We start from the raw sequence: 57,671 nt of genomic DNA on the forward strand, positions 1-57,671 counted from the left end.
TAAGACGTATGAATACGGCCTGTCGACTGGATCATTTCAGGCAGTTTGTCCGTGTAGGTGGACTTTAGCTTCGACAAGCTGCGGTGTTCCATAATCAAGCGAGGTAATTCGTAGGTCAGCGCCAATTCTTGCAAGATCGGTTCGGCGGTGGATGGCTGGCCTTTAGGGGTTTTCTTAATAACAGGCAAACCTTGTTTCTCGAATAAGATCACTTGCAGTTGTTTCGGTGAGCTTAGGTTAAAGCTTTCACCGGCTTCTTCATGGGCTTTGATTTCCAGTTCTTGCAAACGGCTGGCAATTTCTGTGCTTTGTTCATGTAAGAGGTCTGGGTCAATCAAGGTGCCGGTTTGCTCCATGTTGGCCAATACAGGAATCAATGGGCATTCGATGTCGGTGAAAATAGACGCCACGGAAGGGGTCTTTTCGACTTGAGGCCAAATGGCGTTGTGCAAACGTAAGGTAATGTCCGCGTCTTCTGCGGCGTAGAACGCGGCTTGTTCCAGCTCGATTTCATTAAAGGTTTTTTGTTTTTTACCTTTGCCTGCTAGTTCTTCAAAGCTCACACAGGTGTGGCCAAGGAATTTCTTCGCTAAGGTATCCATGTCATGGCGGTTGCCAACGGAATTCAAAGTATAGGATTCCAGCATGGTGTCATGCTTAATGCCTTGCAGTTTAATGTCGTAGTTAGCTAACACATTGGCGTCGTATTTGATGTGTTGGCCAACTTTGGCTTTATTGTCGTTTTCTAAAAACGGTTTTAGTTGTGCCAAGACCCAATCACGGTCCAGTTGTTCTGGTGCACCTTCGTAGTCGTGGGCAACGGGGATGTAGCACGCTGTGCCTTCTTCAATAGAAAAGGAGACGCCGACGATTTCCGCTTTCATGTAATTTAGGCTGGTGGTTTCCGTATCGAAAGCCACTAAGTCTGCTTGGGTGATTTTCTCTAGCCAGGTGGAAAAGTGCGCCTTATCCAAAACAGTGTCGTAATGAGCTTCAATGGCGCTCGGCAGGATAATATCGGCGGTATTTGGGTCGTCTTCTGTGCTGGTTTTGCTGTCAGTGGGTGTGCGGTCTAGGTCTTTAATCCAAGTTTTGAATTCCAATTTTTCATACCATTCCCGTAAAGCGTCTTTATTAATTTTGCCGTTATGCAGCGTCAAAGGATCAAAATCCAATTCCACATCGCATTTAATGGTGGCAAGGGTATAGGACAGCTCGGCCATGTCTTTGTTTTCGGCCATTTTCTTTGACAGTGTTTTCGCGCCTCGGAAGCTTAAAGTCGCAATTTCGTCTAGACGTTCGTAAATGCTTGTTAGCCCGCCTAAACCTTGTAATAAACCAAGAGCGGTTTTTTCACCTACGCCTGGAACACCAGGAATGTTATCCACTTTATCGCCCATTAAGGCTAAGTAATCGATGATAAGTTCCGGTGGAATGCCAAATTTGTCCTTTACCCCTTGGACGTCCATCGTGGTGTCTGTCATGGTATTAACCAGTGTAACTTTATCTGTAACCAATTGTGCCATGTCTTTGTCGCCTGTGGAGACGATGACGTCACGGCCGGTTTCGCCAACGATTTTAGCTATGGTACCTATCACGTCGTCGGCTTCAACCCCAGTGATACTGATAAGAGGTAATCCCATGGCTTCGATCAGCTTATGAATGGGCTCGATTTGCGAGCGAAGGTCATCGGGCATGGGTGGTCGTTGCGCTTTGTATTCACTGTAGATGTCATCACGGAAGGTTTTGCCTTTCGCATCAAAAATTACCACCATTGGAGATTCTGGAAAACGCCCCATTAAACTGCGAATCATGCTGATGACACCACGGATGGCGTTGGTTGGTTGGCCGTCACTGGTGTTTAAAGGTGGAATGGCGTGAAAAGCACGATATAAGTACGATGATCCGTCTACTAAAATCATTGGTGAAGTGGTGTTTGAGGCGCTAGCCGACATGAAAATACCCTCGTTGGCACTGAATTCTAAAATTAATGGCTAGATTATCATATTGAGAGGCGTTTAGTGGACGGAAATGCATTTTCAACAATTGACCTTTTTCCGCTTATTGTGGAGCATAGGCACTTCTTTAAATACGCTTCCGCTGTTGATATTAAAATAGGTACGAAATTGGCTGTTTATACTTCTCTCGATCAAGATGACATGTTGGCTTTATTGGCTGACTACGATTTAGGTAACTTGGTGTCTTTCCAGGGCATTTCTGGAGGAGTGGAAAATACGAATTATTTCGTTACCACGGATCAAGGCAAGTATGTATTAACCTTGTTTGAGGAGTTCGAAGCGGAAGAAGTGCCTTACTTTTTGGATGTGGTAGCGCATTTTAAGGCTGAGGGTTTTAACGTTCCCGCGGCAATAAATGATAAGCAAGGCGAACGTCTGCGTATGATAAAAGATCGACCTGCCATTATGGTGGATTGTTTCCCTGGTACATTACTTGATCAAACAGATGTAGCCAGTTGTGCCTTAATGGGAACAGAATTGGCTAAATTGCATAAAGCAGGGCAAACTTTCCCTGAAAAACGTCCAAGCCATCGTGGGGTTGAGTGGTGGAATGTCACCAGTAAAGATTTAGCGCCTAAACTGCCAGTAGAAGATGCGACCTTATTGTTGGATCAAGTACAAGCGTTTGATGCGTTTTTGCAGTCAGCGGTGGAATTACCGGCTGGTACCATTCATGCGGATTTGTTTTTTAATAACACCTTATTCGTTGGTACTGAATTGTCGGCGATAATCGATTTTTACAATGCGTGCCACAGTTGGTTAACCTATGATTTAGCGATTGTAGTGAACGATTGGTGCTCAGACCCTGAAACAGGCGAAATCGAGCTTGAGAAATACCGCTCGCTTATCACCGCGTATGCAAATGAACGGGCATTTACCGAGGCGGAAAAAGACAACTGGCCTTTGATGTTACAAACCGCCGCTATGCGTTTTTGGTTATCGCGTTTAGAAGCTTGGTACGGTGCCATTGATGATCCAGAACGTTTGGCGCAACAACATAATCCAGAAGAAATTAAACGAATTCTTAATGCGCGAGTGAAATTTTGTCCTGCATTAGTGGGATAACCATCGACTCTTAAAGAGTTAGTTTTGTGATCTTGAAAAGGTAGAACTGATGCCCTTATGTCGCCCTTTTACCATAATGATTGGTGTTTGGCTGTTGAGTCTTGCTAGTTTAGTGAATGCGCACCCGCATGTTTTTATTGAAGGTCAGTATCGCGTTGAACTAGATCAAACAACGATAGATAGATTTGAGGCCAGCTGGAAGTTCGATTTATTTACCAGCTCGAGTTTAATATTAGAACATGACACTAATTTCGATAGCCAATTTCAAGGTAAAGAAAAGCAAATTGTGGCGGAGAAGCTGAAAAGCTTTGAAGCATTTGACTTTTTTATGAAGGTGTTAGTCGATGGTAATGTCGTTCGACCATCGAGTGTTATTGTGTCCGATATTACCATACAAGATCAGCAAATCTTATTGATCTTTTCGGTAGTTATGCCTGACCCTATTAACTTACACAAACAAACTTTGTCTTTATCTTTTGGGGATGACGAGTTTTACTTCGCACTGATGCCACCTGAAAGTGGCTTGTTATTACTGCGCGGAATGTTAGCCGAAACGTGTACACCAAATAGTCGAGAAGCAGAAGAAATGGCCATTGATTCTTGGGCGGATCTGAGTTGTGATTGATTACTCCAGTACGACCATTTTGTATTTTATAAAGCTTAGTATTTGATAACTCGTGAGGTTACATTATGTTAGAACATTTTCAATGGCTACCGTTTTTAGTCGCAATCAGCTTGTTAACCATGAGTCCTGGTGTTGATACTATTCTTGTCATGCGTAATGCGGCACGATGCGGTTGGAAGGATGGATTCTTGACTAGCTTGGGGATTTGCATGGGATTATTTGGTCATGCGACAGTCTCAGCTTTAGGGTTATCTGTCATCTTACTTGGGTCCGCGGAATTATTTTTTGCCTTTAAACTGATGGGGGCTGCGTATCTAGTCTATCTCGGTGTACAGAGTTTACGCAGTGCAATGCGGCCGATGGGAATGCAGTTTACCGACAATAGTCAATCAAAAGCCGTTGGTAGTATGGTCTCTTTTAGACAAGGTCTTTTATCGAATGTATTGAACCCTAAGCCCATTATTTTTTATATGGCGTTTTTGCCGCAGTTTATTGATCCTAATTATTCCGCATTAAACCAATCTTTGTTTATGGCCTTATTGCATTTTACGCTCGCAATGATTTGGCAAACTTTTCTTGCTGTTATGGTTCATAAAGCAAGAATTTGGCTGGCGCGACCAAAAGTGGCGCAAGTCTTGGACAGCCTAACCGGTCTACTTCTGGTGGGTTTTGGTGTAAAACTCGCGTTAAGTCAAAGGTAATCCCTGCCTTAATGCATTTTGGATAAAGCGTTCTATGAGTATGTTAATTGCGACTTGGATAAAGTTCTTCTTCCTATTTGCTCCCTTTTTTGTGTTGTCAATGTTTTTGGCATTGACTCGTGGTGAATCGAAAGAATCACGTAAAAAAGTGGCGAATAAAGCCATTATTGCGGCGGCCATTATTGCGTTAGTGCTGCTGTTTTTTGGTGGTGGTTTATTCGAGGTGTTAGGAATCAGTCTTGATTCTTTCCGTATTGGTTCTGGTATCTTGCTGTTCTTGTCTGCTTTAAGCCTGGTTAAAGATGGTACTCGTAACCATGCTGTTGGAATGCCAAGTGAAGAACGAGATGATGTTTCTGTTGTGCCTTTGGCGGTACCAACGATTATCGGTCCGGCGACCATTGGTACTATCTTGGTTTATGGTGCCGAGCTAACTGGCTGGACTTTATTTTTTGGTGTATTAGGTCTACTGCTCGCATTATTAAGTCTCGGTATTCTTTTGTATATGGCGTCTTACATTGAAAAGCTACTAGGTCGTACGGGTTTGAACATATTGAGTAAAATCACCGGTTTGATTCTTGCGGCTATGGCGGCGCAAATTTTTATGGGTGGTTTTATGGGTTTCTTATCACCTCTCATGTAAGACATATTGAGTATTCAAACGTTATAATATAACATTCTTATCATTCATAAACGATGATGAGAATGTTAGATGAAATTTCTTCTATCAACCATACTGTTGTGCTTACTGCTAATTGTGTGGTTTGTCTTCCGTGATGTCACCGGGTATCAATCCATAACCCATTGGTTGATGTCACAACAGCTCCAGTTCCATCGAAATCTAGTCATATCCATGCGCTCATTAAGTGAGGGAAGCAATGTGGGACTGTTGATGAGCTGCGTAGGGGTCAGTTTTCTTTATGGCGTCTTTCATGCCGTTGGACCGGGTCACGGTAAAGCCGTTATTTCTTCTTATATGCTGGCGAGTCATGCGAGTATTCGACAAGGAGTTGGTTTGTCGTTAGTGAGCGCATTTGCTCAGGGGCTCATGGCCGTCTTATGTGTGTTATTACTTGGTTACGTGTTTGATTTAGCAGGGCAAGCGACTCGAGTGAGCCGTCTTTTTGAAATGGCCAGTTTCATGATGATTACGCTCATGGGAGTCTGGATGTTAATACGGATATTGCGAAATAAACCTGCTTGCTGTGACCATCATCACGATCACGATCACGATCACGATCACGAACCGCACACCTATGTTGAGCCATGTCATCTTCATGGAAGCCAGCCACACGATGCGTTCCAAAAAAGAGATAACGTTCAGCGATATGCTTGGTGGTCTATGATTGGCGCTATTGGTATTCGTCCTTGTTCAGGGGCTATTCTAGTACTGCTTTTCTCATTAAGTGCTGGCATTTTACATTGGGGCATACTTGCTACCTTCGCTATGTCGTTAGGCACAGCAATTACAGTAAGTGTACTGGCGGCCATGAGCGTCTTATTTCGACAATCGGTATATTCTCAGAGTTCTTCTTTGGTTTGGCGTGAACGGTTAATGAAAGGCTTTGGCTTAATCGCATCGATGCTACTTATCCTTATCGGCGTTTCTATGCTGGTGGGGTATTTTAATTATTCTGATAGGATGCTGTGATGAATACACCGCATAACCATGATTCTTGTATTGAATCGGCTTTAGCTACCGCGGAGCGACTGTGTAAGTCGCAAAATCAAAAGTTAACGAAAGTGAGACGCCGTGCCCTAGAATTAATATGGCAAAGCCATCGACCTTTAGGGGCGTATCAACTGTTAGCGAAATTAGCCGAGGAGGGGTTTAATTCTGCTCCGCCTACCGTCTACCGTGCGTTGGACTTTTTAATGTCTGCAGGCCTTATTCATAAAGTGGAATCAATGAACGCCTATTTAGGGTGTGCCCATGCGGATAAAATCCATAAAGGGTATTTTCTCATTTGTGACCAATGCCACAATGTCATGGAGTTTGATTACCAAGACATTCACAATGCCCTAATTGAAAAAGCCGCCGCTCAAGGGTTTAGTTTACGAGCAGAAACGATTGAATTAACGGGATTGTGCGAAAATTGCCAAGACGAAAAACAACCGCAAGAGATGGAATCATGAAACCTTTAATTACTTTTGACGACATCGGCATTGAATTTGATGGACGTGCTTTGCTCAGTCATATTCAAATAAAAATACATGAAGGTGAAATAGTCACATTAATTGGTCCAAACGGCAGCGGGAAAAGTACCCTTATAAGAATCTTGTTGGGGCTACAAATACCAACCTCCGGTGAGGTTGTTTATCATGGAAAAACGCGCATTGGTTACATGCCTCAGAAGTTGCATATTGATCCCACTTTACCGTTAAGTGTTACGGACTTTTTATCTTTGGTAAGAAAAGTGGATAAGCATCAGATACCCGAGGTGTTGGCAAAAGTCGGGATCGAAAAATTAGCCAAAAAGCAGGTACATTTTTTATCAGGTGGAGAAACTCAGCGAGTGTTACTAGCAAGAGCCTTATTGAATCGCCCAAATTTATTAGTGCTTGATGAGCCAGTTCAAGGGGTCGATGTAAATGGCCAAGTGGAACTTTATAATCTCATTTCGTCTATTCGAGATGAGCTTCAATGTGGCGTATTAATGGTCTCTCATGATTTGCACTTGGTTATGGCGAAAACGGATACTGTGGTTTGTATTAATCAGCATGTATGTTGTTCTGGAACCCCTCAACACGTTACAGGACATCCGGCGTATCAAGCTTTATTTGGCATTCCTGGGGCCGCGGAGTCGATAGCGATTTACTCCCATCACCATGATCATGTTCACGATGAAAACGGAGAAGTATTAGCTGCGGATGACATTGTGCCCCATAAGCATGGTACCAGCTGTCAGCATTCATAATATACGCGTTCAGTAATAACAAGATAATTGCAAAATTGGTATTTGATGGGAATAAGCAAGCGCTTTGCAGACCTGTCTTGAAAAGGCTATTCCAAGGTATATATGATGTTAGATTTATTGTTTAGAGCGTTGTTAGGTGGTGTTGGTGTCGCTGCTGTTGCTGGTCCTTTAGGGGCATTTGTTGTCTGGCGCAGGATGGCCTATTTTGGTGATACGTTAGCGCATTCGGCGTTATTAGGTGTGGCGTTGGGGTTCTTGTTTGATATTAACCTGAATCTTGCTGTAGTGGTGTTATGTGTTGGCTTAGCTTTAGTGCTAGTAACATTGCAAAAGAAGCATTTTATTGCCACTGACACGCTTCTTGGCATTCTAGCCCACTCATCCTTATCTCTTGGTCTAGTGGCGGTGAGTTTCTTAGACAACATTCGTATTGATTTGATGGCGTATTTATTTGGTGATTTACTCGCCATTAGTATGTCTGACTTGTATTGGATTTATGCTGGTGGGGCGCTTGTCATCTTGCTGTTAATGCTCTTCTGGAAACCCCTATTGGCCATGACAGTGAATGAAGAGTTGGCCAAGGTAGAAGGTTATCCTGTGGAGGCAATTCGACTGTTGTTGATGCTATTAGTGGCTTTGGTTATTGCCGTTGCGATGAAAATAGTGGGGGTTCTATTGATTACGTCATTGATGATTATTCCTGCGGCGACGGCGAGAAAAGTATCTAATTCACCCGTTCAAATGGCAACTATGGCCAGCGTCATTGGTTGTTTATCTGTATGTGGTGGTTTATGGGCTTCTTATCGGTGGGATACACCAGCAGGACCGAGTGTGGTCGTGTGTGCGGCTTTTTTATTCTTATTTATTTACAGCTTACCGAAGATGAATCGGGTTTAGGATTGAGCATAAGGGCTTCTCGAATACAGCGTTGCTTGTTAGCTGGATTCGAGAAACGATAGTGTCATAGTAAAGATTGGATTATTGTTGCTGCTCTGCAAGGTATTCGTCTTTCAGTTTTACGTAGTTTAAGCCAGCGTATTGAAAGTAATCGAGTTCTGATTGTTTTAATGGTCGCACGGCTTTCGCTGGTGATCCCATGTATAAAAAGCCTGATTCAAGTATTTTTCCTTGAGGTACTAATGAACCGGCACCAATGATGACTTTGCTTTCTACCACAGCACCGTCAAGAATGGTGGTCCCCATACCGATCAATACTTGATTATGCACAGTGCAACCATGCAACATAGCCATGTGTCCAACCGTTACGTCATCTCCAATAATCAGCGGATGGCCTTCAGGTTTATAGTCGCTGGCATGGGTAATGTGCAAGCAAGTGTTGTCTTGGATACTGGTGCGTTTACCGATTCTGATACTATGCATATCACCTCGAATAGATACTAACGGCCAAACAGAGCTGTCTTCACCAATTTCAATATCACCGATAAGAACCGCTGAATCATCTACCCAAACGCGTTCTCCTAAAACGGGGGTGTGACCACGAAACGATTTAATTGTCATAATAGGTCTCCATAAATACTTATTGTAGGTGTTGAAAAGAGCGCCAACCTTACCCATTAATAGAATATACAGGCAATGCTCTATTTTATTTCTTGAAGGATACCATGTTATGTCAACGTCAGTATGGGATGCGACCTCCCTTCCAAAATTTTCATCTATCAAGATAGATACCATCGAAGCGAATTTAACAAAGATACTTGATAAAAATCGCGCCAAAATGGCAGAGTGTGTTGCTCAAGAAGGACCGCTAACATGGGAAAACTTTGTGCTTCCATTAGATCAAATTAATGATGAGTTAAGTGTTTTTTGGTCTCCTATCAGTCACTTGAATTCAGTAAAAAACAGTCCTGAACTGCGTGATGCTTACAATGCCTGCTTACCGAAACTGACTCAGTATTATACTGAAATCGGTCAAAATCATGGATTATACCAAGGTTATAAAACCTTATTAGAAGGGGCTGGAAAAGCAAATTACAGTGTGGCTCAAACAGAAGCACTAGTCCAAGAAGTGCGTGGCTTTGAATTGTCCGGAGTGGGCTTAGAAGGTGAGGCGAAACAACGTTATGGTGAAATTAGCCAACGTTTGTCTGAATTAGGCAGTGCTTTTGGAGAACACGTTTTAGATTCGACTCAAGCGTGGAGCAAACTTGTTACAGATGAAGCGGAGCTTTCGGGTTTGCCTGAGTCTGCATTGGCCCAAGCAAAACAAATGGCGCAAGCGAAAGACCAAGACGGTTGGCTGTTTACCCTAGACTTTCCTTCTTATATGCCCGTGTTAAATTATGCGGACAATCAAGCATTACGAGAAGAGTTGTATACCGCATTTGCGACTCGTGCTTCCGAGGGATCACCCGTAGGTGCACAATATGATAACGCGCCTTTGATTGATGAAATCTTGGCATTACGTCATGAAATGGCGGGGTTGCTAGGTTTTGATAACTATGCGGAATTATCCGTAGCGACAAAAATGGCTGAAAATGGCGATCAAGTGATCGAGTTTCTTAAAGATCTCGCTGTAAAAGGAAAACCGGCGGCCGCGCAGGATCTACAACAGATCAAAGCCTTCGCAGCACAGGAATTCGGTGTCGAAGAGCTGAATGCATGGGACCTTGGCTACTATGCAGAAAAACTGCGGGAGCATAAGTTTTCTATTTCTCAAGAAGCTCTGCGTCCATATTTTCCCATTAATAAAGTGCTATCAGGGCTGTTCCATGTAGCACAAACCTTATTTGGTATCGAAATTCGTGAAGAAACGGAGTTTGATTCTTATCATACCGATTTGCAGTTGTTTACCATTAGTAAAGATGGGGAAGACATTTCGCGTTTCTATTTAGACCCTTACTCTAGAGAAGCGAAACGAGGTGGAGCGTGGATGGATGAGTGTCGTGTTCGTCGTCGTTTGAGTGATGGGCGTTTACAGCTACCAGTTGCTTATCTTGTGTGTAATTTCACACCACCAATTGGAGATCAACCTGCGCTATTAACCCATGATGAAGTAACGACGTTATTCCATGAATTTGGCCATGGTTTACATCACATGATGACGCAAGTGGAAGTGGCTGCGGTATCGGGTATTAATGGCGTTGCTTGGGATGCAGTAGAGCTTCCTAGTCAGTTTATGGAAAACTGGTGTTATGAGCCAGAAGCGTTGGTTTATATCGCGGGCCACCATGAGACAGGTGCGTTATTACCCCAAGATATGCTGGATAAAATGCTGGCGGCGAAGAACTTCCAGTCAGGTATGCAACTTATGAGGCAGTTGGAATTTTCATTGTTTGATTTCCGTTTACACAAAGAATTTACAACGGGCATTTCAGTGCAAGGATTAATTGATGACGTAAGACGTGACGTATCTGTCTTTACTCCTCCTGCGTTTAATCGTTTTCAAAACAGCTTTTCTCATATTTTTGCTGGTGGGTATGCGGCTGGGTATTACAGCTATAAATGGGCTGAAGTATTGTCGGCCGATGCGTTTTCGCGATTTGAGGAAGACGGCATTTTTAATAAAGAAACGGGTACCTTATTTCGTGATACAGTATTAGCTAATGGTGGCTCTCGTCCTGCGGCTGAGCTTTTTGCGGCCTTCCGAGGCAGAGAGCCTTCAACGGATGCGCTATTACGTCATAGTGGTATTGCCGCTTAAAAGTGATTGACACTAGGGAATATGTTCTGAATGTCTTCTCTAGTGAATGCCTCTAGCGTGAAGCAAAATCTGATGAGTAAAGCTTAATAATAGACAGCAAAAATTGAAAGTAAGAGGCGATTCCATGATAAAGCGTTTTATAGCGGGTGCTGTTTGTCCACGCTGCAGTGAGATGGATAAAATTCGAGCTTGGCGGGATGATGACGAAGAAAAGCAATTTCGTGAATGCATTGCCTGCGGTTATACGGATGAGCAATCTACCGTGATTCAGGAACAGCCAGTTGAGATTCAAACGCGAGTGAATAAACCACACGTTGAAGCGCCAGAAGCAGAAGAAACTGTGATTCAGTTTATTCCTAATCCTGGTATGACAAAGCACTAATGATTCTAAAATAAACTCTATTGTGAAAAAACGCCCGTTCTATTAATAAAGAACGGGCGTTTTTTTTCAGCGCTGCTGGCAACCCCGTCAGGTTAAAAGAACCCTGCCTCACTCCACTCGATGTTTTTAGTAAGTTAGATCAGGTCATAAAGTTAATTTTTTGATTCGTAGATACGTACTTATTAACTGGTCTTATCGTTGCATCTCTTCTGGTTCTAACGGTTCTTACTAGAGAAGCGTAACGTTGTTTCATCCGTTGTAAAAGGTGAGCTTGAGAGTGGTTTTATTTCGGCAATGTAAATCAAACAAACAAGTCTAAGTTATTAAATTTGGTGAGAATTGGAGCAGCTAATATGGCATACGAAGTAAATAATTTTGACTCTACAGATGTAGTAAACAATGATCGTGATCATGTATGGCATCACTTGTCTCATCATAAGCCGTTTGAGAAAACAGGGCCTATGGTGATTGTCAAAGGTGAAGGTATGAGAGTTTGGGATTCAAAAGGAAATGAATACCTAGATGCTGTATCTGGTGCCGTTTGGACTGTTAATGTTGGTTACGGGCGCGCTGAAATTGCGGATGTTGTTCGAGATCAACTAGTTGCAATGAATTACTTCGCCCAAACTGCAGGTAACGTTCCTGCTGCACAATTCTCTAAAAAACTTATTGATAAAATGCCTGGCCTGAGCCGAGTCTATTTTTCTAATTCCGGTTCTGAAGCTAATGAAAAGGCGTTTAAAATCGTACGTCAAATTGCACATAAAAAATATGGCGGTAAAAAGACCAAAATACTATACAGAGATCGTGATTATCATGGAACAACAATTGCAACCTTAAGTGCGACAGGTCAATTTGAGCGACGTAATCACTACGGTCCTTTTGTACCAGACTTCGTTGAAGTACCCCATTGCTGTGAGTATCGTGCTCAAGAAGAAGCTGACAAAGAAAATTATGGTGTGTGGGCTGCAAATCAGATTGAAAAAGTGATTCTGGCTGAAGGTGCCGATACCGTGGGAGCGTTGTGCTTAGAGCCGATTACAGCTGGAGGGGGCGTTATTGAGGCTCCAGAAGGTTATTGGGCTCGTGTACAAGAGATTTGTAAAAAGTACGATGTCCTACTTCACATAGATGAAGTTGTATGTGGCTTAGGACGTACAGGTTCTTGGTTTGGCTACCAGCACTATGGTATTCAACCTGATATTGTAACAATGGCAAAAGGTGTCGCCTCTGGTTATGCTGCAATTTCATGTACAGTGACTACGGAAGAAGTATTTGAAATGTTTAAAGAAGATGAAGATCCTAGAATGGGATACTTCCGAGACGTATCAACCTTCGGTGGCTGTACTGCTGGCCCAGCTGCTGCGCTGGTTAATATGGAGATTCTTGAAAATGAAAATCTCCTTGAAAATGCCACAGAACAAGGAGCGTATCTACTTAAACGACTACGCGGATTGATGGAGAAACACGCAATAATTGGCGATGTTCGCGGTAAAGGTCTACTGGTAGGGATTGAACTAGTAAAAGACCGTACTACAAAAGAACCTGTAGATGAGAGCGTGATTACAGCTGTTGCTGGTCATTGTATGGCTAATGGGGTAATTATTGGTAGGACAAACCGATCATTTAGAGAGTTTAACAACACTATTTGTTTAGCTCCTGCACTTATTGCGAGAAACGAGGACATGGATCAGTTAGTTGAAGCACTGGATGACGCGGTTGGAGAAGTGGCTAGTAAAATGTAGGGCGCTTTTTGCTACTTAGAAGTTATCGTTACTAAAGGGGGTTGGTATTCAAAAGCTCAGCATAATAGGCTGAGCTTTTCATATTATATATCGGATAATTATCGGTAGTTTGCATGTCTGCTTGACCTTTGAATGCCTGGCAAATTATCCTTCTCAGTCGTATCTCTATCTATACATCATATTAAAGGTGCTTCTCTATGATGCCACTCTTCCACCTTTCACAAAGTAAAGATATTAGTTTACAAAAGCAGTTACGAGAGCAAATAGCTAATGGCATTATGAAGGGCAATATTCCCTTAGATGTTCCTTTACCTTCTAGTCGAAAGCTTGCTGAACAGTTAAATATTAGCCGAAATACGGTTGTTCTTGCCTATGAACATTTATTGGATGATGGCTATATTGTTGCGAGAGAAAGGCGCGGCTATTTTGTTAACCCAGATATTTTAGAGGGCCAAGTTGGTAAGCTACTCTCCTCAGAAAGTGACGAGTACCGTCGTCCAGATTGGGAGCGGCGTTTCAAAGTGCACCCTACAAGTCAGGTAAATATTGTAAAAGTAGCGGATTGGCATTCTTATCAGTATCCTTTTGTGTATGGACAATACGATGACAAAATTTTCCCAAGTGTAAATTGGCGAGAATGTTGTCGAGATGCTGCGAGTGATACTGCGTTAACCGATTGGGCATCTGATAATTTAGACAGTGACGATCCACGGTTGATTGAACAGGTGCGGACTAGATTATTGCCAAGGCGGGGAGTGTGGGCTTCATCAAAGCAAATACTCATTACTGTCGGTTCTCAACAGTCTTTGTTTATGTTGGTGCAATTATTGCTAGATCAGGACTCCGTTCTTGGTCTAGAAGAGCCAGGCTATGTTGATGTGAGGAACATTGCTAGCTTGCATAAGTGTCGTATTAAGGCGCTTAGCATTGATGAAGGTGGACTAATGGTTAATGATCAATTGAAAGATTGTGACCTAATTTATACCACACCAAGTCATCAATGCCCCACCGCTGTGACTATGCCTATAGAACGACGCTACGAATTATTAAATCGAGCCAATAGCGATGACTTTTTGATCATAGAAGATGATTATGAAAGCGAAACGAATTTTAACAATAAGCCAAGTCCTGCATTGAAGAGTTTGGATACTAGCGATAGAGTTATTTATATAGGTAGTTTATCTAAAACCTTAGCGCCAGGTTTGCGGTTAGGTTATGTTGTCGCTTCAGAGAGATTGATCCAAGAGGCAAGAGCGCTAAGACGCTTAATGATTCGCCATCCAGCTACGAACAATCAACGAGCAACGGCATTTTTTTTAGAGCGTGGTTATTACGATGCTTTAATGATGAATATTTCTCGTAATTATCGCGTACGATGGAAGTCGATGAGCCGAGCGCTAAATAAATATTTGCCTGGCAGTTACAAGGTTCCTACATTTGGTGGTTCATGTTACTGGATAAAGGGTCCTAAGGATCTTGATGCTCAGTATTTACAACAATTGGCTCAGCAAGAGGGGATTTTAATCGAGTCTGGCAATGTGCATTTTTCTCAGGAAAATAGCCCTAAAAACTATTTTCGGTTAGGTTTTTCTTCTATCTCAACTGATCGTATTGAGCCTGGTATAAAAAAGCTTGCAGAGCTGATAAATGGAATTTGTCGATAAGCGAGTGGTTATCGCAAGGCATGGAGCCTAAATAGAGCCAAAGTTGATGATGCAATCAGTAGGTTTGCATTGTTACTGGCTAGGATCTATAATTTATTGATAAAAATCAAATGATTAGGCCATTTTGGCGCTGATGAGGGTGTGAAGTGGAATTAAATAATAATGAATCAAATAATTTTTCAAAGAATTTAAAACTCCTTTGCAGTTACTATAAATCCATTTCAGATGTGTGTCGTAAGACAAATATCAATAGGCAGCAATTTAATCGTTACCTAAACGGAAATACGTTTCCTTCGTACAGTAACTTAAAAATCATCTGTGATTTTTTTGGCGTTGACCAAGAAGAAATTATTAAACCCTTGGACGAATTTAAGAAAATTATAAAGCCAAGTAATAAGGCGTTAGAGCCCATTAAGACAGATGACCTTCCAGAGGAATTGAAATCACACATCATTTCTTTGAAAAATAGTTCAAAAGAAAGCTTGAAACGCTATTGTGGTTACTATTATAGATATATGCTCTCTGGGAGTTTTCCTGGAAATATCGTGAAGTCGTTAATTAATATATATGAAAAAGATGGTTTTTATTATTATTGGCATATTGAAAATCTTCAGAATAAAAATACTTCTTTTAAAAAATCGTCTTATGCTCGATATAATGGAATCGTATTTATGATTGCAGAGCGAATATATATGATAGAAATTGAATCGAAACTGAAGTCGACTATATCAGAAACTATCATGATGCCAAGCTATCAGCATGCCAACAAAAATATATCTGGAATCACGTGTTACTCAACTTCTGATATTTCACATCAGCCGGCTTCATCTCGTGTATTGTATGAATATATGGGAGAAAAAATTAATATTAGAGCTTGTTTGAGAGAGTGTAGTTTAATTGCTACAGATAGCCCAATCATTTCAAATGATGTTAAAAATGCTATTTTTACCCCCAATTTATCCCCTACAGGTACACTCCTAACGAATCAATATCAAGTAGAATGATATTTTGTTACGTCCCTTCATCTATTAAATTGAAACGATTTGAATTTATAAGCTGCTTAGGCTTATAAGTTACACTTGTGTTCAATTTTGTTATTGCCATAAATAGATTTGGAATAAATGGAATGTTTATTTCGATATGGAAAAATTCAAAAAAATCGAAAACCTTTCTCTAATTTTTAATTTCAATTCGTTTACTTTCCGCCTCTTCATTTAGACCTAAATTCGCTTTAATAAACCTTAAGCTAGATAGAATAAAATGGCGTAAGGTCGCTATATTGATTAAGGGCATGCTCTATTGTTTTAATGTATCTATGTTGCCGAATTAAATTATTGGAATAATGAATTCTAAATTATCCATCGAGGACTGCTCTAAGTCTTAAATGAAACTTTAATGCAGTTTCTATGAAATTTTTTAATTCACGTGATTATAAATTTCAATTCACGATTTAGTCTTTTTTGTGATGCGATATGATATTTATTTTCTGAATAGAATAAAAAGAGGACATTACATAGTGAAAAAATTGATAAATAACCCAGACAGATATGTCGATGAAGTGCTTGAAGGTATGACCCTAGCGTATCCGAATGTATATGCTATCGGTGGTGCTACGGGGCGTATGTTGCATAGAGCTACGCCACTTCAGAATAAAGTCGGTGTTGTATCTGGGGGGGTTTGGGCATATCCCAGTATTTGCGGGTTACATTGGAGATGGCTTCCTTGATGCTTGTGCCGTAGGTGATGTGTTCGCATCACCTGATATGAACCCTATGTTAGAGTCCATAAAGTTTGCTGATAGTGGGCAAGGTGTTCTGTGTATTGTGGCGAACTATGGCGGCGATCGCATGAATTTTGATATGGCTTGCGAAATGGCCGAAATGGATGATATTGAGGCGATTAAAGTTATCGTCGCTGATGATGTGGCGAGTGCCAGCAAAGAAGAGGCGAAAAAACGTCGTGGTGTTGCTGGTTTCGTTTACGTATCTAAAGTAGCTGGTGCTGCAGCAGCGAAAGGTTACTCTTTATCTGATGTTGCCGATGTCGCTCAAAAAGCTTCGGATAATTGCAGGTCTATTGGTGTTGCTCTGTCTTCATGCACAGTTCCCCAAGCTGGAAAGCCAACGTTTGAAATAGCAAATGACGAAATTGAAATTGGCATGGGGATTCATGGTGAGCCTGGTGTTGGACGCAGTAAAATCACCAGCGTTGATGACGTTGTTGATGAAATGCTCTCGCACTTGTTGGAGGACAGGCCAGCTCAAGCAGGTGACCGCATGGCCATCCTCGTTAATGGCTTAGGGGGAACCCCAATTGAAGAGCTGTACCTAATTTTACGTCGTGCTAAGTCTGAGCTAGAAAAAATCGGAGTGAAACTTGAGCATATTCGTGTTGGTAATTATGCCACCTCAATGGAAATGGCTGGTGCTTCGATTACATTAATGCAGCTTGATGATGAGCTGAAAACACTTTTGACTGCAGACGCTGTCTGCCCTTTCTGGGAGAACTAGAATGTCATTTACAACAAAATCTATCCAACACACTATCACTGAAATTAAGCAAGTGATTGACCCTATTGGTGCAGAGCTAAATGAGCTTGATGGGCGTCTTGGTGACGGCGATCTAGGTGTTACTATGATTAATGGCTTCGCCAATATGGGACGCATAACAGATGATATGCCAGAAGATGTCGGTCAGGCGTTGTTTGCAGCGGCAAAGGCGATGACTGCAGTGTCTGGTTCTAGTTTTGGGACTCTTATGGCAACAGCCTTAATGGCAGCGGGAAAGTCGGTAAAAGGGCGTGATGCTGTTGAGTGGTCTGAGATACCAAAACTGCTACAACTGGCTCAAGATGCAATGATCTCTCGCGGTGGAGCAAGCCTTGGTGATAAAACTGTACTTGATTCATTGGAGGCTGTGATTAAAGCAACCACCGGAATGAGTGATCCTGAATCAATGCAAAAAGCCGCTTCAATTGCGGCAAAAGAAGCGCTAGCGGAATTTATTGATAAGCCAAATAAAATTGGTCGTGCCCGTGTTTATGCAGATAAATCAATCGGCCTAGAAGACCCTGGCATGGTAGCTATGTGCCGTTTAATTGATGCTATACCTGCTAAATAGTGAGGAGATTAAGCAGGGTGCTACCCTGCTTAATATATAGATCTTCGATTTTTTGAAGTTAAATTAAGTGATAATGATGCGTTGTTTTGTAGTCATATATGTTGGTTTTATATAAAACTTTATTGGCTTTTATTTCTGATCAACTTCACTGAATTTACTTTAATAGTTTCAGAGTGAAACGATGTTAGTCTTAGAACTTCAAAGCTATAGGTTTATTAGCCTCTGGGGGAAGGTCGTGGTGTCATCAACACTCGTTGCTTCTTCTAAGTAAATCCCAACGTTTGGGTAGGAAAGCTCATGTTCATGGCTAATTGAGATGGTTGCCCATCTTGTTTACGTGGTCATTTAAAGCGTTCTTTTTTCCAATCGCTTCTGCCACAGAGCAACCCCGCTATTATCCTAGCACAGTATTTTAATCTGATCCGTTACCTGCTGCAGAACACAAACAATGCGGTCTCACATGGAGCTAATGCCATCACTTCGATCACGGCAAGACTATCGGCAGAAGTTAGTCATAAATAGATGGGGTTGGATGGGGGCTCTCCATCAGTTAATCCATCTGAGAAAGGAAAATTTCTTTGTGTGTTTTATGGTGCTTGTTATTGAATTCGCTGTCGGAAAAAGTAGGTTGATGTGATAGGGTTAAGTTCGAAATTTAAAAATTAATAGTTTCATGAGAAAAGCTTATTAGCATCTTACGTAGATTTTTTATAGTTATTAAGAGATGTTGAATCAGACGCTTCTAATAAAAACGTCTGATTTAATAGGTTTTTAAGTTGAAGTATAAAAAACACTTTAAAAAAATAAAAAATGTTTTCTGACAGTCTCTTTTATTACCCAGGTAGTATCTGTTCCAGCATCAATTGTCACGAAATCGCCTTTTTTAATGGTATACGTTTGTCCGTCTTTTACCGTTATTTCAGCTAGGCCTTGAAGGAAATAAAAGCTTTCGTTTTTATCATAGAAGTGCGAGTAAGTGACTGGTTCTTTTTCCCAAATTTCCCATTCTTTAATTTTTTCTAAGGTACTAACAGATTCAATTTTTATCATAATTCTCTCTTAAATGTTATAGAGCATGGTTGGTTTTTTGAGGTTTATAATCCAGGAATATAACTATTTAGTAGAAAATAATTATTTTTTAGAATATAAACTTTCTTATTTTAAAATTTTAAGTAAAACGTCGTTCTAAGGCATCCATAATTTCGAATGTTGGAACGGCTAATTTGACTGCAGTATCACTAAAATGGCGTAAGAAAGCATTGCTATAATTGGTGACAGGTATTTCTAAGTCTTCAGCAGACTTTCCTAAAATTCTTTCTGCCATAATTCGACCCATTACGGTCCCCATTGCAACCCCTCTACCGTTATAGCCAAGTCCCGCTAGAATGCCTGGCTGTGGTTCATGCAAATGAGGAAGAACATCTGGCGTGTGGGCGATTTGGCCGCCCCATTTATGAGTAAGTTCAATGCCTTTTAGTTGAGGGAAGGTTTCTGCAAGCCCATTATATAAACGCTTTACGTCGCTGGTTTTTTTGCAGTCAGAAGAAACGCCTAATGTGCCAAATACGATACGTTTATCTTTCACTTTACGCCCATAAAATATTACTCGGCGAGTATCTGCATAAGTATATCCTGAAGGTAATATTTCATTATAAATTTCTTCTGGTAATGGAGCAGTTGCTGATTGCAAACTCACCAAAGGAACGATTGTTTTGTTTAATCCTTTTAGAACACTATCTGTATAACCATTCGTGCAAAAAACGACCCATTTAGTATCTACACTTCCTGATTTCGTAGTTACTTTCCAGCGACTATCTCTTCGTTCAATACGGTCAACTGAGGAGTGTCCAAAGACTCTTGCACCTAAAGATATTGCAGCGGAACACAACCCTCTAGTATAAGAAAGTGGCTGAACTGAGCCGCCTTTTGGTGTTAAGGTTGCTGTATTATATGTTTTCGTTCCCATTAAGCGGTGGAGCTCATTGCCTTGAACATAGCTAATATCTAGGCCTACTTTCCTCCAGGCTGTGGCCATTAATTCCAATTTCTTAACAGAGCGATTACAATGAGCAGTTCTGAGCCAGCCGTTTTGTTCTGCATCACAGTTAATGTCATATTTTTTAACTAACGAAAATACTTCGTCTGCTGAATTAACGTATGCATTAACCACCCCCATCCCTGCTTTTTCACCTAAATAGCTGCATATTTTTTCAGGCGTGTCATGTGCTAATGGGTTAACTTGACCTCCCGTTCTGCCAGATGCTCCCCAGCCGGGTTCTTGCGACTCAAGCACAACTACATTTAGCCCTTGTTTTGCAAGTTCTAAGGCTGCTCTAGAGCCAGTAATTCCTGCTCCGATAATCACCACATCTGCACTAATATGACTATTTAGCTGATTAACGGGTATTCTTGGAGTGGCTGTATCAGACCATAAGGATGGATGCAGTTTTTGATGATTCATTTATTACTCCTTTAAGTAGATATCCACAGATTAATAGATATTGGAGCAGAGAAACAATTTGATGACTTTATACCATTTTAAACGCGGTAGCTTAATTTTTTAAACTACTCTGTTTAAAGATGATTACAAAAAAAACAAATATAAAATAAGTTGATATTTTATATTGATAAACTTCTTGTAATAAAATATAACTTTGTTAGTGAATTTTTGGTTAGGCCTGATTTTCCAGTTTTATTATTAAGAAATCTTCATGAAAATATTTTATTTTTTATGAAAAATAGAGCGTTTTTATTAGTTAATTTTATTTTTATTTTTTTAATATAAATAAATTAAAGAGGAACAAAAAATGAAAAAAATTAAAATCAAATCATTAACTTTTGGTTGTTTAGTTGCCTGTGCGATGTCTATGAATGTGACGGCGGCCCAATTCAAAATTGCATTAGGTGGCAATGAAGGGAGTGGGCAATATGCTTTGTCTACTAAATTTGTACAGGAATTAGAAGCAAGAACGGATGATACTGCAAAGTTGTTTTTAAATAGCCAGCTTGGTTCTGAGCAAAATACAGTTAATGATGCTGCAATTGGTGCATTAGATTTCTCGGTTGTCGCAATTAATAATATTACGCCATTTTCGCCAACAGTCGGCGTTTTAACTTTGCCATATATGATTCAAACGTTAGATGAAGCAGCAAAGATAACTCAAGGTGAGGTGGGTGAGCAATTAATTAACAATACCATTCGTGACGCTGGGGTTCGTATTGTTGCATGGGGCTATTCAGGCTTCCGTGTACTGAGCAACTCTAAACGCCCAGTTAAAACACTTGATGATTTACAAGGTTTAGTTATTCGTGTTCCTAAAAATGAAATAATGATCGATACTTATCGTTCTTGGGGAATCAACCCAACGCCAATGGCATGGGCTTCACTTTTCACTGCGCTGCAGCAAAAAGTTGTTGATGGACAAGATTTATCCCTTATTGATATTAAAACCTCTAAGTTTGATGAAGTTCAAAGTTATTTGTCAGACATCCATTATAACTTCTTGGTTGAGCCAATGATTATGTCGGAATCTGTTTTTCAAGAACAGACACCAGAAGTTCAAAACGCCATTATTGAATCAGGGAAAATGGCTACAGCACATAGTCTAGAATTCCTGAAAAGAGAGGAAGCTTTGGCAAAGGCTGAGTTAATTAAAAGAGGAATGGAATTCGACGAAGTTGATGAAAGCGAGTGGATCGAACGAGCTACAACCGCTGTATGGCCGAAGTACTATGAGAGTGTTGGTGGGGTAGACAAAATCAACTCTATTTTACGATTGTTGAACCGACCAGAAGTTAATTAGTCACATATACACTCCAATGCTGCATTGGCTATGTAGTATTGGAGTTTTTGTTTTTAGTGACTTATCGACTCAATGGAGATAGAAATGGGGAAAAAAATCCTACGGTTTATTGATGACATTGAAGGGTATATTTGCAGAACGCTGTTGGCTCTTTTCGTAACTTTGCTTTTTGCTCAGATTATATCCAGAGAGGTATTTGGGCACTCTTTATCTTGGACTGAAGAGCTTTCGGTCTACATGTTTGTTTGGTTTGTTTACTTTGGTGCTTGTTATTCAGCTCGGTTGTCGGCTCATAATAGAGTGACGTTTCAGTACAAGCTGATGCCTAATTGGCTGCCACCAATTTTTGAGTTTATTACAGACCTAATATGGATCTGTTTTAACCTATATATGGCATATATTTCTTATAACTTTGTATTTCATAAAATGAATTTATTTTGGAAATCCCAAACTCTTGGAATTCCAATGAAATATATTTATTTAATTTTACCTATAGCTTTTACTCTTATGACGATACGTATTATTCAAGTTAATTACCTTAAATTTGTAAAGGGTGAGAGTGTTGTCGATCCTGATACGATAGAGCTGGATAAAATAAAAAGCAAGAAGCTAGAGTCAAGTAAAGAAATGCTAGATGCAGAGGACAACTCATGACAGAAACATCTATTGTATTAGTTCTTTTTGGGTCATTTTTTGCTCTTTTATTAATGGGAGCACCGATAAGTATATCGCTAGGTGTCGCCGCTTTAGCGTCATACTTTTATCTTGGTGAAAATCCTATTACTTTTGTTCAAATTGCCTTTACCTCAGTTGGATCTTTTCCACTGATGGCGCTTCCCGCTTTTATTCTAGCTGGTGCGTTAATGGAAGCCAGTGGGATATCTAAACGTTTAGTTAACTTAGCTGAAAGCTTTGCAGGTCCAGTAACAGGGGGGATTTCTGCGGCTGCTGTGCTAGCTTGTATGTTTTTTGGTGCCATATCTGGGTCTGGTCCTGCGACCACCGCGGCCGTCGGTATGTTAATGATTCCGGCTATGGCAAAACGTGGTTATGATAAAGGCTATGCTTCTTCTGTAGTTGCATCTGCTGGTGGTCTTGGAATTATTATTCCCCCATCTATTCCTATGGTGATTTTTGGAATTTCCGCGATGGGATTGGCTGTTCCAAATGCCGCAATTGAAAAGTTTGGCACCTTTCAGAGCATTTCTATTTCCAAAATGTTCATTGCAGGTGTATTTCCTGGGTTAGTGATCTCCCTTAGCTTAATTATTGTGAATTACTTCCGCTGTAAACGTCTTGGTTATAGAGGGACGGCTGATGGATGGGACTTTAAGCTAATAGCTCGTAATTTAAGAACTGGTTTTTGGTCTATTTTGGCGCCATTGGTGATTCTTGGAGGGATTTATTCAGGTTTTTTCACTCCTACAGAGTCTGCCATTGTCGCTATTTTTTATACTGCTTTTGTAGGTGTCTTTATCCATAGGGAGCTTAACTGGAAAGCTGTTTTTAGGTCATTAGAAACGACAACATGGTTGTCAGGTCGAATAATGTTGATTTTATTTTGTGCAACAGTATTTGGTCGTCTATTGATCGAAAATGATATTCCAACAATTGTTGCCTCTTCAATGTTAGAACTGACAAATAACCTTTATTTAATTTGGTTGTTAATTATTGTCTTTCTACTCTTTGTAGGTATGTTTATGGAGACATTAGCGGCAATTATGATCTTAACTCCAGTGCTATTGCCTGTTACCTATAACCTTGGAATCGACCCAATTCATTTTGGTATTGTGATGATTTGCTCACTTTCTATCGGGTTTGCTACACCTCCTCTTGGAGAAAATCTATTTGTAGCATCAGGGATTTCTAAAGTCTCTTTAGAAGAAATAACAGCAAAGGCCTTGCCATTTACCTTGACGTCAACAATAGCCGTTTTCTTAATAGCTTATTTCCCAGAAGTATCTTTATATCTCCCAAGATTATTCGGTTACTAATTTCATATTAGCAATAGGCACTTGTGATTTATGATAAGTGCCTATTTAGGAGTTTCCTTATGTTGTCAAAAATAAACTCAATACTATATAGCACAGATCTTTCTAAAGGCTCTCAAAAAGCTTTTGGTCATGCGGTGTATCTTGCCCGTCAAACTGGTGCTGATATTCATATTCTGCATGTGGTTGAGAAAATGTCGAATGATGAGAAAATAACACTTAAAACATATGTTAATGATTCTGAGAGTCGACGAGAATTTTTAGAGGAAAGAGTGCAATTTGCCAAAGAAAAACTGGAAAAAAACAAGATGATTTTTGGGAAAGTTGTTTTTCAGAAGATATAAAACTACGAGACAAAATAAAGTCTATAGAAGTTATAGAAGCCTATCCAGCGGAATCTATTTTAAAAATTTCTACAAAATTAAAAGTCGACTTGATTGTCATGGGAACTCATGAGAAAGGGATGTTCCAGACTTTCTTGGGGAGTGTGGCTAAAAACGTTTTAAGTCGTTCACAAATACCTATGTATATCGTCCCGTTAGTTGAAAAAGCATAAAACATTTTGCTAGGTGTGTTGATGTTCTCTCATACTCTAAAGCGGCCTGTTGTTATTCCTCAACTGGATCTATCAAATGTGTTTTCATCACAATAAACTCTAAGAACTTACAGAATATTAGCGTTTTTGAGGTTTAATGATGGATGTTGTTTCTTTATCTAACGAAAGCCTATTGTGGCTCTCGTTAGCAATTCTTTTAGCGTCTTCTATTACTTCGATTACGGGTATGGCTGGTGGAGTCCTTATGTTCTCTGCTATGAGCGTATTCATGCCAGTGAAACCTTTGATCGCGATCCATGGTGTTGTACAGGTGTTTAACAATGCTGCGCGTAGCTGGTTTTTGAGAGGTAGCATCCGATGGAAGATGTGTTGGTTATTTGGCATTGGTGCGGTTCTAGGTGCTTCAGTGACGACGTTGTTTATCGTTCAATATGTCGGGGAGTTTTTTCCGCTTCTGTTACTTGTAGGCTTGATTTTATATACCCTTTTTAAGCCTAAACGCATGCCGCAGGTGAAAATCCAAGAGAAAAACTTTTTTTGGGTGGGGATTGCGACAGGTGCAATGGGGATTATTGTTGGTGCTATTGATCCTTTGCTAGCCGTGTTTTTTATACGTGATGATTTGACAAAGGAAGAAGTTGTCGCGAATAAGTCTATGATGCAAATGTTTGCTCATCTTACTAAAATTCCGGCTTTTTTATTCTTGGGTTTTTCATTTATTGATAACGCACCTTTGATTTTTATATTAAGTATAGCGGCTGTTCTCGGCGCTAAAATTGGCGTGGTTATACTTCGATATATTGATACTAAGTTCTTTTTTACATTAATGAAGCTCGCTTTGCTTATTGCAGCAGGGCGTATTATTTATCAACTAATTGAAATGGGGCCTCCTTTATGACTCAGAAGTACTCTTTAGTAAATCCGTATAATAATGAACCTTTAGGCGAGTACAATTACTCAACATGGACTGAGATTGAAGAAAAATTAGCATTGCTAAAAAAAGGGCAGAAAACTCAAAATAAAACGGCTGCTTTCGAGCGAGCAAATGTTTTGATGTCTCTGGCTTCTCTACTGAAAGAACATTCAGAAGAAATGGCAAAGCTTATTACACTTGAAACAGGCAAAACCATTTCTGACTCACGAGTAGAAATGGTTCGTGCAGTTAATGCGACCATTGCAAGTGCTGAAGAAGCTCGTCAGATTAGCGGTGAGTCTTTAGATTCCGACGCTTATGCGCCTGCTGGCGGTAAGATCGGTGTGGTTTGCTGGCGACCTCTTGGCACCATTTTCTGTATTACACCATTTAATTTCCCTATCAATATTGCGATGCATAAAATTGGTCCAGCTTATGCGGCAGGGAACAGCATTTTATTTAAACCTGGTCCACAAAATACGGCCTCATCTCTATTCTTAGTTGATCTTTGCTACCAAGCTGGCATTCCTAAAAGCGTTCTTCAATTTTGTATGCCTCCATTGTCTGATTTGGATCGTTTGAATGCACATCCAGCGATCAACGCAATTAACTTTACTGGTGGTACTGCCGCTGCAAACGCGATTTCAGCCGCAGCGGGTTACAAAAAGTTGCTGTTGGAGCTTGGCGGTAATGACCCCCTTATTGTTATGGATGATGCAGATTTAAAAGCGGCAGCACAATCTGCTATTAACCATCGTTTTGCAACCGCAGGACAGCGCTGTACGGCGGCAAAACGTTTATTTGTTCATGCTTCCGTATATCAAGAGTTTAGAGATATCTTGGTGGAAAAAAGTTCTGCATTGGTTGTTGGTGACCCTATGAAAGACGAGACTTTTGTTGGTCCAGTTATTCATCAAGCGGCGGCAAATGAGATTCGCGAACGAATTGAGTCAGCTCTAAAAGAGGGGGCAACTGTGGCTTTAGGAAATAAATATGAAGGAGCCTTTGTGTACCCAACAATTTTGGAAAATGTTAGTGCTAACAGTGAAGTGATGATTGAAGAGACTTTTGGACCTGTTATGCCTTTATACAAGTTTGAAGATGTCGAAGAAATTATTCCCATCATTAATAATACTGCTTATGGGCTACAAGCGGGAATTTTCAGTAATAACCTAAAAGTGATTCGACATCTATTTGAAGAGTTGGATGTTGGCACTTTGGCTACCAATGATGGCCCTGGTTTTCGTACCGAGCACTTTCCTTTTGGTGGTGTAAAAGAGAGCGGAGTAGGCCGTGAAGGCATCAAATATGCGATCCGTGAAATGAGTTATACCAAGACTCTAGTTATTTGATTTTAATGAGCGCTCATCTTCTTGCAAAGCGGCTTCTATGTTAAGGCAGTTCACTTAACCGAATCAGCATTACGAGATACTGGATATTGTGTCTTTGATAGCTTTATCATGCGAGGCCTACTAGGTCTCGCATTCTTTGTTTGTCCAGCGAGGCTGACAATCCCGTCAGGTTGAAATAAGTCTATTTCACCTTACTCGATGCGCTATAAACAAAAACGATACGGCCAAATTAGCGAATGTTTACCCCTTTAGGTAAAAAACCCTCTAATAATTGAATGCCTTCAAAGTTCTGAGAAAGGCGCTGCTTCTGCTGCTCTAAACGAATGACAGGGGCTCGTGTTTCATCGACTGAGCAATTATGTTCACTGATCAATTTCTTTCCCTGTGCATTCAACTGGGTATCATCAATTAAACGGGTGTTGATGGAAAACTCTCCTACCGCTTGGATGCAATTTTTCCGACTGAAGCGAGCAAAGCCATTAAAGCTAAAATGCTCTTCAACATAATGGTTACTAAGCTCAATAAGTGCATCCATTAGTTTGTAAAGCAATTCGTTCGTGGTTTCTTGTTTTAAAATTAATGTGCATTCGATACCGTGTAATTCTGCAAAGTCAGGCGACTGATGCTCCTCTGCGCAGGTAAACATAAAATCGACTAACGTCTGTCCATTATGACGATGCGTGACATCAAGACATTTAATCGTGGTTTGATCAAAGCGTAGTAGATCGAATACCGCTTGAATGCTGGCTATTGAGAATGTCTCTGTTTCAATGGTTTGAGCTTCAAACAGGTCATAACACTGAGCCATTAAAGGGAGGTCATGATGGCTATTAAAGGGAGTACTGACTTTATTAGAATCACTTGAGCGTAATGTTAATAGCTCTCTAATTTCGTGCTCACGAGCTTTTTGTATGGCTAAAAATACAGTCTGAATAATCTCAGAGGTTGACAGGTTCGGTTCTACTCGCCACTTTCTGCCATAAACAATTTTACTGGCTCGATTGGGACAGTTTTTCTGATAGTTCTCACGACCAATAATGCCTATCTGGATAATGACACCTTGGCCATCGTCCTCACAAAAAATAGGATAGTGCTTGGAGAAGCTAATTTTATTTAAAATGGATTCCACACTTTCTAACGTATGGTCGTAACCGTAGAAGTGTTGAGGTACACAGGATTCACCATTAGGAAGGCTCACCTTAGGTGCGGAAATAAGACAATATTCCCCCAACGCTTCATGAGCAGAAATGTCTCGTTTTGTGAGTAAATTTAAAGCGCTCTTTTTCATACTGGCATCGAACTCAAATAAATAAAACAATTGGCAGACTATATATGACAGACTTTTTTTACAATAGTTTTAACCTATACGCAAAAAACTGAAAACTAGACCATATTTAAGTCTCTTATTTAGTTTTTTATTTGAAATATGGAACATAAAAGTAGCAATGGATTTATTCTATAATATTGGCTCTGTTTGGAAACGTGCTTTTATGACTAGAATTGTTCTGATCACTCTTGGGTGAAAGTAGAGAATTATGGAGCACTTATTTTGAACCTTGTCACTAGAGTATCGGCGTAATAGCTTGTATTTCTCTTATGTCTTATATAAGATCCAAAGAACTTTGCCATAGATCAATAAATAGGTGATATTTTGGTCAGGTTATTAAAATGATAACAAAACTTTAGGATGACACACATCGCGGCTGATTACTTTGATGACTTGCAGGGCTCTTTTTAGCCAACAGGTTCACATTGTGTCATGGCTAATCATTATCTAACTCTTTTATAGAGTGTTTTTAACTCGCCTAGGTAGCTTCTCTTAATTTGTATTCCCTTATCATGGTAGACACCGAGTTGATGCTAATGAGGGTGAATTTGGTCTTTGATAACAAAGAACAAGAAGCGTCTTACGCTGGTAAAATGAAGCGTTTGATCATGGTTTGTTGTCGGTGTTTTAGCGTCTAAGCTTAGTCAATGCTAAGTCTTCATTGGGTTTCACTCAAAATGACAGGTAAACTAGTCTTATTCTAAATAGTAGTCATTGGTATATTTGAATAAAAGAGGGTTTTTTAATGCCTTGGATGATAAAAATAATATCAGGGTTGAGTGTGTTAAACAGCGCCATTATTGGACTGTTTAAATATTTGGCTTTATCTGCTGTCGCGATTATGACATTTGTTATTCTGTTACAAGTGTTTTTCCGCTATGTGCTAAATAATTCCTTTCCATGGTCTGAAGAGCTTGCTCGCTACCTAATGGTTTGGATGACCTTTCTTACTTTACCTGTTGTGTCCCGCCTGAAACAACATGCGGCTTTAGAAATTATTCTCGGAAGCCTACCCCATAAATTAAATACAATACTGCAACTGATCATCTACGGTTTGACGGGCATTGTTTTGTTTATTGCTTTTGATAAAAGCTATGATTTTGCGATGAAAGGCACTCGCATGTTGGCGACAGCGTTACCGGTTACCAAAGCGTGGTCTTACACGGCCATGCCAGTTGGTTTTTTTGTGATGATGCTGGTTTATCTAGAGTTGTTTCTCATTAATCTAGTTGATTTATTTTCTCCTGAGAAGGCCGCTTCGCTTTCAGTTGAATCATCAGCGAATAAACAATAAGGATAATCGTCATGGGTATTTCTTTTTTTGGGTTCTTTTATCCGTCATGTTTTTGGGTATGCCAGTTGCGTTTGCTTTGCTGTTTGCACCTGGTGTCAGTTTATTTTTAGAAGGTAAAGAAGCCTTTTATTTGCTACTTACGCAACGTTTGTACAATGGTATCGATAGCTTTCCTTTAATGGCGATTCCATTTTTTATGTTAGCCGGTGAAGTAATGAATCGTAGTGGTATTACTCTTTCACTTGTTCAAGTAAGCCAAGCGTTTATTGGGCACTTTCGTGGCGGTCTTGCACAAATTAATATTCTTTCTTCGATGTTATTTGCTGGATTAAGTGGTTCTGCAGTTGCCGACTGCTCGGCGTTAGGCAAAATGCTGATTCCAGCGATGGAGAAAAATGGTTATTCTCGTCGTTTTGCGGCGGCGGTAACGGCGGCCTCTTCAATTATTGGCCCTATTATTCCTCCCAGCGGCATTATGATCCTGTATGCATTTGTGATGAATGTATCAGTAGGTGGTTTGTTTGCCGCCGGCATTATTCCTGGGATTTTAGTCGGTACCAGTTTAATGGTGATGACTTGGTATTTGTCTAAGAAGCGCGGTTATGCCGTGGCGGCAGAAAAAGCCACTTATAAAGAAAGAGGCAAGGCGGTTAAAAAAGCTTTTTGGCCTCTAATGACGCCAGTGATTTTGTTAGGTGGTATTCTTTCCGGCATTTTCACACCGACAGAAGCCGCGGCGGTGGCGGCGGCTTATGCATTAGTCATTAGTTTTATGACTAAGACAATGAGCTTTAAGTCGTTACCGGATTTATTTTATGAAACAGCGAAATCATCCGCTGTTATCCTATTCTTAGTCGGTAGCGCCGTAGCGTTTTCAGCGGTGATCAGTTTGTCTGGAGCACCACAGAAAGTCGCTGGCTTTATGGTATCACTGACATCTGACCCACTGATGTTATTACTACTGATTAACATCTTATTATTGATTGTTGGTATGTTCCTTGATGCAGGACCTGCGATTCTGATTCTAGGACCTATTCTGGGACCTATTGTGACCCAGTTCGGCGTTGACCCGCTGCATTTTGCCATTGTGATGTGTGTGAACTTAACAGTTGGGCTGGCGACACCGCCTATGGGGCTGGTGCTCTTTGTGGCGGCCAGTGTCAGTGGTGAGAAAGTAGAGCGCATCAGTAGAGAAATGTTGCCTTATTTAGCCATGCATTTACTGGTAATTGTGCTTATTACCTATATTCCTGCCATAACAATGACATTGCCACGTATGTTAGGCTTTGCTTAGCACATGAAATAAGAATAAGTGATCTAAAAAAGGGGGTGCTAGTTCATTAGCACCCCCTTTTTTTATGGTGTTTTAACTGGTTATTTTAGAAGTTAAATTTCCCATTACTGTTTTTCCAATCGGCTTTGGCAGGGATGGTTTCAATGGTATCCCAATGTTCAACTAACATGCCATTTTCAACACGGAATAGGTCGTAGAAAGCGACATGTTGTTTCAAAAACTCACCTTCACTGATGGACAGTACAAAGTTACCTTGGCCAAGCACTTTATGATTTTCGGTATAAATCATAGGCATACCTTGTTCCGCTAAAGCACCAAGCGCCGCGCCTAAACCACTCAAATCATCGGCAACGCCTGGATTGTGCTGAATGTACCCACCTTCGTTAGGTGATATGAATTGAGTTAATTTATCTAATTCACCTTTGAGCAAAACCGTGTTTACAAAGTCAGTTACTATGGCTTTATTTTCTTCCGTTTTATCTAGGTCGGTTAATTCTGTAGAGCCATCAATCTGAGTACGGCCACTTGCATTCGCTGGCGCTGTCTCTTGAAGGTTATCCCAATGCTCAACGATTTTACCGTCTTCAAAGCGGAACACATCAAACCCAATTTTTGGACCAAAAAAGTTGTATTCTGTGTGAGAGAAGGTGTAATCGCCGTCTTGGAAAGCACGCACCACATTCACTTTAGCGCTGCCTTTTGGTAATGCTTGCAACACTTCACCAAAACCAGCTAAGCCATCTCCGACAGCCAGATTGTGTTGTATGTAGCTTGTTGGGTTTACATAGCTAATGGCTTGTTGATCGCCAGTTTCGATGGCATTCAGTAGGGCAACGGCTTTTTCTTGATTGGTGATATTCATAGCGTCTTCCGAATGTAGATTAGAACAAGCGGCTAGAGAGCCTGCAATTAGAACGGCGACGGCAACGTTTGCTTTCATGTCGATTTACCTGATTAGTTAATGTGCCGCTATTCTATAAAAGGGAAGGTGATCCAGGCAGGTGAATATGGGATAGAAAATGGTAAATGTTGAACCTATTGAGTTTTCTTAAACTGATTCGGGGTCATAAGAGTGTGCTTTTTGAAGTATTTTACAAAGTTACTTGGTTCATCAAAACCTAGGTAGGCGGCTAGTTGTTGTATTTGATAATGATCAATAGATAATCGACGTTTGGCTTCTAAAATGGTATGCGCATCAATAAGCTGCTTTGAGGTTCTATTAGTGGCTAATTTACATATTTTATTTAATGTCTTGTATGTAGTGCCGAGTAGATTGGCGTAATAATGGGCGTCACGAGTGTTGATAAAATGCTCATTAAGTAACAGGATGAAACGCTCAAAGCAGCGTGTTTGTGCCAAATTCATTTTATTTAGGTAAATACGAGGTCTTGCTTCTGTTACTTTGAGGAGCATAGAAGTGAAGAGTGTTTGTAAAAATATGAGGTTAGGTGTTTCAATTTTTAGCTCTGTTTGCAATAAACGAATTAATTCAAGTAAGGTAGATTCCTGCGATTCTGAAAGGGTAAATCCCTGTAGCTTTGATGAAATGAAATGTGTTGGGGAGAATATTTGCAGGTTGATGGCCGTAGCCACTTTGTCGATAAACTCGTCGGTAAAAACAATAAGCTTGCCTTGAGGCTTGTTGTGCACATCAAAGGAATGAATTTGACCTTTATTAATCATTAATACTCGGCCTGCCTCAAGGTGGAATTGATTGAAGTCGATGAGATGTTGCCCTTGTCCGCCGGTGATAATGATGATGTTATGGAAGTGAATGCGATGGGGCTGATCTATGTATTTAATGTCGCCTGATTCAAAGCGTTGGTAAAGGTTCTCCAGACTAATGATTTCAAACCCTAAACTAGACAATTTTGAATTTTTAAACTTTATGTCTGGAATCGTTACATTCATTGCCGTTCTCTTTATCGCTATAATGGTATTTTGAATAATGGGTTTAAAGATTGATGCACGCTAGGGTTGTTTAATGATCTTCATTAATAAAACAGGGTATTTTTCTTTAGGCGCCTTTTCTTTCACTTATTTAGCAAGAAAAGATAGGTTATGACATTAGATGAATTAGTCGTATTTGAAAAACAATTTCTGTCTTTTATCACAGAACAAAGGCATGCAGATAGTGCTCACGATGTCAGCCATATTACTCGAGTCGTAAAAGTAGCAAAAGCCATGGCACAAGAGGAGCGAGCGGAGCTTGCTATCGTGGTGCCAGCGGCATGGTTACACGACTGTGTTTCCTTCCCTAAGAGTCACCCTGATAGAAAGAAAGCGTCTACCCTTGCTGGTGACAAGGCCATTACTTTTCTTGAATCTATTGGTTACCCACAAGTGTGTTTTGACGCTATTCATCATGCCATTAGCGCTCATAGTTTTAGTGCTAATATTGCCCCCACAACGCTAGAAGCCAAAATTGTTCAAGATGCCGATCGTTTAGATGCGTTGGGAGCAGTGGGTGTAGCTCGCTGTATGCTGGTAAGTGGATCCGTTCACCGCTCTCTTTATTCGATTGATGACCCTTTTTGTGACTCTCGTCCTGTAGATGACAAACAATTTTCTATTGATCATTTTTATAGCAAGCTATTTAACATTGCTGAAACGTTACATACCGACTCTGCTCGTATTGAAGGACGAAAGAGAGAAGCGTTCATGCGCGACTTTTTGGCGCAATTAAAGCAAGAAATATAGGCTAAAAAAGCCTTGACCTTAAACTATACTCTAAGGTCTATCATGGCAACATTACATGAGTAGTAGGTATGTTTATGAAGATCGGTGATTTAGAAAAACAATCAGGTATCAGTGCTTATACACTGAGATATTATGAAAAAGAAGGTTTATTAATGCCTTCTAAGCGAGGTGAAAATAACTATCGCCATTATTCACAGGATGATTTGATCACAGCAAAATTTATTAAACGCAGTAAGGCTTGTGGCTTTAGTTTGTCTGAAACGGCGTCGTTACTTGCCATTAAAACCGATAAAAGCCAACATGTTTGTGCAGAAGCTAAATCCATTACACACAGTAAGATTCAAGAGATTGAAGAGCAAATTCAACGCTTGCAACATATGCAAGAGACGCTTATTCAACTTGAGAAATATTGCTGCGGTGGACAAGAGAGCGCAGAGTTTTGTTCGATTATCAGTGCTTTAGAACAAGATCAAATAATAGAAAAAGGAGAGTAACGTGGATTTAATCAATAATTTTATTGCGCTTTTTGTTGAATCAGCCCCTTTTCTATTAGTCGGCATGCTAATCGCTGGAGTTATTCATCAGCTAGTACCCAAAAAATGGATAGAGTCGACCTTAGGTAAACGTAATTCTGTGGTAACCGCCGCTCTGATCGGAGCCCCTTTACCTCTGTGTTCCTGCTCGGTGATCCCCGTGGCCATGGGGATTCGTCGAAGCGGTGCGAGTAAAGCCAGCACGGCTAGTTTTTTGGTCTCGACTCCTGAGACAGGGGTGGACTCTATTGGTGTCACCTATGCCTTGATGGGACCGATTATGGCCATAGCTCGCCCGATTGCTGCGATTATTTCAGCTATTGTAGCGGGCAGCTTAATTACTGTATTTGGCTCAGTAGAAAGACCAAAGCCAGCGTCTGAAGAGGCCCCTGTGCAAAAGAGTTGCTGTCATAAGAGTGCTCCCAAAGCTGTCAGCCTCTTTGATAAGGTTAAAGCCTCTTTTGTGTTTGGTTATGGTCAATTATTACGCGATTTTATGGTGTGGTTTCTGATTGGTATTTTCTTTGCGGCGTTGGTGACGACCTTTGTTCCTGAAGACTTCCTGACACAGTACGGTCAAGGTGTGTTTGCCATGTTAGTCATAGTGCTTATCTCAGTGCCTATGTACATCTGTGCTACCGCCTCAACGCCGTTGGCCGTGGGTTTATTGTTATCAGGTATTACACCTGGAGCGGCTTTGGTCTTTATGTTAACTGGCCCTGCAACCAATATTGCCACATTGATGGTGATCAAAAATGAACTTGGTAAACGTGAGCTGGTGATTTACCTGATCGCAATTGTGGTTAGTGCGGTCGGTTCCGGCTTGTTACTGGATTATTTATTCGATACTTTTCAATGGGAAATGCAGCTTGTACATGGAGATCATTCCGACATGATGGGCTTCTTCTATCAAGCTAGTGCTATTGTATTAGCCGGCTTGATTGCTTTTCAGCTACAGAAACGTTTTTTAAAAATTATGGTGTAATACTGGCTAGGTACGCTTTCTTACTTCACCAGGAGAAAAACCAATCACCTTTTTAAATGCTCTTGAGAATGCAGATTCTGATTGATAGCCATACTGTGTGGCTATCGTCAGAATGGAGTCCTTCGTTGTTTGAAAGTTGGTATAGGCTAATGACATTCGCCATGCGGTTAAATAATCCATTGGTGAATTTCCAACAAGACGTTTGAATTCAACTGCAAAGTTGGTTCTAGACATACCGACCTGTGTTGCTAACTCTTCTAAAGACCAATGTTTTTCTGGGAATTTGTGAACCAGTTGAACGGCTTTTGTTATTCGCGCATCGGCAAGTGCCCCTACCCAGTTTAGCGTATTAGGATGTGTTCCTTGCTGATGTTCTAGGTATTGACGGAGTGCAGTAATGACCAATAAATCTGCCAGTCGAGTAATCATACCGCTTGTTCCTATATCGGTATTGATTGCTTCGTTTGATAAGAGATGAACTAAGCTCTGAATGGATTGGTTGGCACTATCGTCCTTCTGTATGTAGATCGCATTTGGTAGGGTTTCGAGTAGTTTTAATGTGAGTGGGTGTTTAAAGGTAATGGCTCCACATAACATGATTGCTTGACGTCCATTTCCACCAAACTCAAGCTGTTCGAAATGTTCGTTAATGAATTTTATTGGTAACTTATTCAAAGGGACATGATTGTTTGACTCACCATCTGAAAGCACATGGCCTATTCCTTTTGGTAAAAGGATGAAATCGCCTGCTTGCATGTCAATGTTTAACGGTTCCGACTGGGTGTTCAGAGCTTGTATATGTGCCGTTCCACTCGCTAGTAGATGAAACATCATGCAATGATCAATCGCAGGCATACTAATACCCCACGGTGAGCGGAGAGTCGACTGAGTACAAAACACACTTTCCATAGACATTTTATTTAATAAGCTAGAAATCACACTCTCTGATGCTTTGGTCGCGAGTCTTTTATCGTAATCAAAGGTCACTTTCCCCTCCCATAAGCCTAATTCGTAATTATTCTAATGTATCTTATTTAAGGTGGCTTAAAAAATGAATTTACAGCAATGAATTATGAATGATTGGGCCGTATCTGATTTTGTAAACTCGTTATGCTTTTTGTTCATTCATCAACCAGTGAGCAAAATAATGACAAATTTAATAAAAGATATTGAACAGGTGTTAGTTATCGGTGCGACAGGAAAGACGGGGAGCCGAGTTTGCAAACGATTAAGTAAGTTGCTTTCACCTGAAAAAGTGAAGCCAGCTAGTCTTCATTCTGATATTTGCTTTGATTGGCAGAACTCAGATACCTGGCACACAGCCTTAAATGGTGTCTCTCATGTTTATTTAACTTATTTCCCTGATCTAGCCTTACCTATCGCGACCGAGCATATACGCGCTTTTTGTAAGTTAGCACTCCAGCAAGAGGTACAACACGTCACGTTACTATCTGGGCGTGGAGAGCCTGCCGCTCAAGAGTGTGAAGATATTTTAATCCATTCAGGGCTGAACTGGACGGTGGTGAGAGCATCCTGGTTTAGCCAAAATTTTTCAGATGGACTATTTAAAAGCTTTATCGAGTCTGGACAAATTCGTTTACCTGTCAATCAGGTAAAAGAACCTTTTGTTGATATTGATGATATTGCTGAGGTAGTGGTGCAGTCCATGGTTGATATCAAACATCGAAATACACTTTATGAAGTAACGGGACCAGAGTTGTTAACATTTGCTGATATTGCGAGCCAGTTCACGAAAGTTTTAGGTAAACCAGTCTATTTTCAATCGATTACTCCTGACGAATTTGAGTCTGGTATGTCAGCCGCCCACGTACCAAAAGAAGTGACTGATTTATTACTGTTTTTGTTTACTGAGGTTTTAGATGGTCGTAACGAATATATTACCGACGGGATAGAACAAGCACTCGGTCGAAAGGCTAAGAGCTTTAGTGCTTTTATTGAGTCAAATAGAGCGTGTTTCTAGGAAAAAAGAGATCCCCCTCTGCTTTGTTTGCAATGATAGGATCGTAAAAAATGGGGGGGACTGTTTTTTTAATTTTGAGGTGTTGCTAAAAGTTAAGCTAATGGAAAGATAGCTTTGCTTATACTAACACTTGACGTGTAGTGGCAATGTAATGGTGAATCTGATCCTCTGTCTTTGGGTCAATCATTTCTTTTGGACGGCAGCCGTTTGGACATGCCATTTTAGGCGTTGTGCCAAATAAGCGGCAAATAAGAGGACGTTCATCATACACTTCGCAGCCATTCGGCCCAAGGTGCACACAATTCAGTTCATTGAGAGCGGCTTCATGCTCCGCATCGGATTTTACGGGTAAGCGAGACATTTCTTCAGAAGATGTGGTGACGGGTCCACAACAGTCATGGCAACCTGGAGTACACTCGAATGTTGGTATACGCTCGCGCAGACTGGCTATGATCTCTCGATTACTGTTCATACTCAGGTCCCTTTTATCCAATATTTAGCATAGTTACTAATAATACAGCGTAATGAGGATACGGCAATCTTCAGCTAACTCAAGAGGAAGTCGATGAAAAGCGATGAAGCTTCATGTGGGCGGCCACTTATAGGGTGCCGTATCTATCATTCTTAGCGAGCACCTCGTTAGTGGCTGTTTTCAGTAATCATTTGAAGCGTATTGAATTCATTCGGCTCTAGGGCTTAAATTGGCGACACTTTACCGCTAGAATGTAGACCATTTAATGATCCTCCGATTGACCCTATATTGAGAGTAAACAAGCAAAATGAAAATACTTATTAATCTTATCCGTAACGTATTAGGCGTTATTATGGCCACTCTTGACCTTGTTACTCGAGGCTCAAAACTAAAACGTACACCGGAAAAGCAACAAGAGGTTAATAACGCACTTCAACAGCTGTCTCTGTACCAATTCTTTGCCTGCCCTTTTTGCATCAAAACCCGCAGAGCCATGCATAAACTGAACTTGCCAATCGAAACCCGCAGTGCTTCTGAGGGATCCCCACATCGTGAAGAATTATTAGCAGGCGGTGGTCGTGTGAAAGTACCGTGTTTACGTATAGAGCAGGACGGCAAAGTGGAGTGGTTATATGAGTCCTCAGAAATTATTCGTTACCTTGAAACGCGTTTTTCTTAATGAATGCATCAGGTCACTCAAAATGATTTAGCCCGTTATTTAGGAATCACATCAGTGGGGCTATCTCGTATCAAGAAGAGAGTGTGTGGTTAAATGATCGCACTTCTTCAGGGGTTAGATGACGCCATTGTCCGACGTCTACATCAAGACAGACATCCCCAATTCTCTCTCTATGAAGTGAAACAACTCTATTTCCTACGGCAGCGAACATGCGTTTTACTTGATGAAACCGGCCTTCGGTAATGGTTAACAGAACTTCTTTAGCGTGAATGATGTCTAATTTAGCTGGTAAGGTTAATTGCTTTTCGCCTTGCAATTGAAGACCTTGTTCAAATTTTGCTTGGGTATTGCTCAATAGTTCTCTGGATAGTTGAACACGATACACTTTTTGGCATTTTTGCGTAGGCCGAGTAATATTAAAAGACCAGCGGCCGTCATCGGTGATCAGTACTAAACCAGTGGTATCAGCATCCAAACGACCGGCAATGTGTAATTCAGAAACCTTCTCCACATCTACATAATTGAAAAGAGATGGATAGGCTTCATCGATATTGGAACAAATGGTCTTCGCTGGCTTATGCATCAAAATATAGCGAAAATCCCGTGCCGTTAAGCGGTTACCATTAAGCGTTACATGGTTGTTCTCATGAACTTGAGTGGCCGCATCGAGGATGATTTCACCATTTACCTTGATAATGCCCTCATGGATATACTGGAGAGCGGTCACTTTTGTGAGTTCCGTGCTTTTGCAGATAAATTTATCAAGGCGCATGATGGTTAATTAATATAAAGAGTATGTATTCTCCCATTATCCTTTATAGGCAATACATTTCAATGGGGTAGAGGTGTTAACGCCTCTTCTCTAAATTGATTGCTACGGCATTGCTATGGGCCATGTAAAGCGTACGCATATGCCTCGTTGTGTTGCCTGTCTTTCTAGTCCGATATCACCGCCAAAAGAGGTGACGATTTTTTTCACAATAGACAGTCCCATACCACTGCCTTCGACTTCATCGCGGGGCCTTAAGGTTTGGAACATTGTGAATACAAGTTCGTCATGTTCTGGTGGAATTCCTGGACCATCATCACAAATACGGAAAACGTAAAACCCATTTTCCTGTGTTGAACTGATGTGTATTTCACCTTGGCCTTGGTCATGATGTTTGATCGCGTTATTAATGAGGTTACGAAATACCTGAGTCAAAGGGATACTTTCCGTTTCAAAAGTAGGCAAAATATTGTCGTATTCTAGACGGAAGCTTTGTTTGACGTTACATAGGTCAAACACTTCTTTGATAAGCAGGTTTAAATCAATTTTTTTGGTGAGTTCACCTTTTTTCCCTGATCGAGAATAGGCCAATAAATCGTCTAATAACTGTTCCATTCGATTGATACGGACCCTCATTAAACGTAGGTGCTCTATGTCATCTACCTCTAGCTTATTGGCTAAATCTTCTTCTAACCAGGTCGCTAGTTGATCAATGCCTCGAAGGGGTGATTTGAGGTCATGGGAAGCCACATAGGCAAAGTTATTGAGTTCAATATTGCTACGAGAAAGTTCTTCTATGAAGTACTTACGCTCAGACACATCTTGGAAGGTGCCGACCAATCGAACGGCCTTGTCATTTTCAAACTCGGTAGTGCCGATCGTTCTTACCCAAATGGATTTACCTTTCTCGGTAATAAAAGACAACTCTAAATCCCAACTTTCTCCGATCGTTTTGGCTTTTTCAATGGCTTCTTTAAGTTCTGTTTGTGCTTTGTCTGTGTAATGGCTAAGAAATTTTTCCATGGTAATGGGAGTGGAAAAAGGGAGACCATAGATTCGATAGGTTTCCTCTGAAAGCAGCAAGTTTTGAGTTATTAAGTCCAGCTCCCAGCCGCCAACACCGGCTATTTTGCTGGTTCTATCAAGAGTCTCACTCATTTTTCTGAGGGCGAGGTCTTTTTCAAATCGCTCAGTTAGGTCACTAATAGAGGCTAATATTCTTCTCCCTTGAGGTGTCTCAATGGGGCGTAAATTCATGGAAATAGGAAACTCTCTTTTTTCCAAATTCAGAGCAAAAATGTCCTTGTCTACACTGCTCTCAGCTAAGGCATTTAAGTGATAGTTATCCAATAGAGATTGGCACCAGGTTTGTATTGGCTGTTGGAAGCGGTAGGGAACTAATAAGCTAAAAGGATGGTCTAGCATGTGAATTCTCGTGTAGCCGAACATGTTTTCAGCTTCTTTGTTAACCAATTCGATTTTGTCATCGGCATTAACGAGCATAATAGCGCTAGGAGATGTTTCGACTAGGAGTTCAAATTGTTTTTCTAGTTTCCTTCTTAAGGATATATCGACAATAGCGCATAGGGTTTGTTCTTTTCCTTGATAGATAATAGGACTCAAACCAATTTCTAAAGGCACTTCATGACCTAGCTTGTGTAAACCAAATACGTCCCTACCAGTACCTATTTCTTTCACCTCTGGAGAAGTCAGGTAAGCCTGCATGAGCTGAAGATGATTTGAACGGTAGCGCTCAGGTAACAACATGGACATATTGTTTTCAAGGAGCTCGCTTTTTTTATAGCCAAATACCTTTTCGATATGACAGTTTGCTAAAGTAATAAGACCTTGCCTATCAATAATGAGCTTCCCATGGGGGTCATTATTAATAATGTCATGGATCTCTTTTTCCATTTTCAGGGCATGCTCTAAATGCAGTTGTTGAGACTTTAAGACCGAGCGGTTTTTGATGAAAAAATAGATAAAAAAAGCGGAATATAAAACTAGAAAGCTAAATAATGCAAACCAGAAAGCCCGTTCAAGAGCCTGGATAGCTGGAAGTGTTACAATAACGGTGATTTTTCTCTTATCGTCTAAATAAATGCTTTCTTGAGACATGACTAAAGCGTCTAAGACACTCCAAATGCGATTGCTCTCATTATTTATTATATAACCTTCAAATTCTGCAAATTCGTCAGCCCAACGGTAAGGTGTGCCTAATTCAAATTGAAAGGTTCTACTCGAATCTGGGTGAACTAAAAAATCTTCCTGACTATTTAAAACGTAGATATTCATCTCTGACTTATCACGACCTTGATTGTTACTAAGCTTTTTAAATATTTTGGCGGCATCGACGTTAATAACGATTTCTCCAAATAATGTGGTTGCTTCTGAGGGGGTGTGTTGTGTGAAAATTGGGGTTCCAAGACGAATAACAGGTTGATATGGAATTGTGAAAGCGCCGTGTTCTTGATTCAGAGTAATATCTGAAATGAAAATCTCTTTTTCGGCGAGTTGGCGTATATTGGCAAAATAATCTCGGTTGCCTTTTTGTTGTAATTTAGCTTCTGGTATTTTAATTAATTGATTTTGATGTTTATCCACTCGGACTATTTCTCGCCCATTATCATCAACACCAATATAGCGAACTTGTATCAGGTTGGGGAGACTGTCTAGGTAGATTTCAAAAATTTTCGATAGCTTTTCTTCATAGCTAAAAAACGCTTCGGTTTGTAATTTATTGGTATTCTCAGTAAAAGGCACATTAGCGATGCCATTGACTGACGGAAGCTTAGACAAAAATAGTGTTGTTTTAGTGAGCTCGTTTAGATCACTGTTTAAACCTTGTGCTTTTTCTTCTGCTATGAAGGTTAATTCTGTCTGCATTTTCTGAATTTCTTGATGATAGATATAATCACTGGCCGATAACACAAGAATGCCTGCAATCAACATAAAAAGTGCAGAGCGATAATATGTCGCCACATGGGGGAGTCGAGTCGTAGGCATAATCATGACCTTTCAAAATCCTTTCTTAGCAGAGCAAGTTAACGCATGTAGGGGTTATTTAATCAAAAAGCGGGCTTCGAACTCAGAGGCAGGAATGGGTTTTGAATAAAAATAGCCTTGAATTAGGTCACATTGATTTTCATCGCAAAAATTTAATTGTTCTTGAGTTTCAACGCCTTCAGCAATGACTTTCAATCCTAACGTGCGTGCGAATTGAATCATGGCGATCAATACTTTGTCTTGTGATATCTTTTGTTGGCAGGCCGCAATAAATTCCTTATCAATTTTTAATGTATGTATCGGAAATAAGTGAAGGTGTTGGATAGAGGAATAACCTGTACCAAAATCATCAAGTGATAGTTTTATGTTTTTCTGAGTGAGTTTTAAGAGCCTGTCAACAATACGTTCTGGACTAAGAATGATGGAACTCTCTGTAATTTCTAATTCTAGACTGCTGGGATCCAAGCCACTTTTATCTAAAGTTGAACAAACAGACTCTAATAAGCGAATATCTTGCAACTGGAGTGCGGATAAATTCACGGAAACAGACAGTTCGTTAGGAGACAATCCATACGTTTGCTGCCATTTATATAATTGAGAGCAAGCCGTTAATAAAACCCATTCGCCAATATCACTAATAAGGTTCATTTCTTCTGCTAATTTGAGAAATACGTAAGGAGATAAAACACCTTTTTTAGGATGATTCCAGCGTATGAGCGCTTCAACTCCTTCTACTTGGTTTGTTTTTGAGTTTATTTGAGGTTGGTAATACACTTCGAACTGGTTTAATTTGAGGGCATTTTTTAATTCGTATTCAAGCTGAAGTTTATCCTCAGCTTCTTCATGCATTCTATGGGAGTAGAGGCGATACTGACTACGCCCGTTTTCTTTTGCTTTATACATAGCAATATCAGCAGATTTCATTAACTCTTCTGGCGTTGATGCACATAGACCGAGAATAGAAATGCCGATACTAGCAGAAAGGTCGAAAGCAATAGAGTTAACTAAAATTGGAGTATGTAGAGACTTTATGATGTTTCTTGCAATGTTTTTTGCTTGCTCGTCACTTTTAATATCCGTTGCTAAGACAACAAACTCATCACCACCCAGTCGGGCAAGAAGCTGGCTTTTATCAAGGGCGCTTTTAAAGCGAACGGCCACTTTTCTTAATACTTTATCACCGACTGAGTGTCCTAAAGAATCATTGATATTTTTAAAGTGATCTAAATCAATAAAAAGTACAGCGACAGTGCCTGAAGTGATTTCAGATTCAATATAGGATTGTTGCAATATGTGCTCAAAGGCTCGTCGATTAATTAATCCGGTTAGAAAATCTGTTTGGGCGAGATTCTTTAAGGAATGGGTTTTATCTCGTAATTCTTTCTCCAGTATGTATCTGTGTTGAGCTTGATAAATTGTTCTCGTCAAACGCTCTGCATTGACCTCTGATTTTAATAGAAAATCGTGGGCCCCAATCGTTAAGGCCTGTGAAGAAATGGCTTCATCTTCATGCTGACTTACCATAATGATAGTGCATACATTTTCTTTTTCTTGTAGCGCACGAATAACACTGAATCCATCTATATCTGGTAGACGATAATCAATTAATAAAACATCGATCTGCTGTTCTTCAAACTGATTTATACCCTTACGGCCGGTATTCGCTTCAATGATATTAAGTGGTCTGTGGCTATTTCTAAGTGCTCGTTTTATTGACTCTCTGTCTATGTCATCATCGTCTACAATAAGCAGTGATAAGGGTTTTATGTCATTATGATTAATATCATTCATTATCTGGCAACTCCACAATGCGCCAATAGTTCCCTAACATTTCTACTATACTTAAGAAGGCTTCTCCGACTTTTTTCTTGACTATATAGCCGGCAACATTTTTTTTGTAGGCTTCAAATTTATCCTTGTCATCATGGGACGTGGTTAGGATAAAAACAACGGTGTCAAACAGTTTAGGGTCTGTGCGCAATTCAGATAGCATTTCGATACCGCTCATGCGTGGCATATTAATATCGAGTAAGGTAATAAAAGGTTTCGGTACTTTACCTTGACGAAGCATCTCTAATGCTTCCACGCCATCTTTTGCTCGTATTGTCGGGTTTGCGATTTTTAGCTTTTTTAGCGCTCGCTCTATGCCGAGTACATCAACATCATCATCATCAACAATAAAAAGTGTTACGGTTTTTGTGTTTTTACCTGACATATTAGCGGCTTCCTTCTGCTTTGAGTCGTCATTGTGTCCTGTAGCTATAGTTAGAATATTAGCCATAAACTGAATATAAACAAGGAAAAAGTAATATTCATACAAATGAAAGTCTTTAAAAAAATGCAGCATAATTCAACGGCGTGAAAAATGATTTTGGTAGTCGATAGGCGTTTGATAACTATTCTTTACGGGCCGCTTTGGGCGACATGCCGAAATAATCTTTATAACAGTTACTAAAATGGCTCATACTAACAAAGCCGCAGGCTAAAGCGATACTGGTGATATTTTTATTACTTTGTAATAGTAATCGACGGGCATTCGTAATGCGTAATTCAAGATAATAACGGGAAGGCGTGACTTCTAAATGGGCTTGGAATAAGCGCTCAACTTGACGACGTGATAATTTCGCACATTGAGAGAGCTCTTCTAGGCTTAACGGTTCTTCAATATTATTGCGCATAAGTTCTAGCACAGTGGCTAACGCTTTTGGATAAGTCGGTTTTTCCGAGGCTTTTAACCTCGTTGGCTCTTGACTGACTTCTGTTTGATCACAGCTCAAAATCTCTCGTATTGTTAATACCAGCTCCTTGCCTTTTAAAGACTCGATGAGTTTTAACATCATCTCCAGTGCACTATGAGGACCAGCACAACTGGCTCGTTTCTCTGTAATCACCAAAGTATGGTTGGAGACTTGTACTGTGGGCAGGTTCTCTTTGATGAACGCATGGTTATCTGGATGTAAGGCACAGATTTGATTATTCAGTAGTCCCGCATGAGCTAAAGCAATGGCCCCATTCCATAGCCCACCCAATATTAGGCCAAATTTATCGGCTCTTTTTAGATAGGCAGAAAGCGTGGGGTTGCTTTGTAATGAACAGCGAAAGCCACCACAGATAATTAAAAGATGGGGGCGGTTTTCATGCGTAATAGGTAAGGATTCTATGGTGTCATCGCTAGAAATATTAATACCGATGTCACTCATAATAATATTTGAATGTACGCCCAAGGTTGTGTAATTGAACTTTTTATTTGAAGGAATCAAATTGGCCGTTACTAGGGTGTCTACCGCATTGGTAAAGGCCGCCATTGAAAAATGCTCTAGCAAAATAAAACTAATTTTAATCGGTTGGTCTTGTTGTTCATCAGAGCTCAGAAAGACTTTATTTGAGTTGCAAATCGCTTTGCTAAAATCACGTTTTTTAAAATTGCTCATGTTGTTCAAAACCTATTAAATCGCTAGAAAGAGTCATAAAGTGGTTTTTAAGTACAAGATCCTGGTTGTGTAAGAAGGTCAAACAAGGTGGCACAATGACTTTTATCTTGTAGAGATTGTATTTCCTTAATGATTTTTTGTATATGCTGATCCGTTAAACTCACCGCAGCCAATAAATGGAATTTTGCAATAAACTCCTCTGCTGTCATGGCCGTCTCTGGGTCGCCTTTAGCTTGCGTGATTGGGCTTGTTAGAGTGGTTCCATCGAGTAACTCTAGGGTGACTCGAGACAAAATTTCTTTTGGAAATCTGGCTGATAATTCAGTCGATTCCACGATACTGATTTTTCGACTAATGTCGAGAATAGCCTGATCATTTATTGCCTCTCCTGTGACTTCGGCGGGTCCCACCTGTCCTTTACAAATCAGTGCTGCCAGAGGGAAGGCTAATCCATATTGCGCTTCATCGGCATTTTGGGGGAAATGTCCTTGCAAACGCATCGATTCATGGAAGGTTTCTACTCGGATGGCTTTTACATTGTTGGTGTGAACCTCATTGTGTGCTTGCATCAGTTGTGAAACGGCTGTCAAAGCAGGCTGGGCCCAACGACAAACTGGCCAAGGCTTATAGTATTGAGCATCGATTTCCCAACGATCACCTAGATCATTCCAGCAGTGTTGAATAAGGTCTTTCTGAACCGTTTCTGCTGGCGCACCTGTAATCCCCGCTTGAGCTAAAAGGATTGCATTGATACCTGAATATGCGCCAGCACCATGGGCATCTCGTAACATGCTAGGGAAGTCTACTAATCGCATCATGGGGCAGCGAGGGCCAAAGTATTCGGCAATGCCTAAGGCATGTAAAAACTCTGCTTCGCTTAGTTTAAGTAAGCGAGCGGCACCACAGACCACACCTAAGCCAGAAAATGCCCCTGAGGCATGATATTCAGCGGCGGTGTCCATTAACGCGACACCCGCTCTCAGGCCTGTCTCGTAGGCAATCGCAATCGCTGACAGGAACTCTTCACCGGAGACAGCATGTCCTTGAGCCAAGTAAGCATCGGCAAGGGCTAATAAGGCGGGTACAACCGTGGCACCTGCATGACCTTTTGAGGTGAAATGACCTTCATGAGCATCTAGGCTATCGGCGCTGAACCCTCCTGCCCAAGCGGCCCCCATGGGATGTACGGAACGACCATCAAATAAGAGACGTGATGATAATGCGTTAGGCGGGTAATTGGATGCGGCGTAATGGCGAATGTTTTGTGTGGTTTGATTATCTTTTGCCCCCGCCAAAATACCAACGATATCAAGTAGAGAGGTACTAACAAGAGATTGGGTATGTTTTGGTAGTTGGCTAAACTGGGTATTTTGAACAAAAGCATAGAGAGACATAATAATAGCACCGATCAGAACGACAGAGAGGCAAGACTCCTAACCATCAGAAGTCTTGCCTAGTATCATTGCTTGTACATTTTTATCTTGATTGCTCAAGAGAGACGGTAAAAGGTTATTTTACGACGGCTTTCGATTCTGCAATCCAAGAATCAAATGTAGTTTGATGCTCGTGGATCCACTCTTGAGCATGGCGTTTAATATCCTTCATGGATTTTTCACCATCTTGCATCCTTAAATTCTGTGCACTTTCATCGGCGGCGCTGATTTGCACTAAAGAAAGGAATTTGGTCGCAACAGGGTTTTCTTCGGCGAACTCTTTATTTAACACAGACTTCACTTGGTCGACGGCAAAACCAAGGTTTTTACCCTCAAACGTCGTGTTCACATCATTATTTCCATCAGGTAGTGACGTGAAAGGCACTTCTAGCCAGATGACATCTTTGTTCTCTACTAGTACACCTGAAATCCATTGTGGAGCCCATGTGAAATACAGAATAGGTTTGCCTTCGTTATAACGAGTGATGGTATCGGCCATTAAGGCAAAATAAGAGCCTTGGTTGTGAACCACGGTATTGTCTAAGTCATACGCTTTCATATGATGGTTGATTACTAGCTCACACCCCCAACCTGGATTACAACCCGTTAGATCGGCTTTGCCATCGTCATCGGCATCAAACAGCTTGGCAATTTCCGGTTTTTTCAAATCCGTTAGTTGAGTGATGTTGTATTTATCGGCGGTTTTTTTATCGATCATATAGCCTTGTAATACCCCCGGAATCACATTACCAGCTTTCACCATGGTCTCGTCGCCGCCCGCTTTTTGGTAAAAACTATTGTGTAAAATGTCCCACATGTGCACGCTAAAATCGGCGTCTCCATAGGAAATTGCTAACATCATGGTGGCGTATTCTGTTTCTTTTGGTTCTTCAAGCTCATAGCCTAGAGCTTCTAGCCCCGCCATCGCAATTTCACCGCGAAAACGTTCTTCAGCAATACTTGGAAAAATAGGTGTTACTTCAACCCCCTCTCCAGGTAAAGACTCCGCTTTGGCTGTGCCAACCAAGGTCATCGCTGAAATAGCCGCAATGGAAGTTAAGGTTAGTGTTGATTTGGTAAGTGCTTTTAAGCCTGTGTGAATCATTAGTACATCCTCATTTATGTTGTATTTATTGAGCTGTGTTAATTGATTTGGTGCTTTTTATTCTTACTATTCGTCAAGTAACTGCCACTTAGTGGGCGGCTAGCTGAGGGGGTAGAATTATTTACTGTGCATGCTGCGATAACGGCGGACAAAGAAGCCAACCGGGCCGGTTTCATACCAGTGCAGAGGGTTCTCAGAGCTTGAACGTTCTCCAATGGCTTGGGTTAAACGGTCTAAAAAAATAGCCAGCAAGACCAGACCCACACCACCGACAGTGGCTAAGCCCATATCTAGACGTCCAATACCTCGTAACACCATTTGACCTAAGCCTCCAACAGAGATCATGGAAGCAATAACAACCATGGATAGGGAGAGCATCAATGTCTGGTTAACACCCGCCATAATGGTTGGCGTCGCTAAAGGGAGTTGAACCTTGTAGAGCATCTGTTTAGGGGTGCAACCAAATGCTCGGGCGGCTTCAATCTTATCTTCAGGAACTTGTCGTATGCCTAAATTAGTCAGTCGGACTAGAGGCGGTAAAGCGAACACAATGGTTACTAAAACACCTGGAACGTTACCAATACCAAATAGCATCACAACGGGAACGAGGTAAACGAACGCCGGTAACGTTTGCATAGCGTCCAGAACAGGGCGAACAGTACGTTCTATTCGATCACTTCGTGCGGACAGAATACCCAGAGGAATACCGAACACCACACAGAAGAATAAAGAGGTTAAAACCAGAGATAAGGTCGTCATAGATTCTGACCACACACCAATTAATCCTAAGAAAAAAAGTGTGATGGCACAAAACACTCCCATCTTCCTCCCCGCCAATTGCCACCCAAGAAGGGAAGATAATAGGATACCTATCATAGGCGGTATGGTTTGTAAGATGGTTTCGGAGACATCCAATACTTGGTCGATTGGCCAACGGATGGCACGGAAAAAACCACGAAAATTTTGTACTAAATAGTTAAGAATACTTTCTACCCATTCACCTAAAGGCAAACTGAGGTATTGAAATGGATCGAGTAGACTAAATTCTGACATGATTGATCACCCTAATATAATTATTCTGACGGATTAACCGTGGCTAAGAGTCTGCAGTAGCAAGTCTTTGGAAATGACTCCGCAGAAGGTGCCGTCTTTTTTCACGACCGGAACCGGATAAGGGGCTTCTGCAACAATATTGACAATACTTTTGACCATGGCATCGTCGTATACAGATTTATACTGCATGATTTGTTTTGATAATAAGGCACTGATGTTTGCAGAACGGTCATGCTCGGATAGAGGTAAGATGCCTTGCAGCTTCTTTTTGTCATCCAATAAATAAGCGAATGTTTGATTGGTAAAGGTGGCTGGAACGACACTGGTTTGTCTGTCGATAACTAAGCCTATATTTTGGGAGGCAATGTCTTGAGCCATTAAAAATTTACTCACATCGACGCCCTTAAAAAAGGTTTCTACGTATTCATTTTCTGGGTTGCTCATGATTTCTTTTGGGGTGCCGATTTGGATAACTCGTCCGCCCTCCATAATGGCAATGCGATCCCCTATACGAATGGCTTCGTCAAGGTCATGAGAAATAAAGACGATAGTACGTTCTTGTTCTTTTTGAAGACGAATCAGCTCGCCTTGCATTTCATAGCGTATTAAGGGATCTAACGCTGAAAAGGCTTCATCCATTAAGAGGATGGTGGGATCATTTGTTAACGCTCTAGCTAATCCGACTCGTTGTTGCATACCACCAGACAGTTGATGAGGGTAGCTAGCAGCATGCTCTCCAAGACCCACTTGCTCTAAGGCTTCGAGGGCTCTTTTATCTCGCTCTTTTTTCTCCACACCGGAAATTTCCAAACCAAATGCGGAGTTTTCAATGACCGACATATGAGGCATGAGCGCAAAGGACTGAAACACCATGCTCATTTCTTTACGGCGCACATCTAAGAGATCTTCATCGCCGAGCGCGGTAATATTCTTGCCTTTGAGTTCAATGGTTCCTGATGTTGGTTCAATTAAGCGGTTTAACAAGCGAACCATGGTGGATTTACCTGATCCAGATAATCCCATAATGACGAAAATCTCGCCTTTTTTTACCGTAAAAGAGGCATCGAATACACCTACAGTTTGGCCCGTTTTCTCAAAAATCTCATCTTTACTGGCCCCTTTATCGAGCATTTTCATAGCCGTATCGGGATCGTCTCCGAATACTTTGTAGACGTTTCGAATAGACAAAATGTCTGTAGAATCTTCCATAGTTTCCTCATATCACGATTATAATTGTTGTCTTGGATTCAATCAGAGGAGGTAGACGCCAACTGGTTGAGTGATTCTGTGTCTTCTGCGGTTCTTTATAGAAAGAACAGATCTAATGCGGCTGCATATAAATCTATATTGCACCCTATAAAACTTAAGGATTTTGGGTTATGCCGTCCAATCACATATTTCTCATAAATAGCATGAGTTTTAGTTATGGTTGATGGGGGAGGTATAACGTTAGGTTGCTTAAATAAGCTGAGAATTGAAATAACCTTAGGCAGATTCAATGAATGTCGGTTTTGGACAACCGTATTTAGTCAATAGTGTGTATACAACACTAGTCCTATATAAAAATCCATCTTGTTGCGGTTATATATGTGGGTATAAGAATGGGGATCAGAGTAACTGAAGCGCTTGTCGCGCAGAGAATAAGTATGTATGAAAAGGCTTGATTTTAATCAGTTAGCTACCTTTGTAGCGATTGTGGATGCTGGCAGTATTACTAAAGCGGCGTCATCACTTCATCGCACTCAAGCAGCCATTAGTATCCAATTAAAAAAATTAGAAGAAGGAACCGGCAAGCGGTTACTGAATCGCAGTTATAATAACTTTACCATGACAAATGAAGGTGAGATTCTGCTTTCGTATGCCCGTAAGATTTTGCATTTGTCTGAAGAAGCGTTTCAGGCCATTAGCGGTGATGAAGTCTCCGGCGTCGTCAGGTTTGGGATTCCTGATGGGTACGCAAGAGCCTTTATTCAGGATTCATTAAGGCAATTTATTCATCGATTCCCAAAGATTCGAATACAAATTAAGAATGAAAACAGTCATAAGCTATTTCAAAGCTTTGATAATGGCGAATTGGATTTGATTTTAGCGACGCGTGACCCTCAGGAATCTGGAGGAGACCTTTTAAGGCGTGAAAAGATGTGTTGGGTAGCCGCTAAAGAGTTCCATCTAGACACCACTAAGCCTATCCCATTGGCTCTTTATGAGCAGGGCTGTGTGTATCGACATCATGTTATTGAAAATTTGCAGCAAAACGGGAAAGAATGTTTTGTTGCTTTTGAGTGCCAAGGGGTAACCGGGTTTGATATTGCGATCTCTAATGGTTTAGCCATATCCGCACTTTCTGAGTCCTTAGTAAAAGAAGAGTGGCGGATCATTAAACCTTCAGAGGGATTACCTGATCTTGGCTTTGTTGAAATTGAGATGCATACAAGTCCAGGGGACATCAGTGAAGCGGTTAGGTGTTTTGCAGAAGAGTTGGCGTTAACGATCAATAATATCTAAGCAAGTGTTATTAAATTACCTTTCCTGATTTGCATTTGACCTTAAAACGGTAAAGCGAAAAAATCGAGTCTCAATATCTTGTTTAGCATGTCATGAGTAACCCGTTTGTTATTGAAAGGGTTATAGCGTGTGTCATTTTTCAGTTTTTGTGGTTTGATAAGTTACATCTATTCATGCGATGCGTATAGCGTGGCATTACATCTCAATTAAACAATAAAAAATACTGGCTTATCTGATGTTACAGAAAGGAGAAAAGTACTTTTTTGAGGAGAATAAATGACGTATTTACCCTCTGACTCAAATGCAGAGCCCAAGCGCTCGATTGGTTTTCTTTTACTGAATAATTTTACCATGATGTCATTAGCCTCAGCGGTTGAAGTATTGAGAATGGCAAACCAATTAAGTGGAGAGGAATTATATTCTTGGTACACAATAACGTTAGACGGTGAACCCATTAGCGCCAGTGATGGCATTCGCATTACTCCAGATGCGAGTATTCAAACGTGCCCTAAATTAGAGGTAGTGATGGTCGCTGGTGGCATTGATGTTTCCTCCTCCTATGGAAAAGAACACATTGCTTGGTTGAAAACCATGGAGCGTCAAGACTGCTTAATAGGTGGTATGTGTACAGGGGCCTATTTGTTAGCCGAAGCTGGATTATTAGATGGTTATGAATGCAGCATACATTGGGAATACTTGGCGTCTTTACAGGAACACTTTCCGAAGGTGCATTGTACCAATCGTTTGTTTAGCATAGATCGTGATCGTATGACCTGTTCTGGTGGTACTGTGCCTCTGGATATGATGTTGTATATGATTAAACAGGAGCATGGCTTTTTGTTGTCTTCCGCCATTTCTGAAATGTTTATTTGCGACCGTATGAGAGATGAAAATGATCGTCAGAAAATTCCATTGAGACATGTTTTGGGAACCGCGCAACCTAAGTTAATAGAGGTTGTCTCCCTGATGGAGGCGAACATAGAAGAAGTGCTTGGGATGGATGAGCTGGCAAAATACGTTAACTTGTCACGACGACAGTTGGAGCGCTTGTTTCAAAAACACTTACAATGTTCTCCATCACGTTACTACTTAAAATTACGTTTGCTTCGAGCGCGACAGTTATTAAAACAAAGCACTCGGCCTATTGTGGATATTGCTATTATTTGCGGCTTTGCTTCAACTGCGCATTTTAGTAAGTGCTATCGCGAACAAATGGGTATTCCTCCTAGTGAGGAAAGAGCGTCAGAAAACAAAAAATACGAAGATAATGTGGCTCGGTCCATGACCTTTACTGCCATTAAAGTCCCTATATTATCTACTTCTCAGAGATCATTGGCGGTTGATGCCTTTTCGAAATCCAAAACAGAAGCCACTTTCGGTTCTGTTTCTCTAAAAGACTAAATAATAAGCCGGAGGTGGTGCGTTGTAATATCTCGCTAGGTGTTTTCTCCCATGTTCTCTCTCCCACAAATGATAATGACTTTCATTAATCTAATTATTTAAGCTAAAGATCTTTTTCAGGTCGCTTTTGTTACTTCGGAAGTCGCTTTCAGGCTTCGGCTTTTCTAGCGAAAAACTAGACTTATTTGAATGTTGAACGCTTTATTGAAATCGCTGATTTTGCTTAAAGTGTCAATAACCTGATAAGTGAGCTGAGAAGGATGAAAACAATGAATGCGACAGAACTTCATAATGACGCCATCGTAATTGATGGATTGATTTGTTCCAAATGGGAACGTGCTTTGTTTGAAGATATGGCTAAAGGTGGCTTAACCGCCGCGAATTGCACTTTATCATTCTGGGACAATTTTGAAGAGACAGTACGAAACATTGTTGAAATGAATGGCCTGATTGAAGAAAGCAGTGACTTACTTCTTAAAGTTCGTACTACAGAAGACATCTACAAAGCAAAACGCGAAGGTAAAACGGGCATCATGATGGGCTTCCAAAATGCCCATGCTTTTGAAGATCAAGTTGGTTATGTGCAAGTGTTTAAAGACCTTGGCGTTGGCATAGTGCAAATGTGTTACAACACGCAAAATTTGGTTGGAACAGGTTGTTACGAGCGAGATGGTGGTTTATCTGGTTTTGGTCATGAGATCGTGGCAGAAATGAATCGCGTCGGAATGTTGTGTGATCTTTCTCATGTAGGTTCAAACACCTCTAAAGAAGTTATCGATGCGTCTAAACAGCGTGTGGCTTACTCACACTGTCTACCAACAGGTTTAAAAGAACATCCTCGTAACCGTACGGATGAAGAGCTGAAATACATTGCTGATAAGGGCGGTTTTGTTGGGGTAACCATGTTTACGCCTTTCCTTGCGGCTGGTGTTAACGCCACCATTGATGACTACGTTGATGCATTGTACTACATCTACAACATCGTCGGCGAAGATGCGATTGGCATTGGAACGGACTTTACTCAAGGTCATTCTCATGAATTCTTTGAATATCTCACTCATGACAAAGGCTATGCCAGACGTTTAACCCGTTTTGGTGAAATTGTTAATCCGCTTGGCATTCGTACAGTGGGTGAATTTCCAAACATTACTGAAGCCTTATTACGTAAAGGTTTCACAGAGAGACAGGTTCGCAAAATTATGGGCGAAAACTGGGTTGATCTGTTGAAAGACGTTTGGGGCGCCTAAGCCGTATTTAAATATTTATTCAAAATTTGAAGGTAGAACAAGATGACAACACACGCGCCAGAAATGCCAATTGAAGTGAATGATGAAACCGGTGTTTGGACAACCGACGCTTTGCCAATGTTGTATGTGCCTCGTCACTTTTTTGTTAACAATCACATGGGGATTGAAGAAGAGATTGGGGCAGAACGTTATGCCGCTATCTTGTATAAAGCCGGTTATAAGTCGGCTTACTACTGGTGTGAAAAAGAAGCCGAGGAGCATGGGTTACAAGGTGAGGCTATTTGGCATCATTATATGAAACGCCTATCTCAACGAGGTTGGGGGTTCTTTATTACAGAAGAGATTAATGTGGCTGTGGGTACGGCAAAAGTGCGTTTGGAGCATTCTGCGTTTGTTTATCAGTACGGTAAAGTAAATCGTAAAGTCGATTATATGTTTACTGGTTGGTTCGCTGGTGCTTTAGATATGGTCGCGAAAAACCTAGGACATGACGTCAAAACCGTCGCGGAGCAAACTCAATGTGCTGCAGAAGAGGGCTGTGAAGTGGGTTATTTTGAAGTAAAACCGCTTTAGTATCTGTCTTGTTATAACGCATTCTATTGGCCACGTTACTGGTGAATGGTTCTTGGTCAATATACGTATAATTTACAATAAGTGTTTGTTGGTAGTCGCGGCCTGTTAATCCTTTTTAAGTCGCGCTCTATCGCAAAACGCGTGGAGTCTTTTATGTCACAGTTTGATGTTTTATTCGAACCTCTAAAAATTAATAATTTAACGATTCGTAACCGTATTGTCAGCACGGCTCATGCTGAAGTATATGCAACCGACGGTGGCATGACGACCGAACGCTATGTGAAGTATTACGAAGAAAAAGCGAAAGGTGGCTGTGGTTTAGCTATTTGTGGTGGCTCCAGTGTGGTGTCTATAGATAGTCCTCAAAGCTGGTGGTGTTCAGTCAACTTATCGACTGATCGTATTATCCCGCACTTTCAAAATTTAGCCGATGCTGTTCATAAGCATGGTGGCAAAATCATGATCCAAATTACTCACATGGGGCGTCGTTCTCGTTGGGATGGTGGCGATTGGCCAAGTTTGATGTCGCCATCTGGTGTGCGTGAACCGGTTCACCGCGCGACTTGTAAAACCATCGAAGAAGAAGAAATTTGGCGCGTCATTGGCGATTTCGCTCAAGCGGCTCGTCGTGCAAAAGAAGGCGGTTTAGACGGTGTTGAGTTGTCTGCCGTGCATCAACATATGATCGATCAGTTTTGGTCGCCAAGGGTAAACAAACGCACAGATCAGTGGGGAGGCAGTTTAGAAAATCGTATGCGCTTTGGTATGGAAGTACTTAAAGCGGTGCGTGCAGAAGTGGGACGCGATTTTGCGGTTGGCTTACGTATGTGTGGTGATGAGTTTCATCCTGATGGACTAAGCCATGAAGATTTAAAACAAATTGCTAAAGCGTATAACGATACCGGCTTATTAGACTTCTTTGGCGTGGTTGGATCGGGTTGTGATACGCACAATACATTGGCTAACGTGATTCCAAACATGAGCTATCCACCAGAGCCATTTTTGCATTTGGCGGCGGGCATCAAAGAAGTGGTGGATGTGCCTGTTATTCATGCGCAAAACATCAAGGACCCAAATCAAGCGAAACGTATTATTGAAGCGGGTTATGTGGACTTTGTTGGTATGACACGGGCCCACATTGCGGATCCACATTTAATCGCCAAAATTAAAATGGATCAAGTGGATCAAATTCGTCAGTGTGTTGGTGCGAACTACTGTATCGACCGTCAATATATGGGATTGGATGTGCTTTGTATTCAAAATGCGGCAACGTCCCGTGAACACAAAGGCATTCCTCATATTATTGAGAAAACCGATGGTCTAAAACGTAAAGTGGTCGTCGTGGGTGGTGGTCCTGGTGGTATGGAAGCGGCGCGTGTTTCGGCGGAGCGTGGGCACGATGTGATCCTATTGGAAAAAGACGATGCTTTAGGTGGGCAAATTAGTATTGCCGCGAAAGCGCCTCAAAGGGATCAGATGGCGGGGATTACCCGTTGGTTAGCAATGGAGTTGGAACGTTTGGGTGTGGATGTACGCCTAGGTACGCCGGCGAGTGCGGATATGGTTCGCGAGTTGAAACCAGACGTGTGTATTTTGGCGACCGGTGGCCTTCCATTCGTTGATCAAGAAGCGAGCTGGGGAGCTAAAGAAGGGCTAAGTGTGTCTTCATGGGATATTTTAAATGGCACGGTTGAGCCAGGTAAAAATGTACTAATCTACGATACCATCTGTGAATTCTCCGGTATGTCGGCGGCCGACTATCTTGCTTCTAAAGGGTCTTTAGTCGAATTAGTCACTGATGATATTAAGCCAGGGGTCGGTATCGGTGGGACGACTTTCCCAACCTACTACCGTAATTTGTATGAAAAAGAAGTCATCATGACATCAGATATGATTCTGGATAAGGTCTACAAAGAAGGCGATAGTTTAGTTGTTGTCTTGGAAAACGAATACACAGGTCAAAAAGAAGAACGAGTGGTTGATCAAGTGGTGATTGAAAACGGTATTCGACCTAACGAAGCGCTGTATTATGAGCTAAAACAAGAGTCTTGTAATAAAGGTCAGGTCGACAATGAAACCTTATTTAACTCTCAAGCTCAGCCTGTGTTGTCGTTGGCTGCGGAAGGTAAGCAAGATGGCATGATTTTATGGCGCTTGGGTGATTGCGTTTCACAACGTAATACACATGCCGCAATTTACGATGCGTTACGTTTGTGTAAAGACCTATAAGGTTAGTAAAAGTGTGCTTGTCTGGTGTTCATTGTGTTCTTCTATTACGCATAACATCTGACCAAGCACCTTGTTTTTGGGTCTGTTAATCAACAGCTTAGTAAACCGAAAGAGCAGCAATTGTTGTTCTGACTCCTGCTCCAGGGGGAATTATGTCTTTTGAATGGTTACATCCTACGCTTATTGCCATTGTATTGGTGTTAGCGATCATCGGTGCTGTGCGTCGAGTGAATATGTGGCGTGCTGGTCAGCCGGATCAAGTCAATATCTTGGCTGGATTAATGGCCATGCCGAAGCGTTACTTACATGACTTACATGACGTTGTTGAACGTGATAAATACATGTCAAAAACCCATGCAGCTACAGGTGGCGGATTTGTTTTATCTCTTGCGCTGATCTTAGTGGTACACCTTTTTGGTGTAGACAGCCGAGTGTTAGTTTGGGCGTTATTAGCGTCATTGGTGTTAATGTTTACTGGGGCTTTATTTGTTTTTAAACGCCGACTGAACCCTCCAAGCCGTTTGTCGAAAGGGCCATGGATGCGTTTGCCTAAGAGCTTATTGACCTTTTCAGTTACTTTTTTTGTATTAACTTTACCTATGGCTGGCGTGTTACCTGAAGGTACAGGTGGTTGGTTACTGAGTTTGGTTTTGGCCGTATTGATTGTCATGAGTTTATCAGAAATGCTGTTCGGCATGACATGGGGAGGGCCCATGAAGCACGCTTTTGCGGGGGCGTTGCATTTGGCTTTTCACCGTCGTTCCGAACGTTTTGGCGGTGGTCGATCAACAGGATTAAAAGCCGTTGATTTATCTCGAGCGAATGAGGCAAATCAAGTGCTAGGTGTTGCTAAACCAACGGACTTTAAATGGAACCAATTATTAGGTTTTGATGCCTGCGTTCAGTGCGGTCGTTGTGAGGCCGTGTGTCCTGCGTTCGCGGCTGGCCAACCTTTAAACCCGAAAAAATTGATTCAAGATATGGTTGTCGGTTTTGCGGGAGGAACGGATGCAAACTACGCGGGTAGCCCTTATCCTGGACGAGATGTCGGACAAGCTAAAGGAGGGCCTAATAGCATCATTACAGAAGGTCTATTGGACCCAGATACCTTATGGTCTTGTACGACTTGTCGAGCGTGTG

The 57,671-nt window shown here is 41.1% G+C and carries 53 protein-coding genes and 1 pseudogene (2 of these 54 running past the window's edge); 36 read left to right on the forward strand and 18 right to left on the reverse strand.

Features of this window, described 5'->3' with window-relative positions:
• On the reverse strand, positions 1-1,955 hold the 5' portion of the coding sequence (gene polA / locus O1D97_RS09630) for a DNA polymerase I (RefSeq protein WP_269125077.1). It extends 811 nt beyond the left edge of the window; only the first 1,955 of its 2,766 coding nucleotides appear in the window; the start codon lies at positions 1,953-1,955; the stop codon falls past the left edge of the window.
• Between the two features lie 66 nt (positions 1,956-2,021).
• On the opposite strand from polA, the gene O1D97_RS09635 reads away from it, so the two are divergent.
• From O1D97_RS09635 to znuB, 8 genes are all read left to right on the forward strand, one after another.
• Positions 2,022-3,083, forward strand: a complete 1,062-nt coding sequence (locus O1D97_RS09635; RefSeq protein ID WP_269125079.1) for a homoserine kinase — start codon at positions 2,022-2,024, stop codon at positions 3,081-3,083.
• Positions 3,084-3,132: 49 nt separating this feature from the next.
• Positions 3,133-3,708, forward strand: a complete 576-nt coding sequence (locus O1D97_RS09640; RefSeq protein ID WP_269125081.1) for a DUF1007 family protein — start codon at positions 3,133-3,135, stop codon at positions 3,706-3,708.
• 65 nt (positions 3,709-3,773) lie between these two features.
• Positions 3,774-4,409: a LysE family translocator gene (locus tag O1D97_RS09645; RefSeq protein WP_269125083.1), complete on the forward strand. Its 636-nt coding sequence runs from the start codon at positions 3,774-3,776 to the stop codon at positions 4,407-4,409.
• Positions 4,410-4,443: 34 nt separating this feature from the next.
• Positions 4,444-5,052 (forward strand): MarC family protein, encoded by a 609-nt coding sequence (locus tag O1D97_RS09650; protein ID WP_269125084.1) that lies wholly within the window; start codon positions 4,444-4,446, stop codon positions 5,050-5,052.
• 69 nt (positions 5,053-5,121) lie between these two features.
• Positions 5,122-6,060, forward strand: coding sequence for a nickel/cobalt transporter (locus O1D97_RS09655; RefSeq protein WP_269125086.1), 939 nt, complete (start codon positions 5,122-5,124; stop codon positions 6,058-6,060).
• Complete coding sequence (locus O1D97_RS09660) at positions 6,060-6,545, forward strand: Fur family transcriptional regulator (protein WP_269125088.1); 486 nt, start codon at positions 6,060-6,062, stop codon at positions 6,543-6,545. The genes O1D97_RS09655 and O1D97_RS09660 overlap by 1 nt, the downstream gene beginning before the upstream one ends.
• Positions 6,542-7,327, forward strand: a complete 786-nt coding sequence (gene znuC / locus O1D97_RS09665; RefSeq protein ID WP_269125090.1) for a zinc ABC transporter ATP-binding protein ZnuC — start codon at positions 6,542-6,544, stop codon at positions 7,325-7,327. Before O1D97_RS09660 ends, znuC begins: the two co-directional genes overlap by 4 nt.
• A 105-nt stretch (positions 7,328-7,432) precedes the next feature.
• Positions 7,433-8,224 (forward strand): zinc ABC transporter permease subunit ZnuB, encoded by a 792-nt coding sequence (znuB, locus tag O1D97_RS09670; protein ID WP_269125091.1) that lies wholly within the window; start codon positions 7,433-7,435, stop codon positions 8,222-8,224.
• 81 nt (positions 8,225-8,305) lie between these two features.
• On the opposite strand, the gene O1D97_RS09675 is transcribed toward znuB, so the two are convergent.
• The gene (locus tag O1D97_RS09675; RefSeq protein WP_269125094.1) at positions 8,306-8,845 is read right to left on the reverse strand and encodes a gamma carbonic anhydrase family protein; all 540 of its coding nucleotides are present in this window, start codon (positions 8,843-8,845) and stop codon (positions 8,306-8,308) included.
• 109 nt (positions 8,846-8,954) lie between these two features.
• On the opposite strand from O1D97_RS09675, the gene prlC reads away from it, so the two are divergent.
• The 8 genes from prlC (at position 8,955) to O1D97_RS09715 (ending at position 17,899) form a co-directional block, all read left to right on the forward strand.
• Complete coding sequence (gene prlC, locus O1D97_RS09680) at positions 8,955-10,988, forward strand: oligopeptidase A (RefSeq protein ID WP_269125096.1); 2,034 nt, start codon at positions 8,955-8,957, stop codon at positions 10,986-10,988.
• 124 nt (positions 10,989-11,112) lie between these two features.
• Positions 11,113-11,370, forward strand: coding sequence for a YheV family putative zinc ribbon protein (locus O1D97_RS09685; protein WP_269125098.1), 258 nt, complete (start codon positions 11,113-11,115; stop codon positions 11,368-11,370).
• 353 nt (positions 11,371-11,723) lie between these two features.
• Positions 11,724-13,115 (forward strand): aminotransferase family protein, encoded by a 1,392-nt coding sequence (locus O1D97_RS09690; protein WP_269125100.1) that lies wholly within the window; start codon positions 11,724-11,726, stop codon positions 13,113-13,115.
• Between the two features lie 197 nt (positions 13,116-13,312).
• Positions 13,313-14,779 (forward strand): MocR-like pyridoxine biosynthesis transcription factor PdxR, encoded by a 1,467-nt coding sequence (gene pdxR, locus O1D97_RS09695; RefSeq protein WP_269125102.1) that lies wholly within the window; start codon positions 13,313-13,315, stop codon positions 14,777-14,779.
• Positions 14,780-14,925: 146 nt separating this feature from the next.
• On the forward strand, positions 14,926-15,783 hold the full coding sequence (locus O1D97_RS09700) for a helix-turn-helix domain-containing protein (RefSeq protein WP_269125103.1): 858 nt from the start codon (positions 14,926-14,928) through the stop codon (positions 15,781-15,783).
• A gap of 512 nt (positions 15,784-16,295) precedes the next feature.
• Positions 16,296-16,505 (forward strand): hypothetical protein, encoded by a 210-nt coding sequence (locus tag O1D97_RS09705; protein ID WP_269125105.1) that lies wholly within the window; start codon positions 16,296-16,298, stop codon positions 16,503-16,505.
• A complete protein-coding gene (locus tag O1D97_RS09710; RefSeq protein ID WP_269125107.1) occupies positions 16,438-17,289 on the forward strand; it encodes a dihydroxyacetone kinase subunit DhaK in 852 nt (283 codons plus the stop codon). The genes O1D97_RS09705 and O1D97_RS09710 overlap by 68 nt, the downstream gene beginning before the upstream one ends.
• Before the next feature lies 1 nt (position 17,290).
• Positions 17,291-17,899 carry a dihydroxyacetone kinase subunit L gene (locus tag O1D97_RS09715; protein ID WP_269125109.1) on the forward strand — a complete coding sequence of 203 codons (609 nt, stop codon included), beginning with the start codon at positions 17,291-17,293 and terminating at the stop codon, positions 17,897-17,899.
• Positions 17,900-18,694: 795 nt separating this feature from the next.
• On the opposite strand, the gene O1D97_RS09720 is transcribed toward O1D97_RS09715, so the two are convergent.
• Both O1D97_RS09720 and O1D97_RS09725 read right to left on the reverse strand, forming a co-directional pair.
• Positions 18,695-18,949, reverse strand: coding sequence for a cupin domain-containing protein (locus O1D97_RS09720; protein ID WP_269125111.1), 255 nt, complete (start codon positions 18,947-18,949; stop codon positions 18,695-18,697).
• Positions 18,950-19,067: 118 nt separating this feature from the next.
• Positions 19,068-20,360, reverse strand: a complete 1,293-nt coding sequence (locus O1D97_RS09725; RefSeq protein ID WP_269125113.1) for an NAD(P)/FAD-dependent oxidoreductase — start codon at positions 20,358-20,360, stop codon at positions 19,068-19,070.
• Positions 20,361-20,706: 346 nt separating this feature from the next.
• Here O1D97_RS09725 and O1D97_RS09730 point away from each other — a divergent pair, with 346 nt between their 5' ends.
• The 7 genes from O1D97_RS09730 to safD all read left to right on the forward strand — a co-directional run bounded on the left by O1D97_RS09730 (position 20,707) and on the right by safD (position 26,514).
• The gene (locus tag O1D97_RS09730; protein WP_269125115.1) at positions 20,707-21,702 is read left to right on the forward strand and encodes a TRAP transporter substrate-binding protein; all 996 of its coding nucleotides are present in this window, start codon (positions 20,707-20,709) and stop codon (positions 21,700-21,702) included.
• An 84-nt stretch (positions 21,703-21,786) separates the two neighbouring features.
• A complete protein-coding gene (locus O1D97_RS09735) occupies positions 21,787-22,356 on the forward strand; it encodes a TRAP transporter small permease (protein WP_269125116.1) in 570 nt (189 codons plus the stop codon).
• Entirely contained in the window at positions 22,353-23,696 is a 1,344-nt protein-coding gene (locus tag O1D97_RS09740) for a TRAP transporter large permease (RefSeq protein WP_269125118.1), read from the forward strand. The genes O1D97_RS09735 and O1D97_RS09740 overlap by 4 nt, the downstream gene beginning before the upstream one ends.
• Positions 23,697-23,755: 59 nt before the next feature.
• Positions 23,756-24,037, forward strand: a complete 282-nt coding sequence (locus O1D97_RS09745; protein ID WP_269125120.1) for a universal stress protein — start codon at positions 23,756-23,758, stop codon at positions 24,035-24,037.
• Between the two features lie 65 nt (positions 24,038-24,102).
• Positions 24,103-24,249, forward strand: coding sequence for a universal stress protein (locus O1D97_RS19900; protein WP_428981112.1), 147 nt, complete (start codon positions 24,103-24,105; stop codon positions 24,247-24,249).
• 136 nt (positions 24,250-24,385) lie between these two features.
• Complete coding sequence (locus O1D97_RS09750) at positions 24,386-25,147, forward strand: sulfite exporter TauE/SafE family protein (protein WP_269125122.1); 762 nt, start codon at positions 24,386-24,388, stop codon at positions 25,145-25,147.
• Positions 25,144-26,514: a sulfoacetaldehyde dehydrogenase SafD gene (gene safD, locus O1D97_RS09755; protein WP_269125123.1), complete on the forward strand. Its 1,371-nt coding sequence runs from the start codon at positions 25,144-25,146 to the stop codon at positions 26,512-26,514. Before O1D97_RS09750 ends, safD begins: the two co-directional genes overlap by 4 nt.
• 229 nt (positions 26,515-26,743) lie before the next feature.
• Here safD and O1D97_RS09760 read toward each other — a convergent pair whose 3' ends face one another.
• Positions 26,744-27,802 (reverse strand): hypothetical protein, encoded by a 1,059-nt coding sequence (locus tag O1D97_RS09760; protein ID WP_269125125.1) that lies wholly within the window; start codon positions 27,800-27,802, stop codon positions 26,744-26,746.
• Between the two features lie 784 nt (positions 27,803-28,586).
• Between O1D97_RS09760 and O1D97_RS09765 the strand changes: the two genes are divergently transcribed.
• The gene (locus O1D97_RS09765) at positions 28,587-29,135 is read left to right on the forward strand and encodes a TRAP transporter small permease (RefSeq protein WP_269125126.1); all 549 of its coding nucleotides are present in this window, start codon (positions 28,587-28,589) and stop codon (positions 29,133-29,135) included.
• Entirely contained in the window at positions 29,110-30,429 is a 1,320-nt protein-coding gene (locus tag O1D97_RS09770) for a TRAP transporter large permease (RefSeq protein ID WP_330221465.1), read from the forward strand. Before O1D97_RS09765 ends, O1D97_RS09770 begins: the two co-directional genes overlap by 26 nt.
• A gap of 85 nt (positions 30,430-30,514) precedes the next feature.
• On the opposite strand, the gene O1D97_RS09775 is transcribed toward O1D97_RS09770, so the two are convergent.
• Both O1D97_RS09775 and O1D97_RS09780 read right to left on the reverse strand, forming a co-directional pair.
• Complete coding sequence (locus O1D97_RS09775; protein WP_269125128.1) at positions 30,515-31,369, reverse strand: nuclear transport factor 2 family protein; 855 nt, start codon at positions 31,367-31,369, stop codon at positions 30,515-30,517.
• Positions 31,370-31,464: 95 nt separating this feature from the next.
• Entirely contained in the window at positions 31,465-32,340 is an 876-nt protein-coding gene (locus O1D97_RS09780) for an AraC family transcriptional regulator (RefSeq protein WP_269125130.1), read from the reverse strand.
• A 150-nt stretch (positions 32,341-32,490) separates the two neighbouring features.
• Between O1D97_RS09780 and O1D97_RS09785 the strand changes: the two genes are divergently transcribed.
• The 3 genes from O1D97_RS09785 (at position 32,491) to O1D97_RS09795 (ending at position 34,647) form a co-directional block, all read left to right on the forward strand.
• Positions 32,491-33,129: an HD domain-containing protein gene (locus tag O1D97_RS09785; protein ID WP_269125133.1), complete on the forward strand. Its 639-nt coding sequence runs from the start codon at positions 32,491-32,493 to the stop codon at positions 33,127-33,129.
• Positions 33,130-33,203: 74 nt separating this feature from the next.
• A complete protein-coding gene (zntR, locus tag O1D97_RS09790) occupies positions 33,204-33,623 on the forward strand; it encodes a Zn(2+)-responsive transcriptional regulator (RefSeq protein ID WP_269125135.1) in 420 nt (139 codons plus the stop codon).
• Position 33,624: 1 nt separating this feature from the next.
• Positions 33,625-34,647 carry an SO_0444 family Cu/Zn efflux transporter gene (locus O1D97_RS09795; protein ID WP_269125137.1) on the forward strand — a complete coding sequence of 341 codons (1,023 nt, stop codon included), beginning with the start codon at positions 33,625-33,627 and terminating at the stop codon, positions 34,645-34,647.
• Positions 34,648-34,653: 6 nt separating this feature from the next.
• Here O1D97_RS09795 and O1D97_RS09800 read toward each other — a convergent pair whose 3' ends face one another.
• The gene (locus tag O1D97_RS09800; RefSeq protein WP_269125139.1) at positions 34,654-35,634 is read right to left on the reverse strand and encodes an AraC family transcriptional regulator; all 981 of its coding nucleotides are present in this window, start codon (positions 35,632-35,634) and stop codon (positions 34,654-34,656) included.
• A gap of 160 nt (positions 35,635-35,794) precedes the next feature.
• On the opposite strand from O1D97_RS09800, the gene O1D97_RS09805 reads away from it, so the two are divergent.
• The gene (locus O1D97_RS09805) at positions 35,795-36,628 is read left to right on the forward strand and encodes an NmrA family NAD(P)-binding protein (RefSeq protein WP_269125141.1); all 834 of its coding nucleotides are present in this window, start codon (positions 35,795-35,797) and stop codon (positions 36,626-36,628) included.
• A gap of 118 nt (positions 36,629-36,746) precedes the next feature.
• Here the strand turns inward: O1D97_RS09805 and O1D97_RS09810 are convergent, their stop codons facing one another.
• On the reverse strand, positions 36,747-37,100 hold the full coding sequence (locus tag O1D97_RS09810; protein ID WP_269125143.1) for a YkgJ family cysteine cluster protein: 354 nt from the start codon (positions 37,098-37,100) through the stop codon (positions 36,747-36,749).
• A gap of 307 nt (positions 37,101-37,407) precedes the next feature.
• On the opposite strand from O1D97_RS09810, the gene O1D97_RS09815 reads away from it, so the two are divergent.
• Entirely contained in the window at positions 37,408-37,779 is a 372-nt protein-coding gene (locus tag O1D97_RS09815; RefSeq protein WP_269125144.1) for a glutathione S-transferase N-terminal domain-containing protein, read from the forward strand.
• Between the two features lie 70 nt (positions 37,780-37,849).
• On the opposite strand, the gene O1D97_RS09820 is transcribed toward O1D97_RS09815, so the two are convergent.
• From O1D97_RS09820 to proV, 9 genes are all read right to left on the reverse strand, one after another.
• The gene (locus O1D97_RS09820) at positions 37,850-38,551 is read right to left on the reverse strand and encodes a pseudouridine synthase (RefSeq protein ID WP_269125145.1); all 702 of its coding nucleotides are present in this window, start codon (positions 38,549-38,551) and stop codon (positions 37,850-37,852) included.
• Between the two features lie 102 nt (positions 38,552-38,653).
• Positions 38,654-41,554: a PAS domain-containing sensor histidine kinase gene (locus O1D97_RS09825; RefSeq protein ID WP_269125147.1), complete on the reverse strand. Its 2,901-nt coding sequence runs from the start codon at positions 41,552-41,554 to the stop codon at positions 38,654-38,656.
• 54 nt (positions 41,555-41,608) lie between these two features.
• On the reverse strand, positions 41,609-43,345 hold the full coding sequence (locus O1D97_RS09830) for a putative bifunctional diguanylate cyclase/phosphodiesterase (protein ID WP_269125149.1): 1,737 nt from the start codon (positions 43,343-43,345) through the stop codon (positions 41,609-41,611).
• Positions 43,338-43,769, reverse strand: a complete 432-nt coding sequence (locus O1D97_RS09835) for a response regulator (RefSeq protein ID WP_269125151.1) — start codon at positions 43,767-43,769, stop codon at positions 43,338-43,340. The genes O1D97_RS09830 and O1D97_RS09835 overlap by 8 nt, the downstream gene beginning before the upstream one ends.
• A 181-nt stretch (positions 43,770-43,950) precedes the next feature.
• Complete coding sequence (locus tag O1D97_RS09840; RefSeq protein WP_269125153.1) at positions 43,951-44,985, reverse strand: GlxA family transcriptional regulator; 1,035 nt, start codon at positions 44,983-44,985, stop codon at positions 43,951-43,953.
• 47 nt (positions 44,986-45,032) lie between these two features.
• Positions 45,033-46,379 carry an MmgE/PrpD family protein gene (locus tag O1D97_RS09845; RefSeq protein ID WP_269125155.1) on the reverse strand — a complete coding sequence of 449 codons (1,347 nt, stop codon included), beginning with the start codon at positions 46,377-46,379 and terminating at the stop codon, positions 45,033-45,035.
• A gap of 115 nt (positions 46,380-46,494) precedes the next feature.
• Positions 46,495-47,523 (reverse strand): glycine betaine/L-proline ABC transporter substrate-binding protein ProX, encoded by a 1,029-nt coding sequence (proX, locus tag O1D97_RS09850; protein ID WP_269125157.1) that lies wholly within the window; start codon positions 47,521-47,523, stop codon positions 46,495-46,497.
• Positions 47,524-47,640: 117 nt separating this feature from the next.
• A complete protein-coding gene (gene proW / locus O1D97_RS09855; protein ID WP_269125159.1) occupies positions 47,641-48,576 on the reverse strand; it encodes a glycine betaine/L-proline ABC transporter permease ProW in 936 nt (311 codons plus the stop codon).
• A 33-nt stretch (positions 48,577-48,609) separates the two neighbouring features.
• Positions 48,610-49,785, reverse strand: coding sequence for a glycine betaine/L-proline ABC transporter ATP-binding protein ProV (proV, locus tag O1D97_RS09860; RefSeq protein WP_269125161.1), 1,176 nt, complete (start codon positions 49,783-49,785; stop codon positions 48,610-48,612).
• 441 nt (positions 49,786-50,226) lie between these two features.
• Between proV and O1D97_RS09865 the strand changes: the two genes are divergently transcribed.
• The 6 genes and pseudogenes from O1D97_RS09865 to O1D97_RS09890 form a co-directional block, all read left to right on the forward strand.
• Positions 50,227-51,081 (forward strand): LysR family transcriptional regulator, encoded by an 855-nt coding sequence (locus O1D97_RS09865; protein ID WP_269125163.1) that lies wholly within the window; start codon positions 50,227-50,229, stop codon positions 51,079-51,081.
• A 276-nt stretch (positions 51,082-51,357) separates the two neighbouring features.
• Positions 51,358-52,482, forward strand: a complete 1,125-nt coding sequence (gene gbdR, locus O1D97_RS09870; RefSeq protein ID WP_269125165.1) for a choline metabolism transcriptional regulator GbdR — start codon at positions 51,358-51,360, stop codon at positions 52,480-52,482.
• A 269-nt stretch (positions 52,483-52,751) separates the two neighbouring features.
• Positions 52,752-53,729: a dipeptidase gene (locus O1D97_RS09875; RefSeq protein WP_269125167.1), complete on the forward strand. Its 978-nt coding sequence runs from the start codon at positions 52,752-52,754 to the stop codon at positions 53,727-53,729.
• A gap of 42 nt (positions 53,730-53,771) precedes the next feature.
• A complete protein-coding gene (locus O1D97_RS09880) occupies positions 53,772-54,302 on the forward strand; it encodes a 4-vinyl reductase (protein WP_269125169.1) in 531 nt (176 codons plus the stop codon).
• Positions 54,303-54,455: 153 nt separating this feature from the next.
• Positions 54,456-56,531, forward strand: a complete 2,076-nt coding sequence (dgcA, locus tag O1D97_RS09885; protein WP_269125171.1) for a dimethylglycine demethylation protein DgcA — start codon at positions 54,456-54,458, stop codon at positions 56,529-56,531.
• A 152-nt stretch (positions 56,532-56,683) separates the two neighbouring features.
• A pseudogene (locus tag O1D97_RS09890) lies at positions 56,684-57,671 on the forward strand ((Fe-S)-binding protein); it runs 937 nt beyond the window's last position.

Origin of the sequence: Marinomonas phaeophyticola, from assembly GCF_026966905.1 — a bacterium.
Classification (GTDB): Bacteria; Pseudomonadota; Gammaproteobacteria; order Pseudomonadales; family Marinomonadaceae; genus Marinomonas; species Marinomonas phaeophyticola.

Excerpts from the sequence above, each read along its gene's own strand:
- O1D97_RS09740 (WP_269125118.1), top strand. The coding sequence starts at position 22,353 with ATGACAGAAACATCTATTGTATTAGTTCTTTTTGGGTCATTTTTTGCT.
- O1D97_RS09815 (WP_269125144.1), top strand. The coding sequence starts at position 37,408 with ATGAAAATACTTATTAATCTTATCCGTAACGTATTAGGCGTTATTATG.
- O1D97_RS09830 (WP_269125149.1), bottom strand. The coding sequence starts at position 43,345 with ATGAATGATATTAATCATAATGACATAAAACCCTTATCACTGCTTATT.
- safD (WP_269125123.1), top strand. The coding sequence starts at position 25,144 with ATGACTCAGAAGTACTCTTTAGTAAATCCGTATAATAATGAACCTTTA.
- dgcA (WP_269125171.1), top strand. The coding sequence starts at position 54,456 with ATGTCACAGTTTGATGTTTTATTCGAACCTCTAAAAATTAATAATTTA.
- O1D97_RS09875 (WP_269125167.1), top strand. The coding sequence starts at position 52,752 with ATGAATGCGACAGAACTTCATAATGACGCCATCGTAATTGATGGATTG.
- O1D97_RS09720 (WP_269125111.1), bottom strand. The coding sequence starts at position 18,949 with ATGATAAAAATTGAATCTGTTAGTACCTTAGAAAAAATTAAAGAATGG.
- O1D97_RS09735 (WP_269125116.1), top strand. The coding sequence starts at position 21,787 with ATGGGGAAAAAAATCCTACGGTTTATTGATGACATTGAAGGGTATATT.
- O1D97_RS09810 (WP_269125143.1), bottom strand. The coding sequence starts at position 37,100 with ATGAACAGTAATCGAGAGATCATAGCCAGTCTGCGCGAGCGTATACCA.
- znuB (WP_269125091.1), top strand. The coding sequence starts at position 7,433 with ATGTTAGATTTATTGTTTAGAGCGTTGTTAGGTGGTGTTGGTGTCGCT.
- O1D97_RS09725 (WP_269125113.1), bottom strand. The coding sequence starts at position 20,360 with ATGAATCATCAAAAACTGCATCCATCCTTATGGTCTGATACAGCCACT.
- O1D97_RS09685 (WP_269125098.1), top strand. The coding sequence starts at position 11,113 with ATGATAAAGCGTTTTATAGCGGGTGCTGTTTGTCCACGCTGCAGTGAG.
- O1D97_RS09640 (WP_269125081.1), top strand. The coding sequence starts at position 3,133 with ATGCCCTTATGTCGCCCTTTTACCATAATGATTGGTGTTTGGCTGTTG.
- O1D97_RS09745 (WP_269125120.1), top strand. The coding sequence starts at position 23,756 with ATGTTGTCAAAAATAAACTCAATACTATATAGCACAGATCTTTCTAAA.
- O1D97_RS09775 (WP_269125128.1), bottom strand. The coding sequence starts at position 31,369 with ATGAAAGCAAACGTTGCCGTCGCCGTTCTAATTGCAGGCTCTCTAGCC.
- O1D97_RS09730 (WP_269125115.1), top strand. The coding sequence starts at position 20,707 with ATGAAAAAAATTAAAATCAAATCATTAACTTTTGGTTGTTTAGTTGCC.
- O1D97_RS09760 (WP_269125125.1), bottom strand. The coding sequence starts at position 27,802 with ATGAAAAAGAGCGCTTTAAATTTACTCACAAAACGAGACATTTCTGCT.
- proW (WP_269125159.1), bottom strand. The coding sequence starts at position 48,576 with ATGTCAGAATTTAGTCTACTCGATCCATTTCAATACCTCAGTTTGCCT.
- O1D97_RS09825 (WP_269125147.1), bottom strand. The coding sequence starts at position 41,554 with ATGCCTACGACTCGACTCCCCCATGTGGCGACATATTATCGCTCTGCA.
- pdxR (WP_269125102.1), top strand. The coding sequence starts at position 13,313 with ATGATGCCACTCTTCCACCTTTCACAAAGTAAAGATATTAGTTTACAA.
- proV (WP_269125161.1), bottom strand. The coding sequence starts at position 49,785 with ATGGAAGATTCTACAGACATTTTGTCTATTCGAAACGTCTACAAAGTA.
- proX (WP_269125157.1), bottom strand. The coding sequence starts at position 47,523 with ATGATTCACACAGGCTTAAAAGCACTTACCAAATCAACACTAACCTTA.
- O1D97_RS09765 (WP_269125126.1), top strand. The coding sequence starts at position 28,587 with ATGCCTTGGATGATAAAAATAATATCAGGGTTGAGTGTGTTAAACAGC.
- O1D97_RS09865 (WP_269125163.1), top strand. The coding sequence starts at position 50,227 with ATGAAAAGGCTTGATTTTAATCAGTTAGCTACCTTTGTAGCGATTGTG.
- O1D97_RS09820 (WP_269125145.1), bottom strand. The coding sequence starts at position 38,551 with ATGCGCCTTGATAAATTTATCTGCAAAAGCACGGAACTCACAAAAGTG.
- znuC (WP_269125090.1), top strand. The coding sequence starts at position 6,542 with ATGAAACCTTTAATTACTTTTGACGACATCGGCATTGAATTTGATGGA.
- O1D97_RS09880 (WP_269125169.1), top strand. The coding sequence starts at position 53,772 with ATGACAACACACGCGCCAGAAATGCCAATTGAAGTGAATGATGAAACC.
- O1D97_RS09805 (WP_269125141.1), top strand. The coding sequence starts at position 35,795 with ATGACAAATTTAATAAAAGATATTGAACAGGTGTTAGTTATCGGTGCG.
- O1D97_RS09840 (WP_269125153.1), bottom strand. The coding sequence starts at position 44,985 with ATGAGCAATTTTAAAAAACGTGATTTTAGCAAAGCGATTTGCAACTCA.
- zntR (WP_269125135.1), top strand. The coding sequence starts at position 33,204 with ATGAAGATCGGTGATTTAGAAAAACAATCAGGTATCAGTGCTTATACA.
- prlC (WP_269125096.1), top strand. The coding sequence starts at position 8,955 with ATGTCAACGTCAGTATGGGATGCGACCTCCCTTCCAAAATTTTCATCT.
- O1D97_RS09750 (WP_269125122.1), top strand. The coding sequence starts at position 24,386 with ATGATGGATGTTGTTTCTTTATCTAACGAAAGCCTATTGTGGCTCTCG.
- O1D97_RS09650 (WP_269125084.1), top strand. The coding sequence starts at position 4,444 with ATGAGTATGTTAATTGCGACTTGGATAAAGTTCTTCTTCCTATTTGCT.
- O1D97_RS09645 (WP_269125083.1), top strand. The coding sequence starts at position 3,774 with ATGTTAGAACATTTTCAATGGCTACCGTTTTTAGTCGCAATCAGCTTG.
- O1D97_RS09655 (WP_269125086.1), top strand. The coding sequence starts at position 5,122 with ATGAAATTTCTTCTATCAACCATACTGTTGTGCTTACTGCTAATTGTG.
- O1D97_RS09845 (WP_269125155.1), bottom strand. The coding sequence starts at position 46,379 with ATGTCTCTCTATGCTTTTGTTCAAAATACCCAGTTTAGCCAACTACCA.
- O1D97_RS09785 (WP_269125133.1), top strand. The coding sequence starts at position 32,491 with ATGACATTAGATGAATTAGTCGTATTTGAAAAACAATTTCTGTCTTTT.
- O1D97_RS09780 (WP_269125130.1), bottom strand. The coding sequence starts at position 32,340 with ATGAATGTAACGATTCCAGACATAAAGTTTAAAAATTCAAAATTGTCT.
- O1D97_RS09690 (WP_269125100.1), top strand. The coding sequence starts at position 11,724 with ATGGCATACGAAGTAAATAATTTTGACTCTACAGATGTAGTAAACAAT.
- O1D97_RS09675 (WP_269125094.1), bottom strand. The coding sequence starts at position 8,845 with ATGACAATTAAATCGTTTCGTGGTCACACCCCCGTTTTAGGAGAACGC.
- gbdR (WP_269125165.1), top strand. The coding sequence starts at position 51,358 with ATGACGTATTTACCCTCTGACTCAAATGCAGAGCCCAAGCGCTCGATT.
- O1D97_RS09660 (WP_269125088.1), top strand. The coding sequence starts at position 6,060 with ATGAATACACCGCATAACCATGATTCTTGTATTGAATCGGCTTTAGCT.
- O1D97_RS09715 (WP_269125109.1), top strand. The coding sequence starts at position 17,291 with ATGTCATTTACAACAAAATCTATCCAACACACTATCACTGAAATTAAG.
- O1D97_RS09835 (WP_269125151.1), bottom strand. The coding sequence starts at position 43,769 with ATGTCAGGTAAAAACACAAAAACCGTAACACTTTTTATTGTTGATGAT.